Source organism: Lactiplantibacillus sp. DA1 (assembly GCF_032681335.1).
In the GTDB taxonomy this organism is placed as follows: domain Bacteria; phylum Bacillota; class Bacilli; order Lactobacillales; family Lactobacillaceae; genus Lactiplantibacillus.
The window spans coordinates 288,358-346,028 of the sequence record NZ_JAWHTQ010000001.1; the positions used below are offsets into that span (position 1 = coordinate 288,358).

The window sequence follows — 57,671 nt, forward strand, 5'->3', positions numbered from 1 at the left end:
TTTGATTTAACTTAACCAAAGCTGTAAAACCCTTACCAGCCAAACTAACCGTATTCAGACCAACATGTACTAATATTGAAATACCATGAATCTCATCCGTAATTCCAATGGCATGCTTGCTTGCCGGTAATGCAACGATCTTACCACTAATCGGTGCAACAACCTGAGTCGCATGCATTATCGGTTCAATGGCAAAACCATCCCCCATCATTTTCTTAGCAAAAACATCGTCTTTAACAGCCGTAATCGGCAGACAAATCCCTTCAATCGGTGCAACAACTTCAAATGGCGCTACTTTTTTGCGTCTTAACTTAAACATAATCAATCCTCCTGAACAAAAAAACTCTCTGCGGCACCCACTTCACCCGTCTATCGCACCGAGTAAAAGGTAATGCCTCAAAGAGTTTGAGTTACAATCCTTAATTTCAATTTTACAGAAACCGTTTACAACAATTATCTTATCACGTTAATTAGGTTATGCAAGCAGTTTACATAGATTTCATTCTAAAAAGTTCTCATTATAAACAAAATCGACTTTCCAAACTATTTCAGTCTGAAAAATCGATTTAATCTTATTGAGCAAGCAAAACCACAATTTAATTGCTACGCCAATCGTTTGTCCAACACCCGTGACAAAATCGATAACGCATAACAAATAATGAAATACATTACCGCAATCATTAGGAACATCGGCAAAATGTACGATGAATTTTGGCCATAAATAATTTGTGCATGGTTTAATAATTCTGGCAAGACAATGATAGTTGCCAATGACGTGTCCTTGATCAGTGAAATAAATTGACTCACAATCGTTGGGATCGTCTTCTTGATGGCTTGTGGAAAGACAATGTGCCACAACGCTTGTACATAGCTCATCCCATTAGCCCGGGCACCTTCCATCTGACCATAGTCGACCGCCAAAATCCCGGACCGAATAATTTCAGCCAACATAGCTGATTCAAAAATCGTCATGGCGAGGATCGCCGCAAAGATAATCCCCGGTTTAAACCCTAAGTGTGGCAGGCCAAAGTAAGTAAAGAAGATAATTAGGATCAGTGGTAAGTTCCGAATAATATCAACGATAAATCCGACCACTGCTGATAAATATTTAATTTTCACGTACCGGAGCACCCCTAAGATCGAACCGATAATAAAACTGGCAATGATGGAAACGACGGACACTTCCACCGTTACCCAGAGTCCTTCTAGCAAGAACCGGATATTTATCCACGAGTACGCTTGAATAAAGTTTTGCATGAATCGTCGCCCCCTTCTAGTTTGCTAATCTTTTCTCTAAGTGACGCATGTAATAACTGAGTGGTAACGTAATGATTAAGTAAAAGACACCAACAACCACATAGCTATTAATCGTATCGAGCGAGAGTGATGCGATTGAGTTCGCCTGATACATTAAGTCGAATCCTGCCACGAAAGCTAGTACGGAAGAGTTCTTCACCAAATTAATAAATTGGTTACCCAATGGTGGAATAATAATCTTGAATGCCTGTGGTAAGACAATTTTACTCATCGCTTGCCAATACGTCATCCCATTGGCACGAGCCCCTTCCATTTGTCCAGGATCAACAGATTGAATCCCAGCCCGAACCGTTTCTGCAATAAATGAGGATGTATAAATTGTTAGTCCAATCGTTCCAGCAGTAAAGCCATCAATCTTGGCGACATACATTGGGATAATCACATAAAAGAACATCGCAATAACTAACAATGGAATATTCCGAAAAATCTCAATATAAATTCGACCAATAATGCGCATCGTGCGACTTGGCAAAACTTCAAAGATGGCAAACATTGTCCCAATAATTGTACTGAATACTAGCGCAATTACACTAGATAACAACGTATATCCGAGTCCTTGAATCAGCTCTGACCAATAGTGCGTTAGAATGTATGCCATTAGCGTGACGCCTCCTTATAGTCGAAGCCGGCCACGTTACCAAACCACTTCTTCAAGATGCGGTTATACGTTCCGTCCGCTTCAATTTCTTTGAGCGCTTTATTAAGGGCCTTTTTTAACGGTTCCTGACCTTTATTGACAGCAATCCCGTAAGGTTCCTTGGTAAAGGTGCCACCAACTACTTCGTAACCCGGATTCTGTGAGGCCATCCCGTAAAGGATCCCGTTATCAGTTGTCAGTGCAACCCCTTGACCAGATTTCAGTGCCGTCATCGCCTGCGCATAGTCAGACAATTCCAATACTTTAGCCTTAGGTGCCGCCTTCTTGATGTTTTCAACGGAGTTAGCACCCGTCACACCAAGTACCTTGGTGCCGGTCTTGTTTAAATCCTTAACTGATTTGATGGGACTCCCCTTTTTAACTAACAACGATTGCCCCGCATCAAAGTACGAATTAGTAAAATCAACTTGTTTTTCACGTTCAGGCGTGATGGTCATCGTAGCAATAATGGCATCAATGTTCCCATTCTTCAACAATGGAATCCGCGTTTGACTTGTCACTTGGACAAAGTTGACCGTCGCATCTTTACCAAGCACTCGTTTAGTCAGCGCCGTCGCAATATCTGCGTCAAAACCCTTGATTTTGCCATCCTTAACATCCATCAGCCCAAATAATTTCGTATCAGCTTTAACACCCCACGTAATGGTCTTGCTAGCTTTATCATTGGTCAAGACATCTTGTTTTGATAATGATTGCCGTGAACCGCAAGCGGTTAAGACCACCACTAGCATGGTAAGCATGCCGAGTGCGCCAATTAGTCGTTTCAGCTTTTTCATTCGTGGTCCTCCCCTACAAGTTAGTGTGTAATAATTTTACTCAAGAATTGACGGGCCCGTTCGTTCGATGGCTGACCATCGAAGAACTTTTCCTTAGCATCGTCTTCCAAGATTTCGCCATCAGCCATGAAAATAACCCGGTCCGCCACTTCACGGGCAAAGCCCATTTCGTGAGTCACAACTAGCATCGTCATACTGGAATCTTCGGCAACACTCTTCATAACATTCAATACATCGTCAATCATTTCAGGATCTAGTGCCGAAGTCGGTTCATCAAACAAGAGACACTTTGGTTTCATAGCTAAGGAACGTGCAATGGCGATTCGTTGTGATTGCCCCCCAGATAATTGGCTCGGTAAACTATTGGCCTTATCAGCCAACCCAACACTATCCAACAAGTCCATCGCTAATTTTTTATTCTCATCTTCCGGCCGTTTCAAGACTAACCGGGGTGCAATCATGATGTTTTCAAGCACCGTCTTGTTAGCGTACAGATTAAAATGTTGGAATACCATCCCAACGTTTTTGCGAATTTTATTCATATCCGTTTTACGATCGGCTAAATCAAATCCATTGACTAACAACTGACCTGACTGGACTCGTTCCAAACCATTGACAGTTCGAATCAGGGTACTCTTACCCGAGCCAGACGGTCCGATCAAAACAACTTTTTCACCTTCATTAATCGTTAAATTAATATTTTTAAGGGCGTGAAAATCACCATAATACTTTTCGACGTCGTGAAATTCGATCATTGACATTGCAGTCACCTTCGCTTTCTCTATCAGCCTGTTGACTGACGGTCTAGAATTGTTGCATTAATAATTGAAGTTAATAAATCCTTATTCTTCGTTAATGCTATTTAAATAGTTTAATACATAATTAGTAATTTTGTCAAAAAGTAGTCAAATATTGTTCGTTATCGATAAAATAGTGAGAAACAGGGCCGCTTATTTCAGTTAAAATAGCTGAATATCTACTTTAATCTTGAACGTTTTCAAACTAAAACGACTAATAATTCGTCTTTGTTATTAATAATCATTTCGCCAAATAAGGTTTAGACAATATTTTTAATAATTTTTTCGTTATTTTATTAACTTAAATTTAACTATTAAGTTAATCATACCACTACTGAAAGGTCGGGGACCATTCGGCGCATAATTTTCATAATTAGTGTTTTCGACAAGCCGAGCTTAAATAATTGTTTACGCTTTCGCTAGCTTTTCTTTAATAAACATTGTTAACCTATAACTACTATAAGATTAGTAACCACCATTTTGATTGGAGACGATAATATGTTACTTGATCAAGCAGCTAATATGACTAATATTATGGCGGCCCAAATCATCAAAGTCTTTTACCCCTTTGTTATTGCTAAAACTGAGACTGGCCGCTACTTAAAGTTAAATTTATCGAATAACGAGCAACGTGATCCACTCTTTTGGGATGAGCTTCACAGTATTCTGCAGGCTAAGTTGTGGGTCCCAATTGGCAGACACTATCATCAACTGTTAGATAACGGTTGGTTAGCTGAACCGCTCAGTTAGTGAGCCACTGAAAAGAGCCTGTCAATAAAGAGAGTGGGATAGACCTGCATGTGTCAACGCACACCCGGGTCTATCCCACTCTCTTTAACATCAACAGTATCAAAATAGGCAGTGAACTTATTTCACCGGCTAATTGGGCGCTAGTATGGCACCTACAACTACCAGCATTGTTATTTTTCACCTACCCACTGACACTAAAAAATCATCTTAATCCTCAATTATATTATCCATATCACTTAGAACAATTAAAAAGCATGCTCCGTTGTTCCACCATTCAAAACCGTTAAGACATCATCCAAGCTAATATCAACCATGTTTTTGACAGCCAAATTCGTATAGAACCCAACATGTGGCGTAATAATGACGTTAGGCATCTGCATCAATTGGGCGACATTTGTATCTTGTAGGACCTCCCCCTGATGATTTTGGTTAAATAACGCATTTTCACCCTCGACCGTATCGAGCGCACAACCCGCAATTTCGCCAGCCTTTAAAGCTGCAACCAAATCATTTGTGACAATTACCGGCCCGCGTGATGCGTTGATAATATATGCATCCGGCTTCATTAATTTCAAGGCCATCGCATCAATCAAGCCTGCCGATGTCTCATTGAGATCGACGTGCAAGTCAACAACGTCGGCTTGGCGCAATAGTTCCTCCTTAGTATCCACGTAGCTTAAAACGTCTTCAAGTTCTGGATGTCGCACAACGTCATAGGCAATCACCTTCGCACCTAAACCGTGAAAAAGCCGTGCAGCCGTACCGCCAATGCGTCCCGCACCAATAATTCCCACAGTTAATGATCGAATTTCACGTGCTTGAAGTCCCGTCCACTGAAAGTTTTGTTGTCCAATCCGTTGATCAAATAATTCTAAGTTGCGAATTAGACGCATCGTCTGAGCAACTGACATCTCGGCGACCGAGTTAGGTGAATAGGCCGGAACATTGGTCACCACTAACCCAGCTGCTTTAGCTGCCGGAATATCGATCGTATCCACACCGGCCGTACGACTGGTTAATTGTTTTAATCCGGCCGCAGCTAAGTCTTGATATAAGCTGGCGTCACCACCAATCGGACTACGTTGCTGAATGACTAGCCCATCATACCCGGTTACCAACCCGGCCGTTTCCGGGTGAAATTCCAAGTCATTCGTGTCGACCTGGATCTTGTGTGCCGTTGCCCACGCTTGAATCGCGTCCTGTTCATCATCACGAACACTGTACATTAAAATTTTCATGGTTAATCCTCCTGTTTCTGACTAGCAACATACGCACTGATCCGCGTGACCGCCGTCTTTAAATCATCCAATGAAGCTGCATAACTGATTCGAACATAGCCTTCACCACCAGGGCCAAACGAACTACCAGGAATCAAAGCAACTCTTGCCTCATGTGCTAATTCACGACAAAAAGCCATGCTATTTTGTGGCAATCCGGCCGGAATCTTACTGAATAGGTAGAACGCCCCCTCTGGTTTGGCAGACTGGAACCCAAGTTGATTCAAGGCGTCATACAAATAGTCACGCCGTTCCTGATATTCATGCTTCATTGTTTGGCCATCATCAAGGCCATTTTTTAGTGCTTCCGTGGCAGCTGCTTGCGCATTAGTCGTCGTCGAAGTCACCGTGAATTGATGAATTTTTCCTAATTGCGTTGTAATAGCTTGGGGCGCACACATGATTCCAATCCGCCAACCAGTCATCGCATGCGACTTAGAGACACCATTAAGTAAAATTGTTTGTTCTGGTAAGTAATTGGCAATTGATTCATGGCGCTCCCCGTACGTTAGCTCACTATAGATTTCATCCGACAAGACAAAAATCGGTTGATCGGCTAGTACCCCTGCCAAAGCCTTTAAATCATCATGCCGATAAGTCACACCGGTTGGATTCGAAGGAAAATTGAGGACGACTGCTTTGGTCTTGGGATGCGCTGCCAACGTGGCTTGTAACTGTTCTGGGGATAACACGAACCCATTGGCGGAAGTATCCATGAAGACCGGTATCGCTCCAGCTAATTTCACAATTGCAATGTAGAGTGGAAAAATCGGCGTCGGAATCAGGACTTCATCACCAGGATTGAGAATCGAAGTTAAGGCAGTATAGATGCCACCAGTGGCACCGGCCGTAATAATCACTTCACTAGCTGGATTATAATGTACATCATACTTTTGGGCTAAGAATTCAGCGGCAGCGGTCCGTAATGCTAACGTCCCGTTTGATGGGGCATAGTGACTTTCATCAGCTTCAATGCTCTTGATAGCGGCTTGTTTCACGTGTTCGGGCGTATTAAAGTCGGGCTCTCCCAAAGTTAAACGCACGATTCCTGGAATGTTAGCAATTTCAGCATTGAACGCTAAAATATCGGACGGCTGAATCGCTGCAATTTCACGGTTCATATGGTTAACAAGTGTTTCTGAATTAATTGACATGAGGGTTCCTCCCGTATTTGGTTAATCTCGTTGGTGGAAGCGTCCCGGATGGATACTAAAAAACGCACCCTTGGAAACTCCAAAGGGTGCGTCACCGCGCTAAAACAAACTTATTAGCCACCCTTGGAATTCTCAATCATCCATGGGCGCCGTTAAATCACAAAAGACTTTTGGCAACCGCATCGATGCAAACATCGGATTCGTGTTTGCACCTAAGCAGCCGGCACAAACACTAGCGAAAATACCAAAAGTAAAAGCTAGTTCTAGATTTTAATGAATTTAACGGTAATGACATATCATTAGCTCCTCATCAATTGTTAATCTAACTATAATGGTTGTCCTAATCACTGTCAAGGTCGAATTTGCTATACTGGGGTTAAATTCATTTTGGAAGGAACGATTATCATGACTTACCAGGCATTAATGTTTGATATTGACGGTACACTGACGAACAGCCAACCAGTCTACACGACCGTAATGCGCGAGGTTTTGGCGACTTATGGCAAACCATTCAACTCGGCTCAAGCACAAAAGACTTTTCCAATGGCTGCCGAACAAGCCATGGCAGAGTTAGGTATCGCACCTAATGAGTTCGATCACTTTCAGGCCCAGTATGAAGACACTATGGCCAGTCATTATGATCAGATCGAACTGTATCCCGGTATTACCAGTCTCTTCGAACAGTTACCATCTGAACTGCGACTTGGAATCGTGACTTCCCAACGGCGCAACGAATTGGAGAGTGGCATGCGACCATACCCCTTCATGATGCGGATGGCCGTCACGATTAGTGCTGACGATACTCCCAAACGCAAGCCAGATCCTTTACCACTACTCACAGCGCTCGAAAAAGTGAACGTGACTCCTCAAAACGCGTTGTTCATCGGTGATTCCGTCAGCGACGAACAAACCGCACGGGCTGCTAACGTTGATTTTGGACTAGCTGCCTGGGGAATGGATCCTAATGCTGATCATCAAACCGTGGCCCACCGCTTTGAAAAGCCGCACGATATTTTAGCCCTTTTTGAATAGCTGACACAGAATACGTTTGATGCTCAAATTAAAATAACCGTTGTGAGAAAATTCTCGCAACGGTTATTTTAATTTGACTATCGAAACATCCTGCAAGACACGGTTAGTTTCATTTCGTCTTTTTAGACTAACGATCAGTACATCGTCATACCACTTAACGACCAGCTAGCCGCTAAACTGCTCTTAATCCGCGCGATCCTCATACGCGACCTGGGCCGTTATCTGATAATCACCCGGTTGCTCAATGGCTGATGTTCGCCCTGCAATCTTGCTCATACCACCCGTAACTACCGTAGACGCCAAGTACAGCTTATAATCTTCATGCGCATCATGAACATCCGTCAAGCCTACCTTAGTGATGTGACCAACTGGAGATTGATCCATCTGGTTAATGCCCGCATAAATAACTAACCGGTGATTTTCCAATTTCAACTGTGAAAACGGAATTTGAATACCTTGACCAATCGCATAAACGGGTTCACCAGTTGCTTGAGCCTGCTTAATAACAGCATCATCACTTAAGCCACCATAATCTAACCGGACAATATTGGCCGCTTGTAACTGGTCGACAATTTGATGCACATTTTCTTGTTCAGTATGGGAAGTTTTCACCGTTGCTGGCAAAAGTTCCTGCCCGTCAAAAATACCATTGGCAGGAATATAAGGCTGTTGCTGATTTTGTTGCGACTGCTGCTCAGCCGCTAGTGCTTCTTTAGGTTTACCACCTAATAATTTTTCAATTTTCGGTGATAAATCATATTTAGCCGTCTTATTAGTAAAGTAATAGATAACGTTTAACGTAATAAAATAAATCAACGCTACAAAGACGAGCATGTACAAAATACCACGCAACCACGCACCGTTTTGCATCAACCGAATCGCTACATACCCTAAGTATAAGTTGCCAGCAATTCCAATTCCAATATAGATTTGATTCTTGATTTTCACATTGACATTAACGTAACCCAAGGCGTGATTGATCATATCCAAAATACTAAACATCTGTTATTCGCCCCCGTCACTAGTAGTGGTGTCCGTTGTCGACTGTGACGGCGTTGTTGCCGAACTTGACGCCGTCGTGCTTGACGATTCAGCAGCGGAGCTAGAATCATCAGTCGTAGCCGAAGATGAACTACTATCAGTCGTGGTACTACTATTCGTTGAACTCGAGTTAGTATTATTAGTTGAACCAGCCGAACTACTGGTTTCATCGGCGCTACTACTGTCGTCAGTATTATCATTACTACTACTTGAACTATTATTTTGATCATCACTAGATGAATCAGAACTAGCCTTGTCTTTAGATTTACTTTCATCCGAGCTATCATCCGCCGGCTTCTTTTTCGTACTCGTAGAACTAGCAGATGAGCTTTTAACCACGCTACTAGTAGCCTTCGCACCGTTGACAGTGTTGGTCGTCTTGTTAACAACCACGTTGGTTGCGCCTAGTGCGAGAACAATTGATACAATTGCAAATGGTGATATAAATGGTGGTGTTCGATAAGCCATCGATGTCATTCCCTTCTGAGGCTTTGCCGTTATTCTCTCTAATCTATAATTAAACCATGCTCGAGTTCAGAATGCACTAATTCTATCGCAAATTAAGAAACTCTTTACTCAAACTGGACTCAACAAAAAAGCCGACTCCCCGTCAGCTATTGATTGCTTGTTTAGTCGTACAGGCCGCGCATAATCCATAAATCTCAATACGGTGCCCCGTAATCGTACAGCCCGGTAACTGGGCTTCATATTCATCTAGCGGACACGCTTGTAGTTCTGTTACTTTACCACAGTTTGAACACACAAAATGATGATGATGTTGATGCTTGAAATCACACTGATATTTGACCAATGTTTGATTGGCCTGGGCTTTTAACTCCAATAATCCTAACGTTTCAAACTCTTTGATATTACGATAAATCGTATTATGGCTCATTCCTGCAAACAACGTACGCATGTGCTCATCAACGGCCGAAATTGCTACATAGTGGTCCTGATAGGTCACCAGATAATCTAATAATGCCTGCCGCTGTTTCGTAATTTTAAGCTGATTACGGCGTAAAATTGCAACGGCTTGTTCAATTGGTGTTTCCATAACTTACTTCCTCCTACATGACCAGGACTTCACTAAATAATAACCATTACTATTTAGTCTAGCATATTCCGAGGCAAAAGTGAATTACGTTGCCCGAATCGCGCCAGCCATCGATGCCACTAATCTTTAGTCAACGCATCAGCCGGACAATATTTGGCTACTAGCTGATCCAGTTGCTGCTGCGTTGTCTGCCAATCATCATTGACAATAACGTGAGCATGGCCCACTAATCCATTCGGTAGCGCTTGGTCTCGTAAATATTCATCACTCGCCACGCGTTTTTGAATACGACTGGGAAGGTCACCCCGCTTTGTCAAACGCTTAATTAATGCATCTTGATCAGCAACTTCGAGATAGATCACTACCGCTTGCTCACCCAATTCACGCGCATAGGTCACCGCGCCAGCCGTATCAAGAACAATGCTGATCAACGGCGATCGTTTCCACGCGGCTGCCAATCCTTCCCGTGAAGAACCATACTGATTACCGCTGTAAGTGACGTGCTCTAGATAATGCTTAGTGGTAAAACTATCAGGGGTTTCAAAGTAGTAATCCTGACCACTGACTTCGCCTTCCCGGGGCGCCCTAGTCGTATGAGTAATGACTTGTGGAATTTGATATTGCGACCGTAAATAATGACTGACCGTGGTCTTACCACTCCCAGTTGGTCCCGTAATCACAAAGATCCGTTTCGATGTCAAAGTTAATAAACCTCCATTTTTAATTCATGTAAAGCTTTTCATTTGCGTTAACTCAGCAAACCGAGTATAGTAACGTACCTATAAGGTTCAAATAGATGATTCACGCATCTCGTAGCAAACCAACAATTTTCAGAAGGGAGTTTTGTCATATGCAATTTCAAAAAACAAATAGCTGGTTCAGCATTGTCTTAGATACGCAACGCCAAATGTTTGTCGCAACTGACAAACTTCATCCAGAATTGTTCGCTGAAGGCGTAACAATCGAAGATGCAGTTGCAAACTTACAAACTCAGGCTTAAGCCAAATCTAAAAATATTGTTTAAAAATTACTGGTACCGTTTATGCGACGGCACCAGTAATTTTTTTACAGTCGTTTATTATTGTAAGTGCTGCTCAATATACGTGTTAGCTTGATCTAACATCTGCTTTAAATTATCATAAGTCAAACGTTCCCGCGCTGCTGCGTAGTCAAACCAGCCAATCGCACTAATCTCAGCTTTTTGCCGGGTTACCGCAGTCCCACTAGGCACTTCACTGACAAATAAGGTGACTTGCTTCAAATTGCCATTAGGTAAGTCATATTCAGTATATGCTTTGAAGTTAGTATCAAGTGTCGCTTCAATTTGCGTTTCCTCACGAATTTCACGCCGAGCTGCTTCAGCTAAAGTCTCAGCACCTTCCACATGTCCTTTAGGAAACCCCCAAAAATCACTGGTTGCACTCTGTAATAATAAATAAGCGGGATGACCATCCTTTTGTTGATAGACGACCGCACCACTAGCTACTTCTGTACTCATGAAGTCGCACCTTCCTAATTATGAATTATGCTTTAGTATAACATGTTCCGTCCTCAATTGAAGGCCAAAATTGCCTGAAGCAACCGTCTTAACGCGACCCCTTGGCGCTCATCCGTCCGATTTTGGTCAATGGTTTCCGCAACGGCCATATTAAGCCAATGGTTGGCAAGTTCTAAGGTTGGGGCTAACGCATTACCACGCCCTAACAAACCAGCAATTACCGCAGCTAAAGTATCGCCCGTGCCATTATAATGACCAGGCAGCCGTTGTTCACCACAAAATTGCACGTTGCCAGCTTCATCTAACCAAGCACACCCAATTTGATCCGCACGTTGCACATCCGTAATGACTGCGTGTGCACCTACTTTTAATTGTTTCTGTAACGCTGGTAACAAGTACTGCAACTCGGGGGTAGTCTGATATGGGATTCCCGTTAGTAAAGCCGCTTCCGTTGTGTTTGGCAAAATCACATCCGCTTGATGAATCAATTGGCGCATTGCTTCAACATAGTTCTGATCAAAGCCTTGATAGAGTTGACCTAAATCACCGAGTACCGGGTCAACAACTAATAACGATAATGACTGTTGTTCTAAGTAAGTCGTCAATTGGCGACAAAGCGTTACTGAGCCCACATAGCCAATCAGTGCTTGGTCAAAATGCAACTGCGCGCGCGTCCAATGTTGAAAGACCTGTGGTAACCACGTTGATAGGTCTACCACAGCTGGCGTCCCGTACCCACTAGTATGGGTTGACAATAGGCTAGTCGGTAAAGCGGCCACGTTATACTGCATCGCCGTTAATACCGGTAACGCTGAACTGAGCGAAATACCACCGACTGCGGACAAATCTTCCGCAACTAACATTGTTGACAATCATCGTACCCCCTCTTATTTCATTTAATGCTTATTTTATCAGAACTCAACCTGACTGTAACCTATTCGTCACGACGAAAATTTTTATCATCATGTTGAAGTCTGCTTATCACTAACTACCAAAATAATTCGACAAAAAAATTGGGTCACAGCTTAACATCACTGTGACCCAATACTAGCCCGTAAGACGATTCAACCTAATGACCCTGTGTGTTCTAATCGCTAGCTCCACCCAACCATGCTAGTGCCAGCATCACGACTCATTCTTTCGACGAAGTCAAATACTGTCGTTCCATCTCCCGCCGTGCCTGGACAGCATCCTCAAAATGAATAAAGTGCTTATTCAATATGTACGTTCCTTTGTAATAGAAGTGGGCCACCCAAGAATCTGACTGCTTATCATAACTAACACCCACGACCCCACTAGTATTGCGCTTTGACTTCTTGATTGAACTCACATCCGTATGATGATCACAAATTTTTAAATTTCTGGGATCGCCCATGTGTGAAACTGCTTGTGGATTATTAAAAATATTTTGCCGACTCTGTTCAGCTGCTAAGCACCCGCAACTACGCGTCTTACCATGTCGTAAAACATAAGAATCCACCACACAAGTCCGACCACACTGGCACTGACAAAGCCAGAGCGCATTACCATTCTTAGCACGCCCCGCTCGGTGCACTGCTATCAATCGACCAAAGTGTTGGCCAGTAATATCAATTGCCGCTGCCATCTCAATCCCGCCATTCTAAAATTAACTTCCTATCAATAACAATATTATAAGCGTTGAAGAATTGAATTAATAGTTTAAAGTATTAACATCGTATTATCTAATTATACGCAGTGTTAATACAAAGTCAAAACACAGATTAATTCTAGAGTTGGTGAAATGAGTCCTAAAAAACTAAGTACTTACAGGCCCAAGCGTCCTATCCCGGTATTCATCAACAAATTGCCTGCTTTTACAAGTATCTAATCTGGCATTCCATGTAATTATTAATAATAAGCGACTAGTTCTAATTGACTTTTAATAATCAACCACGGTATCATATTGACATGACAATTTGTCGATAATGACAATTAACTGTTACAAATAACCAAAAAGGTGGGCCATGCTATGGGGATTTTCCAGCGTATTTTCCAAAAAGAAGATTTGGAACGCTATTTACAAAAAGATAGTCATTTTGAACGTACCCTCTCGGCAATCGATTTGATTGCCTTAGGGATTGGGGCCGTCATTGGGACTGGGATTTTTATTCTTCCCGGAACCGTGGCCGCAACTAAGGCGGGGCCCGGGATTATTTTATCCTTCGTCTTGGCCGCCATCGTGTGTGCCGTGGCCGCGATGTGTTACGCTGAATTTGCATCAGTTCTGCCGATTGCTGGTTCAGCATACTCGTATGGAAACATCGTCTATGGTGAGATGATTGGCTGGATCATTGGTTGGGCCCTCGTGCTTGAATACGTGTTAGCCGTCGCAACCGTGGCTGTTGGCTGGGCCGCATACTTCAATTCATTCATCGCTGGCTTTGGCCTCAAACTTCCTAAAGCGATTACTGGTTCATTCGATCCCGCGCACGGCACCTATATTAACGTCGTCGCAATTTTGATTGTCTGCTTAATTGCTTGGATTATCGACACTGGTTTGAAAACATCGATTCGTTTAAATAATATTATTGTGGTGGTTAAATTAGCCATTATTGTTCTTTTCTTACTAGTTGGTTCATTTTATGTTAAACCAAGTAACTGGACACCCTTTGCGCCGTTCGGAGGCATGGGTATTCTCAAGGGCGCCGCAGTTGTCTTCTTTGCCTACTTGGGATTTGATGCCGTTTCTTCATCCGCGGCCGAAGTCAAAAACGCCAAACGAAATATGCCCATTGGAATTATTGGGACGTTAGTTATTTGTACGATTTTCTACATTCTCGTTTCAGGCGTTCTAACTGGGATGGTTTCATATAAGCAATTAAACGTTGACGATGCCGTTGCGTTCGCCTTACAACTTGTCCATCAAAACTTCGTTGCTGGTATTATTTCGATTGGGGCCCTTGCCGGAATGTTTACGATGATGGTGACAATGATCTATAGTAGCTCGCGGTTGTTATATTCAATCGGCCGTGATGGTTTATTGCCACGTTTCTTAGGCAAAATTGATAAGCATCATGCGCCCAAGAACGCAATGTTGACAGTCACAATCGTCATTTCGATTCTCGGTGGTTTGATCCCCTTAGATCAGTTAGCAAACCTTGTTAATATTGGAACATTGATTGCCTTTGCCTTCGTTTCTTTTGGCATCCTATTATTACGTCGCAATCCTAAACTTAACCAAATCAAAGGCTTTCGAGTGCCGCTTTACCCAGCACTACCAGTTATTTCTGGGTTACTCTGCCTGTTTATGATGACGCAATTATCCAAAGAAACTTGGCTAGCATCACTAGCTTGGTTCGTCCTGGGCCTCATTATTTATTTCGGTTATGGCATTCGGCATAGTCGGATGAATAAAGCTGACGACTAACGATTGAACCAAAAATAACTAAAATCACCCACTTCAAGATGCTGAGTATCTTGAAGTGGGCGATTTAATTACTGTCATCAATTCAACACTAGCAATGACAACGATTTCATTTTACGGTATGATGATGGTACTTAATAAGGAGCGTGATTTAATGATGCTAACACCTAAAACAATTCACGACGACCTCCATGAACACCATACGCAGGTCATTCAACTATTTAGTAAATATCCGTGGTTAATTCCCGCAACCACCCTTTTACACATTATTCCAGTTGCCATTGGCGTTCACGGCTTTTGGCAATCACGGGCCCTAAGCAAGCAACTCAAGATCGAACGTGAAAAGACCAAGCAACTAGCTTTGCAACAAGTCGAAAAGGTACAGTCAGCAGTTGCTAGCCATCACTGTCAGCGACCAACCTTACACCACCTATTCAATAAGATTAACAGTCATCATTAACACAAACGTGGTTCAGACTGTCGGCAACTGAAGGCCCGACAATCTGAACCACGTTTTAATCCCCCTGTCAGACAACTCTGATCGATAAACGCTCCATGATTGCCCGACGTCACAAAGCTATTTGGCTAACTGAATTGTCACATTGGCCGATGACCCAACTAATTTAGCTACCGGACAACGTGTCTCCGCAATAGCAAGCCAATGTGCTGCCGTTTCAGCATCGACTTCTGGAATAGTGACGCGGGCGTCTAAAAAGAACTGGTAGCCAAAACGATCACGCGACATCTTGACCGTTGTATCAACTTTGCTTTGATGATTTTGTCCGTGTTCCTTTTCGATGGCTTCCAAAGTAGCATTGAGACACGTACTGAGGGCTAATCCAATCAACTGTTCTGGATTAGTCCCAGGAACCGCCTTTAGTGGGCTTGACACCGTTACCCGCAAACCTTCGGGAACATACGCCTGACCTTCGATACCATCTTCATTAACTGCATGGGTTGTATATAAAACTGGAAAATCACTCAATTTGCTTCCTCCATTCGATAGTTCACTTTGCAATTAACCTACCATAACCTGCCAAACTTGTCAGTAAGAAGCCTTGGTTCTCGGTCAATTAGCGGTATAATATTTCTAATAATACTTAATGAGGAAATTACTTATGAAAAACAATCAATTTGCAATCGTCCCAACCGATTCGGAAGCTGCGATTGCCGAACTTACAAAAATACATTTCATCACCCCTGACATGGACGCCCTGACTACTGTGCCAGCCGTCTACCGGGCACTACTTGCTAAAAGCTTACCAGAAGTCCACACGGCTAGTGGGTTAAAACACAAATTTAACAATATCATGGCAACTAGTCAGCACACTCTGACTGAATGGCTCACAGATGCTACTATTGTTAACAATCAAGTCTTCTACAACGTTGGCCTCCAACTGTTAGGCTTTTTACCTGGACAAGATTTCGAACTGGCCGACCCGCTCCTCGCTATGCGTGATATCCACTTGCCAATGGTTGGTGACAGTGCCTTTGATCGTGAATCCCTCTACTACGCGTGGTACTTACTATTAAACACCCGCGGTAATAATGGTCAAACCTTGATTGAAGCGCTGACAACCCGGGGGTACTTCGCGCCGTTCTATCAATTGCCCAACGAACAAAAGCCACTCTTTTTCAACGGTAAGGCCCAAGCAGTTTTCGACACCCACACCCTCATTCGCGATGTTGTGTATGTTGAAGCACCGCTGGACACCGATCATGATGGCCAACGCGACTTACTCAAAGTGGAAATTCTTCGGCCAGCTGAAACTGCTACGAACTTAAAGGTTCCCGTACTCTACACAGCTAGCCCTTACAATCAAGGCATTAATGATCAGGCTGGTGATGCCCAAATGCACAACGTGGATGTTCCATTGACCGCTAAGGAACCGGATGACAATACTTACGCGGACATCGAATATCATCCAGCCAAGGTTAACCTACCAGCTGCTCGCACCGCTGAAACATCGACTACTACGGCGGAAGAAACTTTTAGTCGTGAAAAATCCTATACACTTAACGATTATTTCTTAGCTCGAGGATTCGCTGTCGTTTATGCGGCCGGCATTGGCTCACTTGACTCAGATGGGCTAGCATCTACAGGCGATGTCGATGAAACAACATCAACGGTCGCAATTATTGAGTGGTTGACTGGCAAACGTCAGGCTTTCACCAATCGCGATGGCGATGTTGCTATTAAAGCTTGGTGGTGTAATGGCGCCGTTGCTATGACTGGACGGTCTTACTTGGGGACTTTAGCAACAGCTGCTGCCACAACTGGTGTAGACGGTCTTAAAACCATTATTTCTGAGGCCGCCATTTCAAGTTGGTATGACTATTATCGTGACAATGGCTTAGTCGTCGCTCCAGACACTTTCCAGGGGGAAGACACCGATGTGTTGGCTGCTGAAGTCTTTTCGCGGAGCTTAAGAGCCGGTGATGCTCACCAAATCCAGCCCGCTTTCAATCAAAAACTAACGGAACTGACCGCTGATCAAGACCGAGCAAGCGGCAACTATAACCGTTTCTGGGACGAACGTAACTATCTCAAAAACGTTGACAACATCAAGGCGGATATCGTGATGGTCCACGGACTCAATGATTGGAACGTCAAGCCACGCAACGTCGCCAATTTGTGGGATAAATTACAAGCTGTCCCCGTAACTAAAAAACTCATTTTGCATCAAGGCCAACATATCTATATCAATAATTTACAATCACTCGACTTCACCGATATGATGAACTTATGGTTGAGTCACAAATTATATAATTTAGATAATCATGCTGATAAATTACTGCCAACCGTCTTAGTGCAAGACAATACGCAAGCACAGACTTGGTATGGCTATGACAATTGGTGGCAAGACACGACCGAAGCTTTAGATTTCAAGGTACAGTACAAGGAATTAGTCCCGGCCGACCACACTGTCGATCAACGTGCCGCCCATTTTACGGACAAATTACCTGATAAGTTATTTGACCACTACAAAAACCACTTAGATGCTTGGCAGCGCGACTTATTACAAGAAGACAAGTTGAATCCGCTCTATGATCATCGTCTCTTATTTAAGTCTTGGCAGGCACCTGAAGATCAACTATTAGTGGGCGTTCCACATGTCACCGGTTCCGTGGCTGTCAATCAAAACTTTGGTATGCTGAGTTTCATGTTGATTGATTATGGTGCCGCCCGTCGCTTGACTATCAGTCCGCAAACGCTAGCCGCCAAAGCATTAGACTTAGGCTACCATTGGCGCGAAGATGACCTAAAAGACTTTAAGTTAGCGGGTGAAACACCGTTCAAGATGATTACTAATGGTCATCTCAATTTACAGAATCGCCACCATCCATGGCACACAGAAGCGATTCAGCCAAATGTATTTTACGACTTTTCAGTGGATCTACAACCACTTTTTCACCACTTGCTCAAGGGCCATCAACTTGGCTTGGTCATTTACGCAACCGATATGAAGATGACGATTCGGGGAAATCAGGACCTTCAGTACTCGCTCAATCTAAATGATATTCGTTTGCACGTTCCAATGAAAAAAATAACGGACTAACTAACATCGTTGCCCCCTAGCTAACAGTCAATCTGTTAACTGGGGGGCAATTTGGATTGGCCCTTATTAGTCACACATTTAACTGGTATCGAATTAACACTCGCTACAACGCACCACATGGTTGCTGTCAAATACGGATCATTGGGAAAAATTTAAAGTCGGTATAAACTTGTTGGGTTAGTGAGTCTGACGACAATTGTAAGGGCTGTCCAATCAAAGCTGCTAGCCAATAATCCGAACTAATAATTAGCAACCAAAAAGTTCCAACTTGGCATAATTGCTACAAGCTGGAACTTTTTTCTAATTATTATTAACTTCAGCAATCCGGTTCGCGATTAAATTCGTCAACTGGCGATTACCAGTAGGGTTAGGGTGCACATTATCGGCTGCAAACCAACCACTCTGATTTTGCGCACGAGCATGCCAATCAATGATATGCACATTAGCATGTTCCTTAGCCGTCTTCGCAATCTGAGCATTAACTTGATTTTGCCAGCTTTGAGTTGGCACGTGGGCCGTTACCCAGAAAATCTGCCGGTCCTTCCCAATTAACTTAACCACTTGTTCTGCTTGGTCATTAGTAATCGTTCCGTTAGTCCCGATATTCAATAAGACATTGTGAGCCAACTGTCCTTGTGCCTTCAACGAATTAATAATTCCTGGTACTTCTGTCACTTGCCGCCCCACTCGACCTTGGACGACTGCACCTGGAATAACATCTTGCAAATCAGAAGAAAAGTCTAACAACACTGAATCCCCAATCGCTGTTAAATCAGTATCTGCCATTGCCAAAACAACTTGTGGCTTCAGATCATAGTCTTTTGCCACTTGTTTTTGTTTCGAATTGAGCTTAGCTTCGGCCTGCTTAGTTTGCATCTTTTCGGTCGCGACCTTCTTACTGGAAGCCGCTGCTGCTTGAGCAGCCTTTTGCCGTTTCAATGCCGCAGCATTTTTCTTGTCCGCCGCCTTTGAATTAGCCGCAATCGTTTTTTGTAGTTCAGTCTTCTTGTTAGCCTCGGCCTTACTTGGCTGTTGTACAAAGCCCACTGCTGTAATCACGAATAAAATAGTCGTTAAAGCCACAATTGCAGTGGTGACCCGGTTCAGCTTCGGCCTGCGCAAAAAGTCTTTGAAATCAACAAACAGCCGGCTATAGTCATAATGCCGCATTGGATTTTCAATAAATCGATAACTCAATTCCGTCACAACTAAGATCAGTGCCACTTCAATCAAACTATTAAGTAGCAAATGATCCCCAATATTTTTAACTTTAGTTTCATAAAAAATCATGACTGGAAATTGATACAGATAAATTCCATAACTCCGCTGACCCACGTACTTAAACAATGGATTCGTTAATACCCGATTAAGATGGCTAGCCGGATGAGCAACTGTTGCCACGAGTACTGTTGATAAAATCGTAAATAGTAACATCCCACCGCGATAAGTGAAATCAGATTGGCCGGACATCTGGAAAAACATCCAAATAATTGCAACTAACGAGGCCCCACCTAGAATATCCAATGTTACACGGTTAACATTGGCAATATCCGCTGATAACTCTCGCGATGGCCAAATAAAGGCTAGACCGGACCCTAGCAGAATCGCAAACATCCGCGTATCAGTCCCATAATACACGCGGTTAGTATTGGCTGGATCATATAACATGGCCATGGTTATTGCTGAGATACCAGCAGCTATCATCATAAACCAAAAAATTCGCGAACGTTTCTTGAAGATGACCATTAAGATACCAATCACTAACGGCCAAAATAGATAATATTGGCCTTCAATGGAAAGTGACCACAGATGTGTAAATGGTGACTCGCCGTTAAAACGATCAAAATAACTCTGACCATGATTGATTTCAAACCAATTATAAACGTAGACTAAGTTGGTTAACACGGTTGCCCGAATATTCGTCAGTAACGAGCGTTGAAATAACGTAATATACGCCGTCGTTCCTAGTAGCATTGTGACAAAAGCTGGATACAACCGCCGCATCCGGTGCCCGAGAAACCGCCAAATACGAACATGTCCTCGCGTTAAAATATCTTGTAATAAAATGTCCGTAATCAAATAACCTGAAACAACGAAGAAGATTGGTACTCCCAAATAACCACCCTGTAGCGAGGCTGGCATCAGATGATAAATAATGACACCTAGCACCGCCAATGTCCGGATACCATCAAATCCGGTAATGTATCGCCGCGGATTCATTCGGTGTCGATTCATCCGGCTCATTGTTCGGCTCATACTTACGCTCCGCAAATTTTCATTCATATTCCTCTTACCCCTTGAATTGTTTCTATAAACATTAACTAACCCACCAGCGTCTCGGCATCTTTACTATAATATGTAAATAACCGTATTGACCAGCATTACTTAACTTTCATTAATTATTTTTATTAATCACTTTATTAATTATACTGGTTGAACACATATAATTCCGAACTCCCATTATAATATAAATAAATTACGTTAGTGCATTAATCCATTCGCTATCATTCCCATACGTTCAACAATGTGAGGTTAACTCATCCCACTAATTGAGCCGACTAACTATGATCAATTTGCCTAATATCACTCACGCCCAACGTCTACTATACAACAGTATGAACCAGTAAAGCATTGAATTAGAAATTATTTCAAAAGATTATTGTCGTTTGTTTATTTATCTAATAAACTGATTTTTAAAACTTGTTAACCGTAATAACCACCGGTCAATAGATTCACTTTAGTGATTTCGCCTGAGCTGAAGTGGCGAACCTGGTCTGTCTCCAATCGAACAACCAGCGCACCACGCGCATCAATGTCTGTAACAACCCCACGATATATTTGAGCGCCGCTCTTCAGTTCCACCTGCTGATTGATGACCATCGACATCTGCCGATAAGCTGCCATAAAATTGCCATTGTGATAAGTTGGATATCCGTCAAAAAACCGCCGTAACAGCTCGCGAATAACCTGATTACGCGTCACACTAGTCGTATTAGACACGACCGAACCAGCTTTATGGGCAAGCATCGTTGGAAAAACCGTTGTAGTCAGATTAATTCCAATACCGATGATTACAGCTGAAATCTGCCCAGTTTCAAGGCTCGTGATGCCCTCTGATAAAATACCAACCACTTTATGCTGATTGACTAGCACGTCATTGACCCACTTTAAAGAAACCTGGACATCAAAAAGTTGCTGCAGTGTTTGGGCAACCACCACCGCGGTACTAGTGGTCAACAATCCTGCATCTAGCATATTATGGCTATTGATTGGTAGACCAATACTCATATAAATTCCAGTCTGACTTGGCGAATAAAATTCACGGCCTGACCGGCCATAACCAGCTGTTTGCGTGTCAGCAACAACTACCGTTGGAACCGTAAGCGACATCTTGGTAACCAGTCGACGTAAATAGGCGTTGGTTGAATCAACTGTCGGCAGAACCGTCACTTTGAACGGTGGCAGTGTCTCAAGACCGTGCTCGATTGCCGGAGCACTTAATTGATTATTAGCGACATATCGATAACCGCGTCCATGCCGACTTTCAATTGTATGGCCTGACGACTGCAACCCCTGTACTAATTTCCAAATAGCAGTTCGACTGATTGCGAGTTGTTGTGCTAACCAATCACCTGAACAATACGCAGGCGCTGCTTGAATTAGCAAGCGTAAAACCGCGGTTTGATTTGTCATATCAATCTCACCCATCTCTAATTAGTTAACCCATTATTTCATATTGGTTAACTAACCGCAATTGAATTAAAAAAATGTAATATTACATTTTTCTGTAACGGTTAGTTTATGTATTATCACCGAAAATGTAACCGTTCGTCAAATGAATTGTGCACGATTAATTCGAGCTCATTACTAACAATACGCATTATACTTATTATTTAGTATGAAACAGGATTAAAACGTGCCGTTTCTCAAGTTTAGAAACAGCCAGCTTAGGCCCGGTCGAGTTAGCGTAACCCTGCCTAATTAACTGCGTCCTACGCCATTCGATCGGCTTACCGAAACGTGCTCTGTGCCACTGAAGCCTGTGCTTGCTACGCCAACGGACTAATGCCAAGACCACATTAATCCGTTGGCCAGCCAATGCTCGGCTTCAACCCGTGGCCCCTCACACTTTTTTAGACCGTAGGGGCTGGGTGACAATGCTCAGTAGCCAAATTATTCTTAGCTGGAAGTGAATTTCTTCCGGCTTAGAATAAGACTCGTATTTGAGATGACGCGGGTTGGGCGTTAGCTCAAATCGACGTCGGCTACGTTCCAGCAATTGGCACTCAGCCCCGGAGGTCGGCCTAGGACGCGCATATACTGACGAATAGTAATCCAACTAACTGGCACGTTTTAATCATGCTTCATGACTAGTTAACCAGTTCAACGTTGTATCAATGTCCATGCATAGTTTAAACTAACATGTCTACTAGTATAAACCTAATTTAATACTCACAATACGCCAATTATTTTCTTTATATGACACTCAGCCGCAATTACGACTATGCCAGTTTGTTACTGTATGTCGCATTGGAAAATGTTCATTGTTTCCTGCCAGTGCTACTGCTCCATCTCGATACCCTTGTTAAACTTATCTATCTTACTGGTTACTTTGACCCTACTCAGTTAACAGTGGTAAGATAACTAGTAAAATATTAAGAAATTAGGTGATCATTTGAAACAAGGAACAACAATCATCACGCTGGATAATGGCTACCATTTATGGACCAATACCCAAGGTCAAGGTGACATTCAATTATTATGTCTCCACGGTGGCCCCGGCGGTAATCATGAATACTGGGAAAACTTTGGTGATGAACTATCAGATTTAGGCGTCCAAGTTTCAATGTACGATCAACTAGGATCGTGGTATTCGGACCAACCTGACTATTCAGACCCAGCAATTGCCAAAAAATATCTTACTTACGACTACTTCTTAGATGAAGTTGAAGAGGTCCGGCAAAAACTAGGCCTCGATAACTTTTACTTGATTGGTCAGTCATGGGGTGGCGCCCTTACAATGATGTACGCCCTGAAATATGGTCAACATTTAAAGGGTGCGATCATTTCAAGCATGGTCGATAACATTGAAGAATATGTCGTGAACGTTAATAAATGCCGTGAAGAAGCTTTACCTGTAGAGGCCGTTGCTTATATGAAGCAAAAAGAAGCTGAAGGTAACTGGAATGACCCGCAATATCAAAAATATGTGGATGTACTGAACGCCGGTTATGTCGATCGTAAGCAACCAACTTCAATTCGCCATTTAATCAGTACAACGGCCACCCCTGTTTACAATGCCTTTCAGGGTGACAATGAGTTTGTTATCACCGGTAAATTAAAGGAATGGGATATTCGCGACCAAATTCACAATATTAAAGTACCAACATTGTTAACTTTTGGCGAACATGAAACCATGCCATTGGCTTCAGCCCGTCGCATGGCCCGTGATATTCCTAACTCACGCTTAGTAACAACGCCAAATGGTGGTCACCACCACATGATTGACAATGCTCCCGTCTACTTTGATCATTTAAAACAGTTCATTCGAGACGTGGAAGCTGGTACTTTTAATCAAAAATAGTCATTAGTTGGTACATTAAAAAGCCACTACATAGTAGGAAAACCTACCATCAGTGGCTTTTTTGTTCATCCTTATTTTTAATATTACAACTGATCACCTTGGGCACGCAATAAAGCACCTAGTGAAGGTTGTTGTTCAATATCAATGTGGTTAGCCTTGGCATAAACATTAACTGCCTCTTGACCATATAATTTAGGGTCTAATGGCATGTACGCCGTACCAATTGGATCATCATTCTTAATTACCGCGTTGACTACGATTGGGCGCTTATTCCCATTATTTTGCAGTGCTTTAATTTGATCAAATACTTCTTCAACCTCTTGATTATTTTGAACCGTAAAGCCGATGCCACCAAGACCATCCGCAACCTTAGCCCAGTCAGCATCCGTTAAATCAACACCATATAAATGCTGCTTCGTATCAACTTGTTCACGATAAATAAAGCCAAACCGTTGATTACTAAAGATCACATTAATGACCGGTAAACCATAACGCGCTTCCGTAATAATATCTGGTGCGACCATCGCAAAGCCACCATCACCAGAAAAACTCCAAGCTTGACTATCCGGAACACTCAAGGCACCAGCCATTCCAGCTGGCAGGCCAAAGCCCATGGTTGCAAAGAGACCTGACAATGCAAACCGCTGTTCTTGATCCATTGGTAGCCCCCGAACTGCCCATTCAGAAACATTTCCGGTATCAACCCCATACGTATCACGGGGACCAACCATGCTAGCCACTTTCTGCATGACCGCTTCCGGTGCTAATCCCTCATGATCATCGGCAGCTAATTGTTTGAGCCACTTATCCCAATTATGCTTGTTTTGGCGATTAGTCGTTAACCAGGCTGTTTCTGGCAATGTTTCGCCAGTTGCAATCATCGCCTGCAAATAAGCTTGGGCATCACTAATGACCGCATAATCGATGGGTACCATTTTGCCAATATCAAAGCTGTTGTTATTAACCTGAATAATCTTAATTCCTTTAGGCCAGAAGCTGGCAAATGGAAATTCAGAACCAAGGAACAAAATTAGATCAGCATGTTGCAAGGCTTCGAATCCTGATTTGGAACCCAACCGGCCAAATGTTCCAATGGCATTCGGATGATTGGTTGGTATAACTCCGGTAGCTGGAACAGTGTTCATAACCGGAATATTGAACTGTTCACTAAACTTGATCAAATCTGCTTGAGCACCAAGAAGTCCCCGACCAGCATAGACTAGTGGGTGCTTGGCCGCTTTTAACATCTTCAATGTCGCAGTTACTGCCTGTGGGTCGACCCGTTGCTCAAAAGTATCTGAAACTGTATTGGGCGTTGAGACTGGTTGATAATCAATTTCTTCTGCTGAAAGGTTTTCAGGAATGATCACAACTGCAGGGCCCTTCTGCCGATAAGCTTCACGGATAGCCTGATTGATGACGTAGGGTAATTGTTCGGCCGTCGTGACAGTTCGGTTATATACCGCAACATCACTGAACATTGGTGTCTCATCCATCTCTTGGAAATAATTGGTGTTCATCGTTGCTTGTGGAACCTGCCCGACCAGCGCTAGTACTGGCACGTGATCCATCTTGGCATCATATAGTCCGTTGAACAAGTGAGTTGCGCCAGGTCCAGCAGAACCAAATGAAACCCCGATTTTACCAGTGAACTTGGCATCCGCCGAAGCAGCTAGTGCCCCCACCTCTTCATGCCGTACTTGAATATAGTCAATATGAGCTTTTTCAAGATACAAGCCTTCAACCGTGTGATTAATTGAGCCACCAGGAATACCATAGAGGTGATCAACACCCCATGCTTCCAATACTTTAACCAAAGCTTGCCCTGCAATCATCTTTGTCATTTAAATCCCGTCCCTTCAACTTTGAACCAACGCAATTATCCGGTTCAATTCATTTAACAAGTGTATTATAAATCGCTTCCAAACAAGAATGCAATTAATATGCTTACTTTTTGTAAGCAAATTCTTATTAATAAAAAAACTGGTCAGTCTTTGACTTGACCAGTTGATCATGATGTGAATATTCCACTTTTTTTGACCGTTGACCATTAAAACACGTTGGCCGAGTTAGCTGCTAATGAGTCTGAGATTAGAACAAGCCAACCTAAAGCATCTGGCGCCAGGTAATTTAGACTAGCACGACATTTCCTGTGTAATTTTAATAGTTAAGCAAGCATCGTCAGATCTAGATTGCTTGATGCGGCTCCCTGACTTTTGGACAGTCACAATTAATTTATCGCCAGACTAGTACATCGTTGCTAGCTTCATAATTGTGATTGTTGCTGATGCACTGTTGTCGTACTGTTCACTTGTGTGACCCGGTTCTGCCATTGAATATCTACCGTCAGATCATCCGATAGTGGTGGTAATTGATATGGTGAGATAATTTGAAGTGTGCTTGTCACTCGAACAACCACTGACTGCCGATAGTTGGCGCCCACTAACCAACAGCGGTAGTCACCAGCTGCTGGCACCTGTTGACGAGGATTGGCTAGTATTATCGTCCGCGTCAGTGGTTTAAGTGTTGCCCGCGTCTCATAAGTGTATCCTAATAAATCGTTAGCCGACGCCATCTGCCCCTGAGCAATTAATCCCCGAATTCGCGTTGAACTCACTTTTAATTGCTGATTCGCCAGACGATCTACCGTAACTGTTTCAAAGTAAGGTGCACCAAGTTGGGCTAACTCACCCATCCCATGCGTCCCACCCTGACCAAACGTATAATCGAACCCCGCCACAACAACTTGTGTATTTAACGTCACCAGATAGTCCTTGATGAAGGCTATTGGTGACAGCTCAGCAAATTGATTATTGAAATCCGTAATATAGAGCCGTTGTACTTGTAAATCAGTCATATGATGTATTTTTTGCGTGACGGTATTGAGATACCGAAACGTGGTGTGTGGTTGAAATAATTGGGACACATGCCGATTGAAGGTCATAACGGCTAACGGTAACCCCCGCTGCTCAGCAATTCTTCGTGCCGTCTGAATGACACGCTGGTGGCCCTGATGCACACCATCAAAAAAACCTAAGGCCAACACCAGTGGCGGTTGTGGAACCAGTATTTGTAATTGGTGGGCATCTAATTTAATGACTTGCATCTGTCGACCTCCTAACATTCAACCCAAAACGACAAGTATTGCCGCCAAGCTATTGCTGGCAGACAATTGAGTGTTATGTATCAAAAGAGCCGCGATAATCGCATCCTCTTTTGCTAATCATTTGCCTAATTAATTTGTTTGGGCCTGTTTCAAGAAGTAACTGAATGGTTTCAAGTCTTGAGCATCGTACTTCTTAACGAAAGCCGCAATCTTATCCTTATCTTGCCATGCGTCATCCAAATACATATGCTCCGTTGTAAATGGCATTGCATGCGTTAATTTGACATCGATAACAACTGGTTTATCAGTCTTCTTAGCATCTTCAAGGGCTTGCTTAAATTCAGCTTTGGTTCGTGCCGTATAACCAACCGCACCATAACCTTCGCCAACCTTGGCCCAGTCAGTATCTGGCAAATCCACACCAGACAATGGTTGATGCGTATCGTCGGTCTGTTCGGCTTCAATAAAGCCCAGTGTCTCGTTACTGAAGACAATGTTAATGACATGTAGGTTGTACTTAACTTGTGCCAAAATTTCTTCTGACAACATTGCGAAGGCGCCATCACCACTCAAACTGTAGACGTCACGATCCGGATAGTTGACCTTAGCTGCTAAAGCTGCTGGCACCCCAAAGCCCATAGTTGCATAAATCCCGGAAGTTGCCCATTTCTGGTCATCGTGCATCCGAATTAGACGTTCAAAATTAATATTAACGTTGCCGACATCAATGGCCCAAACAGCTTTATCACTAGCCTCTTGATTTAAAATATCAAAAATTGGTTCAGCTCGAACGGGTGATTCAGTACTGTCAGCAAAGCTGGCCAACCACTTATCCCAGTTTTGCTTGTCAGCAACAGCTGCATCGTAAAAAGCTGAAGCGTCACGGGCTTCGCCAGCCGCATTGATTGCTGATAATGCCTTCTTGGCATCTGCTTGAATAGCAACATCAGTATGATGACGCTTACCAAATTTTTCGCTATCAATATCAATTTGGATGACCTTAGCCTTCTTATTAAATAGGAAGATACTGAATGGCACATTATTACCGACCCAGAGAATCAAATCCGTACTAAAACCAATTTCAGCACCAGGCTTAGGAGCAACCCGTCCCGTTGATCCTAAGTATGCAGGATAGTCATCTTCAATAATACCTTTTGCTAATACTGATGAAACCAGTGGCATCTTGAATTTTTCAGAAGCAGCCTTTAATTCTTCAGCCGCATCCTTGGCACCAATCCCAAAGTAAATCATTGGCGACTTAGCAGCTTTGATTAATTCAATCGCATCAGCAACTGATTTAGCCGTTGGTTCTGGATAGTTAACCGTATGCACACTAGCATTGGTTTCAAAGTTATCTTCAATTTCGGCCCATCCAAAGTCCTTAGGAATTGTCAATACCGCAACGCCATTATGGGCATAAGCTTGCCGAATCGCTTCATCGGTAAGCATTGGTAAACTCTCGGCAGTCATCGCAGTACGATTCCAAACCGCAACATCATCAAAAATCGGTTCTTCATTCATTGCTTGGAAGAAGTCCATGTTCATCCGCTTAGTCGGAACTTGTGCAACGATTGCTAGCATTGGAATACCATCTTCCTTAGCATCGTACAATCCGTTCAGTAAGTGGACAGCACCAGGGCCAGCGGAACCAAAGCAGACACCGATCTTTCCAGTTAGTTTATAATCAGCGGAAGCAGCGATGGCACCAGCTTCTTCGTGACGTACTTGGATGTACTTCAACGTTTCCCGTTGATTATAGATGGCATTCATTGTTGAATCGAACGACCCACCGGGCAACCCATAAATATGTTTTACGCCCCACTTCTGAATTACTTTTAATACGGCATCTGAACCACTAATTTTAGCCATTAGTAATGTCCTCCTCTGATATAATTTGATTATCAACTTTACGACTTTATTGTAATCACGATTTTTTAATATGTAAACGCTTTTATCGATAGATTTTATCTATCATTGACAATTTAGCGAAAGTTTCTATGATTTGTAAGTGTTAACGACGGGGATTGATGACATTTCAACTTTTTCAAAAAAATATTATTTTTTTCAACAATCATTCAGTACTAGTTCAAGATACTAATCCTCTTGACTTAATTGGTTCTGACCGCCCACAGTACACGAACCGTGCTTCCAAAAATATTCGGTTAAGCCACAAGTCACTGTAAATATTAATTGGTCTAGCCATCGTTGTTAGTCCCACAAATCCAAGGCGCTAAGATAACGTTCACATTTGTGCAAAAACTTGCTACCTAGTCACTGCCATCTAATCACTCCCTAGTTACTTGAATGAGTCCAGTATAATTGTTTTGATAGCTGGGTAACTTGACGCTCATCAATTTTTGCTTTATTCCTTCGTTGACAAAAAAGGATTACCGACGCCTGCGCCGGTAATCCCTGATAAATTTAACTCGTTAATTCGTAATAGCTTGATTCCTTGATTACACCTCACAACCAAATTTCATCAAACATTTAATATCCATAAGAAGATAATGAAAATAAAGAATAGCACATACATTAATGGATGAACTTCTTTGGCATGCTTAGTGGCAACCATCGTGATGACATAAGCGATGAAACCTAGGGCAATCCCATCAGAAATACTATACGTCAATGGCATCCCAATAACTGTCAAGAAAGCTGGTACAGCAATTTCAAACCGTTCCCAGCTGATCTGTTTCAAAGATTCCGCCATCAAGACTCCCACAATAATTAGCGCTGGAGCCGTCACTTGATCCGTCACCACGTTTAACAATGGTGAGAAGAATAAGCCAAAGATAAAGAGGGCCCCGGTGACGACCGCACTCATCCCAGAACGACCACCAACCGCAATCCCAGCCGACGATTCAACGTAAGCCGAAGTTGGTGAGGTTCCTAATACTGAACCAACTAACATGGATGTTGAGTCAGCCATCAAAGCCTTCCCAACGCGTGGCATCTTATTATTTTTCATAAAACCAGCCTGCTCCGCCAAGCCAACTAGTGTCCCAGCCGTATCGAAAAACGTCACTAACAAGAAAGTCAAAACAACAATGATCAATTGTAACGAATTAATATCACCAATATGACCAAGCGCAACACCAAACGTTGGTTTTAAAGAAGGCGCTGCCGAAACAATCGTTGATGGCATTTTAATCAGACCAGTTGCTAAGCCTAAAATCGAAGTTAAGACCATCCCAATAAAAATTCCACCGGGAACTTTCCGGCTCATCAGAATCAACGTTACAATCAAACCAAAAATCGTCAACCAGGTCGTCCCAACAGTCAATGATCCCAGGCCAACAACCGTTGATTTATTGGCAACAATCAAACCACCACCATGAAGCCCAATGAATGCAATGAAGAACCCGATCCCAGCCGAAATGGCGAGTTTCATATCACGCGGAATCGCATCAATAATCATTTCCCGAAGTTTAAAAATCGTAATTAGCATGAAAATGATTGCGGCCACAAACACCCCTGCTAAAGCAGTTTGCCACTTAATCCCCATTCCAATCACAACCGAATAGGTGAAAAATGCGTTGACCCCTAGTCCAGGCGCAATGGCAATCGGATACTTAGCCACCAGCCCCATTAACAGACACCCTAACGCTGAAGCTAATGCTGTAGCAGTAAAAACCGCCCCTTTATCCATCCCAGAAGCGCCTAGGACACTCGGATTAACAAATAGGATGTAAGCCATTGAGACAAACGTCGTCAAGCCAGCCAGTACTTCAGTCCGCATTGACGTTTTCAATTCTGAAAAATTAAAATATGCCGCAATTTTATTCATGATTCCCTCCAGATATTCGTCTAAATTATAATTGCACAATTGTAAACGTTCGTGTTTCTGTACTATTTTGACGTATTTAATCGTATCATTATGTTCAAGCAAAAGCAATAACCGAACACTAAATAATTTAGAATCAGATTAAATACGATTTTTAATTTACCAGGGCCTGCGTTAGAATGAAATTAATTAAAGTGTGCTCATCGTCATAATGCCGCCATGGGGTCACTGATCCAGTGTGCCGTAATGACAATCCTAGCTTATCAAGCCTAATTTGGGAGTGTGATTTAAATGGCTGGTTCCAAAGTTACTGCCATCTTCTTTTTAATCTTATATACAGTTCTACTATACTTAGTCTTCACCATGCAAAATATGTTAGCGATGTACTTAATGGCTATCGGTATGTTTCTAGAAGCTTGTGAGGGCGTCTATCATAACTTTTTTAAGCATTAATCGATGACTTGAATAAGATTTGCGTCATTAACGTAAATTGCCACTATTAAAAATCTGAGTCTTCGATAAAACTAACTGAACATCTGATGATTATTTTGACATGATGCCAGATGAAAATAAGCTTCACGAGAATCATTAATTCCCGTGAAGCTTATTTTAGTTTTGCCCATCAGCATTACTACTCTTTTAGCGTCAAAATCATCGCCAGATTCAAAGTACAATCTAGTGTAAGATTGGATGTACTTGGGGTTCACCAAGATCTGTCACTTGCTGACTAAAAGTCCCCATCATTTTGAGTACTTGATCAATTTGCGGTGCACCTAACTGGTTGACCCAATGATCAAAATGCCGTGTAATCGCCTGATCTACAATCCGCTCAACTTGTTGACCACGTTCCGTTAAATGTAAGTATAATCGCCGTCGATCTCGTGGATCAGGTACCTGAAAAACATAGTGTTGCATCAATAATGATTTAACTTGCCGTGAAATCGCACTACGTGTCACCTGACGCTGAATAGCAATATCATTGAGCGTTACCTCATCAGTTGTTGCAATGCGCCGCAAAATTAAAAATTGTTCAAACGACAGTTTATTTTGACTCAATGGCCAGGCCACTAAGTCCATCATAACTTTAGTTGTATTTTGGTATGCTTCAAAATAATCATTGAGAAGTTTGCTTAATTCGTCATTATCCATCGCAATCACCATCACTTCATTAACTTTTGACCAAATATAACACGCCTTTAACTGTATCGCACACAATAACTCGCAGATCACAACGTTAAGCATCCTCCCTAACAATTTTGTTCAACAAAGTGTATGATTGAGTTAGTTGAAACGCTTACGTAGAAGGAGACGAGCACATGTCCTTGACACCCTTACACCAAGTTGAATTACGCTTGATGCGTACCGTAATTACCATCTGTGATGCCGAAAATATCGACTATTTTCTAATTGGCGGCTCACTGCTTGGCGCCATCCGGCATCATGGATTTATTCCATGGGATGATGATATCGATATTGGAATGCGCCGTAGTGAATATCAGCGCTTTATCACGGTTGCCAACCGCCACCTCAACCCAAACGAATTCTTCCTGCAGACGGGTGCTTCGGACCCTGATTACGCACTGAGTTATATGAAACTATTGGACGTCAACACTTATATTGAAGAAAAGAACAATGTTAACAATGCTTTTAAGGGCGTATTTGTTGATATCTTTCCTTTTGATAAGATTCCGGATGATGAAGCATTGCGACGCTCACAGATGCTACATTACAAATTAGCTGATGCCGCTATCTTACTAAAGTTAAATTATAACTTTGTCAAAACACCACTACGTAATTTAATCACGAAGCATACACCCCAGCAACTAGCTGAAGTCAATCGTCACAAACAGGAACGCGAGGAATACATGCGCTTGTATGAACAGTCAGATTCGCGAACTTATAAGAACCTCGCATCCCAATACGACTACGAAAAGGAAATTATGTCCTACCAGGAATTAACTGAATTAACCCTAGCACCATTTGAGGACATCCAAGTCAAAATTCCCAGTGCTTATGATGCCATCTTAACCCGAATGTATGGTGATTACATGCAGTTACCGCCAACGGATAAACGAGTTGAAAAACATCTGAACAAACTAATTATCGATAATCACGAAATCTTATAACATTAACTGGCGTGGTTCAGGCGTACTCGTTGCGGCCGAGTCACGCTTTTTTGCTTAATCGCACGTTACTGGCATGACTCAATCATAAATCACCTTAATACTGTAACTGATTTAATGACCACTTCCGTTACCCTTAACTTGCAAATGTAAATTGGACACAATCACTAACTGTTACACCACTAAAATACTAATTTAACTAACCCCAACCTGTGTTAAACTTAAAATAAATATGTGACTTTAACCCTATTGGGGGGTCAGGAAATCATTAAATGGGGGATCGCCATGGCAGCAAAATTATTTGGAATTATGATGATCAACGTTCAGAGTATTGAATTGTCGATCGTCAACCTACGCACATTACGCCAAGTTGAACGAGTTCGGTCAGATGTTTCGCTTGGTGAAGATATCTATGATCAGCATACGATCGATTATGATTCGGTGGAACAAGCCGCCCAAGCACTGAGTGGTTTTGTCCAAATCATGAACGATTACGGCGTTAAGGACTACCATCTATGGGGGTCGTGGTCCTTGTCATCCGCTAACAATGCCGACTATATTCAAGACCAGTTGCTCGTCAGGACTGGTCTCAAAATCGACTGGTTATCTAGTAGTCAAGAAACCTATTTGCGCTCAGTCGCAGTAGCCGTCCACTTTCCACGTTTCAAACAAATGATTACTAAACCAACTTACTTATTGGGAATCAACTCCGGTAGTGTCGGTATTTCCCACTATGATCAGAGCAATTTTGTCTTTTCTCGAAGTCTTCGCTTAGGGCCCGTCAGAATTGCCGAAGTCCTCGAAGACTTGCAATCCAGTGTTCCCAACTATGTTGAAGTTCTGGACGACTACATTTCTAGTCAAATCATTGATTTTGGGCGTTTCTTACCCGGACGTCGGGACCAGCCTAGCAACGTGGTTATGCTCGGTGTTGCCCCGTTTGCTACCCTTTTTCGCCAACAGCAATCTAAAGCTGGTGTTGAAGAACTGAGTAAAGCGGACTTTCAAGCCTTATATGACGATGTCCTTAATGCTTCCGATCAGTATTTGATGGATAAATACGAAGTCGATGAAGAAGACGTGCGCTTGATCGTACCCGAGCTACTGCTTATCAATGAACTACTACAACTTACTAACGCTGAAAAAATCTGGTTGGGCAACGTCACCGTACTTGACGGACTAATTATCCAAGAAGCCGTCAAACTAGGTTACAAGAAATATAACTTTGACAATCAAATCGTCACAGCTGCTAAAAATATTGCTGACCGATATAATGTTGAGCCTAAACACCGTGACTTAGTCACCAAGTTCTCGCTACACCTCTTTGACCAACTCAAACCATTACACCACTTAGGCAAACGTGAGCGATTGCTCTTACAAGTGGCCGCCATCGTACATGACGTTGGTAGTTATATCGATCCGCACCAGCATTACTTACATTCAGATTATATCTTGCAAGCAACGGAACTAATGGGCCTAACCGATACTGAAAAGCGGATGGTTGCCTTGATTTCACGTTACCACAGCGCGCAAACACCATCGAAAGACATTCGCCATTTCGAGCACTTACAAGTCGAACAACGGCTGCTAGTATCAAAACTATCTGCCATCTTACGAATTGCCGATGCTCTGGATGACGGTCGCAAACAAAAAGTTGACAAAATCTCTGTTTCTATTCGCAACCCACGGGTCATCATCACTTGCTTTTCCCATGATGACCTCTTCTTAGAAAATTGGGTGTTCGCACAAAAAGCAGAGTTCTTTAAGGAAGTCTTTGGTTTAACACCAGTGATTAAACTACGGGGGGTACGTTAACATGAATTATTATAAAGAAAGTTATTATACAAACCGTGAGCTCAGCTGGCTTGATTTTAACTACCGCGTTCTTGATGAAGCCCGCGACAAAGATAACCCGCTACTTGAACGCGTGCGCTTTCTTGGAATTACTCAAAGCAACCTTGACGAATTCTTCACGGTTCGAGTCGCCTCACTACGCAAATTAATGTCAGTGAACTACACCAAGCCCGACCCCGCCGGACTAACCGCGGCTGATCAAGTCAGTGCCATTAGCGACAAAGCGCATGAGATGGTCAAACGTCAATATAACACGCTGAATCGCTCGTTGTTACCATTACTGGAGCAGCATGCGATTCACCTATTGTCGATGGCCGATTTAAATGCAGAACAACACACCTTTGTTAAGAATTATTTTGATGATGAGCTATACCCTGCTTTAACACCGATGGCAGATGATTCTTCACGCCCTTTCCCGTTCATTGGGAATAATACACTCAACATCGCCTTGCGTATTTATAAGAATGGTGACAAGAAAGATCGCAAGTTTGCCACCGTGCAAGTTCCTGATGTCTTCCCCCGCGTAGTTGTCTTGCCAGGGGCGCCCAATCAATTTATTTTGATTGAGGAAATTATCAAGGCCTTCGTTGGCTCACTATTTATCAACTACACGGTTAAAGAGACCAGCTGTTATCGTGTCATGCGGGACTTGGATCTAGACGTGGCCGAAGAAGATACCTCCGACTTATTGAAGGAAGTTCAGAAACAATTGAAGATGCGTGAACGAGGTAAAGTGATGCGCTTAGAAGTCGAAAAAAGTATGAGCAAGCATCAGCGCAGCCGACTGGCCAAATCTCTCGGAATCAACGAAAGCGCGCTGTACATCATCAATGGACCGCTCAATCTGACTTTCTTATCCAAGTTGGTAAAAGCTGTGCAGGGCCACGAAGACTTGAACTACCCGAAATATCACGCCTACTACCCCGCAAAATATCGTGAACGTTCCATTTTTGATTTAATCAAGGACCATGATATTTTAATGCAATACCCGTACGATGATTTCAAACCCGTCGTGGACTTTGTTCATGAAGCCGCTGAAGATAATGATGTCTTGGCCATTAAAATGACGCTGTACCGCGTATCAGCTGATTCACCAATTATCAAATATCTCGGCCAAGCAGCACAAAACGGTAAGCAGGTCACCGTTCTCGTGGAAGTTAAAGCCCGTTTTGATGAAGAAAACAACGTTCATTGGGCCAAAAAGCTCGAAGAAATGGGCTGTCACGTCATTTATGGCTTAATTGGTCTCAAGACCCACTGTAAGTTAGCCCTCGTCGTCCGTCGTGAAAATGAAGGTATCAAACGCTACATGCACATGGGAACCGGGAACTATAACGATGTCACCGCCCACTTTTACACAGACATGGGCCTCTTCACTGCTGATACTGATATGGGCATCGACGCCTCCAACATCTTTAACATGTTATCCGGTTATTCCGAGCCACCGTATTTCCACAAATTGCACATCTCACCAGATGGCATTCGCGACTTCATCAACGAAAAGTTAGACGATGAGATTGCAATTGCTAAAACTGGCCGTCCCGCCGTCGTCAAGATGAAGATGAACTCATTATCCGATCCACAAATTATTAGCAAACTCTACGAAGCATCGCATGCTGGCGTTAAAATTCAACTGATCATTCGGGGTATTTGTTGTCTGCGGACAGGTATTAAAGGTGTTTCCGATAACATCGAGGTCCACTCAATTATTGGCCGCCTACTTGAACACAGTCGCATCTACTACTTCAGTAACGATGGTGAACCGCAAATTTACTTATCCAGCGCGGACATGATGACTCGTAACCTGAACCGTCGTGTCGAATTATTATTCCCACTACTCCAACCTGAAATCAGTCACCGGGCGATGACGATTTTTGCAACGATGTGGGCTGATACGGTCAAAACACGTATTTTGCAACCAGATAATACGTATACCCGCGTAGATGGCCGGGGCTTAGAAGTTTTAGACTCCCAAGCTGAATTTATTCGCGAAGCCGAACAAGCTGTTAAAGCTGATCACGGTGAAGCCACGCCAACTAGCAACGCGCATCAATTCATTCCAATGATGAGTCCCAAGAATGAACCCGATGCTTCAGATCTTGACAGAGAGGATGATTAGCGATGGAAAATTTTGCGGTCATTGATTTAGGTTCCAATTCATGTCGAATGACAATTACACAGATTCAGGAAGACGGTAGTTATACGGTCACTCACCGACTCAAGGAAATGGTGCGTTTATCCGAAAATGAAAATACCACGGACACGCCGACCCTTCAAACCGCTGCCATTGACCGCACAATTACGGCACTAAAGTCGTTTGTATCGGTCTACAAAGACTTGCCTAACTTAACCATCAAGGCCGTTGCCACCGCCGCGACACGTAAGGCTAGTAACCAAAAGAAATTCCTCAAACGCATTAAAAATGAAGTTGGTCTGGACATCGAAGTGATTCCCGGAACGACCGAAGCCTATTACGACTACCTAGGTGTGGTCAACACGCTCCCCACGACTAATTGTGTAATGGTCGATACTGGTGGCGGTAGCTGTGAACTCGTTCTTATCGTGAACGGCCAGGCCAAAGAGCTGATTAGTCTGCCAATCGGTGCGGTCAGTTTATCTGAAAAGTTCGGCCTCAACGACCAAATCACCGCTAGTCAATTATTTAAAACGATGACCTTCGTTGATAAAATTTTTAATAATGTCTGGTGGTTACGGAATGGTCTCAATCTACCACTAGTCTGCTTAGGCGGCAGTAACCGGACGTTAGCCAAGATTAACCGGCGCAAATGCAACATTCTCAACTTTGAAGATATTCACGGTTATCGATTACGAGACAACGCCATCTATGACACTTTCAACACTGTTATCAGCCAGGATGCGGCCGGTCGTGCGGCCATTCCCGGACTAGCAAAGGACCGGGCCGATATTATTGTCGGTGGCATGATTCCCGCTATTAGTCTGATGCGCTTCTTGGATTCTGATCGGATGATTTTTTCTCAAAATGGCCTTCGTGAAGGCATCTTATTTGAACATTTAACCACCTTAGCCGAGCAGAACGCTAAAGTCAGTGATTAAAATTCGAGCTGACATTTTTATCAATAATATGCTAGGATTAAGTTATCAATAAATTCATCAAGGTCGTCTTTGATGCTTGTATATCTTTACAACGGAACCTCCGTTGATCAAGAAAAGCGTCGTTTCATACACGAAACGAGCTGGCCTTGATTAACGGAGGTTTTATTTTGTCAACAAGCACATCAGTCATTCCGACCCAAACTAAGGTCGCAATTTTCGGTACCGCTGGCCTGGCTTTTTGCGGTGTTTTAGTTGAAACGTCGATGAACGTGACTTTTCCAACCTTAATGCATCAATTTCATACCGGCTTATCAACAGTTCAATGGGTGACCACTGCCTACTTACTTGCCGTGGCAACCACCATGGTTATTACGGCCCTTATTCAACAACGCTATCACTGGCGAACAATAATTAACGTTGGCGGAGCCGGCTTCATCCTCGGTGGCTTATTATGTATGGTAGCTCCCCAATTATGGTTATTACTACTCGGTCGTATCATTCAAGCCATTGGAACCGGCTTAGCATTACCATTAGTCTTCACTCAAATTATGACCCAAGTCCCATTCACTGCTCAAGGGCGTTTTACGGGAACAGCTGGTATGTTGATTGCACTGGCTCCTTCACTCGGACCAACGTATGGAGGCTTAGTAACACAACTATTATCCTGGCGTTTGATTTTCGGTATCACCCTACCGTTTGGCCTGATTGCTTGGCTCATTACGGCTAAAAAGATCCACCAAATACAGGAACCACAATCACGACCATTTCCATTACGTCAATTTACATTAGTCGTTGCGGCGCTCATTCTCTTCATCTTTAGTATTAATAACCTGAGTAACCACGGACTAAGCTTGTTGTATGTCTGGGCACCTTTGAGCATTGCAGTATTGGCACTACTGGGCTTTATCCATTCCACGCGCCGAGCACCACACCCACTGATCAACCTGACCGTCTTCAAACAAGGCAATTTCACACGGGCCCTACTCATTTATTTTCTCATTCAGTTTATCCAGATTGGTTTGACCTTTCTTCTTCCTAACTTTGCCCAGTTAGCCTTGGGAAAAAATGCACTAGTATCTGGTTTAATGCTCTTAGCTGGGAGCCTCTGTTCAGCCATACTGTCCCCTTTAACTGGCAAATTGATGGACCGCCACGGTGTTCAACTACCATTTCAAATCGGCGCTATTTTTTTAGGACTAGCCACGTTAGGACTAGCTTTGTTAGCCCAGCACCTCTCTGTTAGCTTGATCATTGGTCTATTTGTTCTCTTTCAAATTGGGTTCAGTTGCTTATTCAACAACGCTTTGACGTATGGGTTACAACAATTACCGCCTCCATTAATAGGTGACGGTAACGCATTATTTAATACCTTGCAACAATATTCTGGTTCACTTGGAACTGCCATTATGACCGTCTTGATCACGTTAGGAACCCGGCTCACACCGCGTGCTTCTTCCACGACTCAAACCACCCTTGGCACCCAAATCGCACTCTGGTTCAGCCTGATCATTATTATTGGTGTGATTGTTCTGAGCTTAACAACTAAGCCCGTTTTGACCGACACTGATGTCAACCAGAACTCGAACAACGCTAATCTCTAATTTACTTGAGTTTTAGTTAAGCCGGTAAAGGCTTCATTAAGCTTCGTGTTCGTATCACTTCACACCCCGGGGTTTACGGTATGATACAGTTACAATAACTAAGGAGTGGTGCGAATGCGTTGGGAACCGTTCAGAATTATTTTAATAGTCGCAACATTGAGTTGTTTAGTGATCCTCGTGCACACTCGCCAGCCCCGGGTACGTACGCGACAGTTGCTCAGTTTAGGTTACTTATTTGGACTTAGTGTTATTCTTTTTACACCGCTATCTTTTGATGGCACTGCCATCTACGTCATGCCGGCGGGAGGCGGTCAAGTAAATCTGACTCGCCTTTACCTTCATGGCCTGGGCTTCATCGAAAATATTATCCTGACAATTCCATTGGGCTGGGGCATTAAGCGTCACTTTAAACATTACTCATTATTCAGCCTTGGCCTAACTGGCTTGTTAGTTGGCGCTAGCATTGAAAGCTTGCAATATTTTATGTCACAGCACTGGTTAATCAATCGTAGTAGCGACATCAATGATGTCATCGCTAACGCGGCCGGTATCTTAATTGGTGGCCTGTTAGCCGCCATCATTCAATTCATTATCCATCACCGTAAAACAACCGTAACCGATTACTAACAGCAACCCACTTGCTTGCGTTAAAGAAATTGCAGCTAGCTGTGCTCACCCGTACCCGGCATTCGCTAATGAACTAACATTTAAAGCCGTTTTAAAATATCTGCCGAGTTATTAATTAACATCCAGCCTGATAAGACGTCAAAAGAAAGTACGCCACAAGTCATCCAGCTTGTGAGCATCAGCGAATTCACGTTAAGCAAAACAAATTGACTTTTGACGCCTATCTCGGCATCATTATCATGGAAAATAAAACGCGTAGATTACTCAAAGTAAGCTGAGTAATTTACGCGTTTTGAAGTTTTATTCCAGTCTTTTTAGGCTATCGTCCCAACTACTTTGGTAAAGATGTTGTTTCATCAAAACCAGCATGTTGCGCCTGCTGATCTTGATGCCAACTAGTCGGACTCCATAGTTGCCCCTCCATTGAGCCACGCAGGCTTTCAATTTCAGCTTGCTGGTCATCGATAACCTTAATAATACTATCAATCACCACTTGATTATCCGTTGTCTTTAAAGCGGTTAGTGCCTGCATTGCCCAAGCCGCTTGGTCTTGTTCACTCATTACATCAAAATCTCCATTTCCTTCAAGGCTTTTTACATTGTACACAAGCCAACTTATTTTACCAAGTAATTTGCTTAATCACGGCAAGATGCATAACTGATAAACATGGCGTTCACACCCTTTCTTGAGAAAACAATTATCATATTCGAGTTAAAAAAACAGTCAGCATTCACGCTCGTCTTGATCACTTAGTTCAACAATAAAAAGCGGCACTTCAAGAATTTCCTATCAATTCTTGAAGTGCCGCATATATTCAGACGCGCTTGATTATCCAACTGCTTGTTGGTCATCATCATAAAGTTTTTGTTGAATTTCACGTAATTCCGACTTACGTACCGAACGTGGCAAAAATGCCCGAATGTCTTCTTCGTTATACCCGATTTGTAACCGCCGACCATCATAAATGATTGGCCGCTTGAGCAATTGTGGTTTTTCAACTAATAGGTCCAATAACTGATTGAAACCTAAGTCTGACAAATCAATGTGTAATGCTTTGAAAGCCTTAGAACGCGTTGAAACAATGTCCTCGAAGCCATTTTCAGTGAGCCGGAGGATTTGTTTCAATTCATCGCGATCCAGGGGATTAGCAATAATGTCGCGTTCATTGAATGGGATGTTATTCTCAACTAACCATGCTCGCGCACTACGACTAGACTTGCTGGACGTTGAATAATATAAGTTTACTGTCACGATGAATTCCTCCTAAGTTTCAGCGAGTGACATTACGCCACTTACTTTAATATAGTAAGTATACGGTTTTAGTCAAGAATAGTCAAGGTTTGTCAGAACTTTTTTACTTAATTATTTCTAAAGTTCTGTCACCCATCAGACACCAGCACTAGTCAGAGATAATGTCGACAAAAGCGGTACCTCACGAGATACCGCTACTTAACTAAACATGACCAACTGCCCGGGCTGGGATCGAACCAGCGACCTCTTGATTAACAGTCAATTATTCTACCGCTGAACTACCGGGCAATGATTATGTCTGTATTTATACACGCTTTTATGATAAAAAACAAGTCTTTCTTTGAAAAAGTCACACTAAATTCACATAATTAATACTAACTCGTATCATACAACATACAAACCCAGCCATGACGTCACTGTGAAATCTTGCTTTGAAAAGCGCTGAGCTAATGTGTTATTGATCTCTAACTCACTTAAAGTTGTTTTTAACTCAAAATAATAATCACCACGCTGATTATGCAGCGCAAGTTGCCAGTGGCCTAAATCATCCCAGCAGTCCGTATCAGGAACAGCCGGTTGATGCTTAAATAATATATGAAAGGTTGGTTTCCATGCTTCATGATCATCCCCAGTAACACGTATCAAGCGACACACTTCTCGATGACAACGAATGGCCGCCCGACAACCAGTTATAATGCCAATGATCATTAAACTCGCACCAATGGCCAAACCAAGTAGTAATAGCCGCGTCAATAATGGTGTTGCTTGTAATTGTGAACTGACGACAATTGTTGCACTCATCGCCAGCCAGACAACCAGTACCCAACCATTGAGCCAATTCAAGGCGACATCACGGGCATGTCGATAAACGTTCAATCGGTACTGCTGATCATTATTGACCACTCGTTGTTCCGGGATCACAGCTGAATAAGCCACCGCCATATCATCATGCAACGTATAGCTAGCGAGTGGGTGGAAGACCGTTGTCATTGCTTGTAACATCGACTGTGGTAAGTATTCAGCAATTACCTGACGCGCATGTGGGACAGTTTTAAACTGATACGTCAAGCCATGAATCGCTGTCAGTTGATAGCCGTGAGCAGCTTGCCGATTGAGCCAAGCAACTTCTGCGGTGGAACCTTTAAGGAAAAAGCGTCGTTTTTGCATAATGGGGAACCTCCACTTCTTAATGTTTGGGGTTCCCATTATATGCCGATTGGTCTATTTTTCAAATATTCATTAAGCTTAGTTCAATACCATTACCAACCCTTATACACAGCAACAACGATTAATTCAAAGTTGGTACTCTTTTCTTATTTTCACAAATTGGTATGGGTCGGTAACCCAATTGAAAGTAGTCAGTTAGATATCCACTTATAGATTAAGTTTTTGATATTTATTCACAAATTTCATTATCCGTGCTAGCATCAAAGATAATATTATCGATTACACTCTTTGGAGGAACAAGTTATGTCAGCCAAATATATTATGGCCATTGATGAGGGCACCACGAGCACCCGTGCCATCATCTTTAACCACGCCGGTCAAAAAGTCGCCGATGCGCAAAAGGAATTCCCACAATACTTCCCGCAACCAGGCTGGGTCGAACACAATGCGACCGAAATCTGGAACGCGGTTTCGTCAACCATTGCCAATGTTTTAATTGACGCCAACATTAAGCCTAATCAAATCGAAGCCATTGGGATCACCAACCAACGTGAGACTACCGTTGTCTGGGACAAGCAAACCGGTCTCCCCATTTATAACGCCATCGTTTGGCAGTCTCGGCAAACTGCCCCGTTAGCTGAACAGCTCATTACTGATGGTCTGGGTGATCTGATCCATCGGCACACCGGTCTGGTGACCGATGCCTACTTCTCAGCAACCAAGATTCGCTGGATTTTAGATCACGTCGCCGGTGCCCAAGAACGCGCAGAACGTGGCGAACTTCTTTTTGGAACCATTGATACTTGGCTCGTTTGGAAACTTACGGGTGGTGCCACTCACGTCACTGACTACACCAACGCTAGTCGAACCATGTTATTTAATATTCACGATCTACAGTGGGACCAGACTATTCTCGACCGACTGAATATTCCGACAGCGATGTTACCAGAAGTGCGCTCTAACTCTGAAATTTACGGTACCACTAAGGACTATCTGCTCTATGGTAGCCAAATTCCAATCAGCGGGATGGCTGGCGACCAACAAGCCGCACTATTCGGTCAGATGGCCTTCGAACCTGGCATGGTCAAAAACACTTATGGCACCGGTGCCTTTACCGTCATGAATCTGGGCGAACAACCGCAATTATCTGACCACAACCTTTTAACGACCATCGCTTACGGGCTTGATGGTCACATCAATTATGCGCTTGAAGGCTCCATCTTCGTAGCAGGTTCGGCCCTACAATGGTTACGTGATGGCATGCAACTGATCGAATCAGCACCAGAATCCGAAAGTCTTGCCCAACAGTCCCATAATCACAACGAAGTCTACGTAGTTCCCGCCTTTACCGGCTTGGGCGCACCTTACTGGGATTCTGAGACCCGAGGGGCCGTCTTTGGCTTAACCCGCGGGACAACCCGGGCTGACTTTGTTAAAGCCACGCTACAATCATTGGCCTATCAGTCTCGCGACGTCATTGATACGATGAAAAACGATGCCAACATCACCATGCCAACACTCATGGTCGACGGCGGGGCAGCCCGCAATAACTGGCTGATGCAATTCCAAGCCGATATTTCAAACGTCAAGATTATCCGGGCCGCTGACCTCGAAACCACTGCACTGGGCGCTGCATTCTTAGCCGGCCTAGCCGTGGGATACTGGCAAGATTTGGACGAACTCAAATCGATCCACCAAGCCGGCGATGTCTTTCAACCCCAAATGGCTGCGGCCCAACGTGCGAACCTTTATCAAGGCTGGCAAGCCGCAGTCAAAGCAGCCCAACTATTCAAGCACACCCCAATCGACGCCCAATCAAGTACCAACTAAACTAAATTTCTAATCAAAAACGCCGCGACTGAAATCAGTCGCGACGTTTTTAGTTCAGCACTGTTTTCCTTACATCCATCACTGCCATTCTCATCTATCCGATAATCCGCACTGTGTTTGTTGCTTTTCATGATTGAAACGTGCCATTTTTTAAATTCAAAAACAGCCAGCTTAGGCCCGCTGGAAACAGTTCGAGTTAGCGTAAACTTTTTTGGTTGGTTCGTCCTACACCGACTTCCAGACATTTCTGCCAATTGCCGGAACGTGGTGGGCACAGATTTAAGCCGAAGCCCACGTCTTAAATACTGGTCTTTCACTAACCAAGCAAAAGACGCTTGCTAAGTGAAATTTCACCACTGGGCATTGTCAGAAACGCCTTCCAGTCGGGACAGTATTCGAATGGCAGACAGTAAGGGACCCAACTTTTGTTGGACTCATCATTGTTCTTCATAAACAGTAATTTTGTCGAGCAACTGTCAGGCAGAAAATGACATTGTGATAGCTTACTATTTCGGAATCACCATAGTAATAATCGAACGTTTCAACAAAGTGGTTAATGTAACCCTAACCTCTCGTTTAAAGTTCCATTATCAAAATAATCAGCGACCAATTGTACCAAGTTAAGTGGCCGTTCATCAGCCATTCGAGCGGCTTACCGACCGGAGGGGCTGGGTGACAATGCTCAGTAGCCAAATTATTCTTAGTCGGAAGTGGTCTGCTTCCGGCTTAGAATAAGACTCGTATTTGAGACCGGGCGGGTTGTGCACGGGCTCAAATCGACGTCGGCTTACGTTCCAGCAATTGTCACCCAGCCCCGGAGGTCGGAATAAGACGATCATTGCTGACGAACAGGAATCCACCTAATCGGCACGTTTCAATCATGATTAATGACAGATTAATGAACATCGCGTGGGGTTTATGATAATTGTAGTTCGTCCACTTTTTTGAAAGCGCGACTGGCCAGAAATAATAGGAATATGCCGGCATAAAAGAAAGCAAATAGTAATAAGAATAGCCGTAAATCAAAGCGGTCAGCTAGAAAAGAAAACGCTAGCGAACCCAGCGGTAAGGTCACGGAAACCAGCGTATAAAAGCAGGTCATTACTTTCCCGAGTTGGCCTGAACCGACCGTTGCTTGAATCATCGGTGTCTCAAATACTTGCGTCAGTCCTTGAAAGACAAAGCTCAGTAAGTAAATGATGGCAAATAGCCAGAATTGGTTGTACGACACTACTGTCAAGATCATGAATAACGCGCGCCCAAAGTTGCCGATGAGGTAAGACTGCCGAACGGTCAACTTTTTTAACTGTCGGTAGACTACCGTCATCCCTAATAATATTCCAACGGCTGACATTGACTCCAAAATACCGTAGTAGATCGAGCCACCGAAATGCCGCCCAAATAAAACGACGTACGTATTCAAACCGCCAAAGAAAAAATTCATGACGAAGCTCGCAAACGTCAATAAACGTAGCAGCGGATCAGTGCTGATAATTTTGAAACCAACCAAAAGCTGGTTGAAATACGAGGACTTTTCCCGCGTGTGTTGCTGACGGGGTTCAGCGAGTTTGATCCGTTTAAAAGTGACAACAGTAACGACAAACGTGGCTGCATCCATGATTAAAACACCGAGCACTGAGCAGAGGCTGATCAAAAATCCAGACAGCGCGTTGAACACGTAATCCGTTCCCTTGTAGGCAAGTGACATGTCCGCTTGTGCTTGAACTAACTGGTCTGGCTCAACGAGCAGCGGTACTAATGCATCTTGAATCGGATAAGCTAGTGATCCAAAAAGGGCCGCGATGAATACCAGCCCGACATAGATACCTGGCAACTTAATATGTAACGCAGCCCGGGCCTGCTTAGTCAACATCGTCTCAGAGTTAATTATATTATAATTAGTAAAAATAGCAATATCTAATCTTATTTTAATGTTAAGATTCGTCCTCCCAGGTACAAAAAAATCTCCCATGTCAGCTAATAGTGACATGGGAGCGTTACATTAACGGTTATTTTTCGTTCAGCCATTCTAATTATTAGTGTTATGGTAACGATTATTGGTCTAATTCCGGCAAAAAGCCCTGCTGCCTAGCGATTGTCAAAAACTCTCGCCGTTTGGCCGCTGAGTGGGTCGCTTCCTGCGTCATGTGCGCTAAGTGTTCCGTACGGGCGTGACTACTCCGATGTTGGTAATACTGATTTAAAACGCCATCAAACCGGTCCAGTTCCGCCTGATAACTCGTAGGCTCAGCATAGGTATCTTGAAACAACACAGCGGGCAACCCTAATCGGGGTTTCTTTTCAGGAACATCCGCTGGGTGTCCTAACTGCAACCCAAAGACGGGTAACGTCAAGTCTGGCAAGTGCAGTGCGTCAATCACCGCCTGCGTGTCGTTGTTAATTGAACCAAGTACAACGCTACCAAGACCCATGCTTTCAGCGACCATCACCATCGCCGCTGTAATCAGCGTAGCATCTTCAATACTACCGGCAAAGCGGTCAAATTCACTCAGTGCCCGGCGCGTCGTTGCGCCCGGTGCTAACTTGACATTGCGGTGTTGGTCCGCAACCACAACTAATAAACGGCCGTTTTCACCAACCGTTGGCATCGTCGTAATCGTGGCCAATTGTTGGCGTAGTGCAGGCTGAGTGATCTCAATCAAACTGTATGCCTGTAAATATTGGCTAGTCGGCATTTGTTGCGCCGTTGTGATGATTTGCGCGAATTTCGCATCACTAATTGGTTCAGTGGTAAATTGTCGCCGCGTTCGATGGTCCTGTAAGGTTTCAATCACACTCTTTGTCACTTAAAATCGCTCCTGTTCTTGTTGTAATTCCCGTGACCAGTCCGTTAATTGTGGCAACACGTCCAGGTTCAAGTTAAACACAATTCGTTGACACACTTGATCAAGCTGTACGCTCCGAAATAAGGGATAACGTGTCCTTCCCTGAGCCTGGTGCGTGATGACACTTAATGTAACCAGCTCATCTAACGCCGTTTCTAACAGTGTCATCGCACGCTGCGGAAAATATTCTCGCTGTAGTGCCGGCGCGTCCAATGAGCAGCCTGCTAACGCTTCAACATCTCGCCGAGTCAATAACAAACTTTCCGGATGTTCGCCAATTAATCGACTTAAAATCTGGACCGTTAGTTGGGTCTCAAACGCGTTACGAAAACGAAAACGGGTCTGGAAATGACTTTGAATAAATTGTAGCAATGCCCCATTCTTCATTTAATAACGAGCCTCCTTAAACATGCTTATTGATAATAACACTGATACTAGCGTTTGTAAGTTATTTTCCCCCACTACGCACCCGCAATTAAATCACCACAATCAGTCAATTTCATGATCCAAACAAAAAAGCTGAGCTTAGAGAATTGACATTCTGAAAGTTCAACTTTTGACCCAGCGCCTACTTAAAAAAATCAACCAGTATCTGATAAACTCGTACTCCTGCGTTAGACCCTGGCTAACAACTTTTAGCCAATATGATTTTCTTTCAAAATCAGATCGACCTCAGCTTGCATGTCGGGTGTTTTTGTCCATTCTTCCCAATGATCCATCGTTTCATCGGGAATCGTAAACGTTTCATTAATATATTGCTCATACTTGGCAACATGCGTGGAATGCGGAATGTTTAGTTGTAATATCCGCACTTGCTTAATAAAACCACGTTCAGCTGCTAACTCAGCGCGGCCATTCATCAACATGTTTCCGATCTCCATGTATGAGGTCCCATCATTACGTGTTATTTCTTGAATTAAGTCTAATACTTCATGGTTTTTCAACTGCAATCCCTCACTTCACATTTTAGTATAAGCGGGGTTGGCAGTCGTGTCAAAACTGACCAGTAATTGCCAGGTGATCAGACTTGGTATGCCTAATCACCTGTACTTGATGAACACTAAAATAACTCAGTCAGCTCCAAAGTGCTACCATCAGCCGAGCACTCTTTTTTCTGAGTAAACATCGATCCTCAAAAATTAAAAGAGAGCCTTATCTTCATCTGGCCCGCCATCAATTCGCCATTTTCACTCAAAAAAACCACTATCCAAGCAGATAGTGGTCGGCATAAGAGAGAAAGAGAATTGATTAGAAGGTAACTAAATACCTTACAAACTAAGAATAAGCGATATTGTAAGCGTTGTCAACAGTTAGTCAAAATAAATAGATAAATTATTTCTATTTACTCATTAATCTTTTTCTAACACCCTTAGCCAGCCATGTTCGCCGCTAAATTGCCGTCTTTACTTGTACGAGGTTAATTAGTTTACCTTAATTAATTGACTGGCACATTCATAATCGACATGCTTTGAAACAAGCCTCTCAATCTTGATAATTTTAATTATTATCAAGAATCAATTATAATTATTTACACTGGTTATTTAAATTGACCTCACTACCAACTAAACCTATCACTCTCGCATTGACACTTACTTGATTGTGATTAACAACACAATATTCACTTTAGCTGGGTTATTATTCGCATTCCCTTTAAGAATGAAATATACTAAAAGTAGGCGGTAACATGTCAGGCAGCTATGGGAGTGAGGGCATTATGAAAATAATCGAACATCAGGGGAACGGAATTAATTATTATACATTAGTGAACAATCATCATATGAGCGTCACTATTATGGACTGGGGCGCCACAGTCACCGCGATCAAAACCCATGATAAAGACGGTAAATTTGCAAATATCGTCTTGGGGTTTGACGACGGCGCCGACTATATCACCTATCAATCTTTTTTCGGTGCAACCATCGCTCGGGTTGCGGGGATCATCAAAAATGCCCGGTGGCGGCAGTATGACTTAACTCAAAATGCGGGCGAAAATCATCTAAACGGTGGTAATATGCCTCAAATTTCATTTGAACCATGGTTTTTAGAACGTAAACTGCATACTAGCGATCAAGTCGGACTCGTCATGCAATATATTACCTTGGACGGTGAGAACGGTTATCCCGGGACAATGACGATCACGGCTAATTTTGTATTAGATAACGATGGCAAATTTACCATTAGCTACACTGGTAAAAGTGATAAAACAACCTTATTCAACCCCAGCAACCATACTTACTTCAATCTAAGTGGCGATGCGGAGCGCCTCATTGATCAGCATGTTCTTAAAATCAATGCAGACGAGTACGCCGCGTTGAACAAACATGGTATTCCAACTGGAAAATTACCATGGGTCACCGACACACCATTTGATTTTCGCGATCCAGTCGAAGTCGGACCCCAGATTGCTAAAATTAAGAACGGTCTTCATCATGGCTTCGTCCTTAATGACACTCCATACCCACAAGTAGAATTACTAGATCGTATCAGTGGACGCAAAGTCACGATGCGAACGAACGCTCCGGCAGTCGTGGTTTCTAGTGCTACTAATTACCGTGATGATCGTTATCGTCTCAATGGCGGGAAACCGATGCGTTCCCAACTTGGTCTTTCCCTGCAAGCACAAAAATTACCGGATGCGATCCACCACAAGGAATTTGGCAGTATCATTATCGAACCTAATATTCCCGTAACCTACCAAACGGCCTATCGTTTTTCCAATATTTACGATGTCTAACTTATTATATACTCAAGAATAATTCAAACTGAGCTCCCAGAATGCAAACTACTGGGAGATTTTTTGACTCACTAATGAATACGCTACACCATACCATTGACTGAACAAAAATATTCTACCCCATTTTATTCGACGGACATGGCCTCATTACCATTTACCTGCTAGGCGCATATGTTATTATGCACGTTGCGCGAGTTAATCTATCATGACTCAGGACCAGTTAACTTTCAAAATAAGTGCTATTATGATAATAATACTCACATGTGGCTTAACGACTAGTACATTTAGTGGCGGTTTAATAATGACCACCCCATCAAATGTAATTAATAAGGAGGATCAGAACATGCCAGCTACTGACTTACGTGTTCAGCGCACCCAGACTGCGCTGAAAGAGGCTTTTCGGACGCTTGCTTTAAAGTATCCGCGCTATCGTGATATTACTGTCAAGGAGCTCACAAGTGTCGCTAATATCAACCGCAAAACGTTCTATTTACACTTTGATTCCATTGACGATCTAGCGGAAACGTTCGTTCGAGAAAGTGCTGATAAGATTCTAGCACTCATTAATCCGCAAGATTTTAAGAAAAATATTAGCCAACCCGGCTTAATCATTGATCGCTTAGTGACCTATTTTCGCCAATCTGAAGCTTTTCACCGAGTCATTTTGTTGAATGATGATTACAGTTTTTTATCTCGAAAAATCCACGCCGCCGTGGTAGCGGGGCTTACAGCGACGATTCAAACAAACTACCATTTATCTGCAATCGATGCTAAGGTTTGTTCAAGCTTTTTGATCCACAACAATTTAACTTTTTTTCGGCTCTATTTTAATGGTGATTTAGGACTATCTTTGGCTGAACTAAAGCAGCGTTTAGTTTCGCTCAACACTTATGGCATTCATCAATTCTTCTACCCTAATCAATCACTTTAATAGGACCCAAAAAGCTGAGCTATCGAATAACGATGTTCATTCGATAGCTCAGCTTTTTACTGACTAGTTATAGGCTTTTAATCATTTAACAACTCTTGTTCAATGGTTGCTAATACCCCATCATGTTCATTATCCAGGGCCGTCACGTGTTTTGCTGCGGCTTGAATGTCTGCCGGCGCGTTGCGCATCGCATAACTGTGCGCTGCATATCGCAATAATGGGACATCATTCGCCCCATCACCGAAGGCCATCACATTAGCTGCAGTTAACCCAAGTTTAGTCGCCAAGAATTGAATTGCTGGTAATTTTCCGACCCGCTGATCAACCAAATCTACGACGCCATACCCACTATCATGCGCACGTAACTGGCCATCAAAATAAGCATTAGCTCGTGCCACCAGATCAGCAGCCTGGTCCGGTGACGTTGAGATACTGATTTTTTTAACGGTATCATCAACAGCGGCCAGATCCGCAACTAAGTGTAAATGATCATAAAACTGACGGGCCATCGCTACTAACTCATCAGGTGCTCCTAACTCAGTATACGACCCATGGCTACCAACTAAGATTACATATGCATCTTTGAATAGTGGCTGGTGACGATCAACAGTCACAAACTTTCGTTGCTGGTCTGCTGAAAGACTACCATCAAAGATCAAGCGGTCCTGGGCATAAATCGACGCCCCATTTTCAGCAACAACGATAAGATTATCCGCCATGACATCTTTAAATAACTGTCTAAGATGGGCATATTGATTACCAGACGAAAGTACTAGGGAAACGTTTATCGCCTGTAACTGCGCCAAAACCCGTTTAAACCGTTCTTTGTCAAAACGCTGATCTTGATGCAATAACGTTCCATTCAAGTCAGTTGCAATTAATTTGATTGCCACAAGTAGCCACCCCATCTTTTATCACTTACTAGCAAAATCGGTCTCGTCATGTGATTCAGCCGATTAAACATCAACATGACACTCAGTTACATTGCTATGAATACTATTGTAGCATACCACGATTGTCATGCCATAAATGTCGCGGGTAGTTGCGGTTTGGCAAAGTAATAGCCCTGCCCTCGCGTAATGCCTAGATGATTAGCCAGTTGAACATCGGCCGCTGATTCAATGCCTTCAAAGGTAAATAACATTTGCTGTTCCTCCGCCTTATCAAACCAAAATTTGAGCGTCGAAACAATTACATCCGTAGTTGGGGTCCCCAGCGGTCGCATATTTTGTAACGCGAATTTAACCGTATTCACATATGGCAACATCATTTCAATCTGCTGGAATAGATTATCAGAACCAACGTCATCAAAAGCAAGTAATACACCGGCTGCCCGGTACCCAACACTTAATTGCTGTAACTCACTTAGCTCAGGTGTCGCAACTAGCTCAACAGTTAGTTCTCGTGGTAACAAATGCGTCTGCACATAGTGACTAATTGCAACTTGAAAGTCAGGATCAGCAAACTGACGCGCCGTTAAATTGATGGAAACATGATGGTTATTTAATTCCTGAATAGCACAATCCAGCAATTGAATCAATTCTGTTGGCGCTATTTCAAAGGTCGCTGGTATTCGCCAAGTTTGTTGCCTCTCATCCCACTGTCGTAATAATAACTCATACAAGATTGTCCGGTTGGTTCCAAGGTTATTAATTGGCTGTGCAAAATATTTATATTTCAGCATGACCACTCATCCCCAATAGTCTAATTATTTAGTTGTGTTATCGCAACCGCTTACTTTATCATACCAAAAGATCGTCAACTTTCAAAATAGCCTTATGAATATTAGTAGTTAATAATTATATGAAAACTTTGTGGGCAATCAAAAAGCGCCACCGTAATCGAACGGTGACGCTTTTCAGTGCCCACACACTTATTTTAATTATTCAACCGTCACACTCTTGGCAAGGTTCCGTGGCTTATCCACATCTAAGCCCTTGTTTAAGCTCGTATAGTAAGCCAATAACTGACCAGGAACCACACTAAGCAAAGCCGTTAATCGTTCATCAACCGTTGGTAAGATAACCGTATCACCGTCTTTAGCTAAACTATCGGTGACGATGGTGATTGTCTTAGCTCCCCGTGCAGCAACTTCTTGTAAGTTGGAGCGGGTCAACCCAGCGGTATTTTTTTGTGTAATAATCCCAATCACGGGGGTATCCTTTTCAATCAAAGCAATCGTACCGTGCTTTAATTCACCAGATGCGAAACCTTCAGCTTGAACGTAAGAGATTTCCTTGAGTTTCAAGGCCGTTTCTAATGAGACGGCGTAATCCAGTCCCCGACCAATGTAAAAGGCATTCGGGGTATTCAATAAAGCACTCTTCGCAATTTTTTCAAAAGTTGCTTTTTCATCGACCAAACTTTGCATCCCATTGGCAACTAACGCCAATTGTTGTTTAACGTCGAAATCCGTTGCGGCTGGTTGATCAACGGCCACACCTAACGCTTTAGCCAAGATGGCTTGTAAGGCAATCTGTGCGGTATAGGCTTTAGTTGAAGCGACCGCGATTTCTGGGCCGGCATGTAGTAACAACGTGTACGTTGCTTCCCGTGAAAGCGTTGAGTTTGGCACGTTCGTGATCGTCAAGCTTGGGAAATGTTGATCGTTCACGTTCAATAATACTTCACGACTATCAGCAGTTTCACCAGACTGGGTCAAGAAGATAAAGAATGGGTGTGCTGATAGCAAAGGCTGGTTATAAGCAAATTCTGACGAAACATGCACTTCAGTCGGCACATTGGCCAGTGATTCAAATAACTTTGCACCAACTAAACCAGCATGATAACTAGTCCCGGCAGCTACGATGTACAACCGATCGGCTGCTTTAAGCGCCGTCAACAAGTCCTCATTAATGACTGGGGCACCCGCATCGTTAAGATAAACTTGGGATAGTTTCCGCATCACATTCGGTTGTTCATCGATTTCTTTTAACATGTAGAATGGATAAGTCCCCTTGTCAGCTTGAGCTGCGTCAATGTCGACATGGAATGGCTTCCGTTCAACTGGTTCGCCGGCCTGGTTCGTGATTTTAATTTCATCAGGTTTAACGACCACGATTTCACCATCATGTAATTCCAAGAAATCTTTCGTTTGGTCTAACATCGCTAAACTATCTGAGCAGACCACGTTGAAGCCTTCGCCGACCCCAATTAATAATGGGCTCTTATTCTTTGCAACGTATAAGGTGTCAGGATCTTCCTTATCCATTAGTAAGAAGCCGTATGAGGAGTGTCCCAATAGACTTAACGTCTTACGGAAAGCGGCCAACGTGCTCAAGTCTTCCTTAGTGACAAACCGATCAACTAATTGAACAATGACTTCCGTATCCGTTTGAGACTTAAAAGTCACGTCACTTAAATAAGTCTGTTTTAAGTCTTCAAAGTTTTCGATCACGCCATTGTGAACTAGGTAGAAGCGGCCATCCGCAGAAACTTGAGGATGCGCATTGGCAACACTCGGTTCACCGTGAGTCGCCCAGCGAGTATGCCCAATCCCGGTTGAACCATGAACAGCTTCGCCTACTTCTTTACGTAGGTCATCGATCCGACCCTTTTCCTTAACTAAATAGTCATGACCATCTTGATCATTGACATAGATACCAGCTGAATCATAGCCCCGGTATTCCAACTTTTCCAATCCGTTCAATAAGATTGATACCGCACTATCTTTACCCGTTACACCAACAATTCCACACATAAATTAATCTTCCTTTACTGTTTGAATTGTTTCTAGCTGCGTGGTCAATATATCTGTCACCAACCTCACAGTCGGTTTTTGTAATTGACCTGTAGAGTGCAGTCCCTGACGTCACCCGTCGATTATCGATAAACGTCATCCTCGTCAACTTTAGATTCTAAAGTCCTGGCGCTATTCCGCTTTAACCAATTAACAATTGGTCTAGTCTAACCTCCGATTGGTATATTTCCTAGAAACAAGTTAACTTTACCGTTACATCTAATAAAAGTCAACAATATATTATATTGGTATATGTGTTAGTTAGCGTGTATACCAATCTTAAATGCTTATAAATCAAGGACATCACGAATTTTCGATTTTTTTGTAACTTTTATGCGGTCAAATTGATTTTCGAATTCACTGGGTCCCCTGACAGTCGCCAGTTAACCGCATTTAGCAATAACCGTTCGTTTCATGGCAACAAAAAAAGTCGCGACTCTAGGAGTAACGACTTTTTTGACGAGCGGTCTGATCACTTAATTATTCGACACCAACTTCAGCTTTGACCACATCGACGATCCGATCTACATAAGCGCTAACCAGTTCGTCGGTCTTCGCTTCTGCCATGACCCGCAATAAATCTTGGGTTCCAGAAGGCCGTACCAAGACGCGACCATCACCGGCCATTTCATCTTCAACGTCCTTGATAACTGCCTTGATCTTATCATTGTTCAAAGCGGCTTTCTTGTCTTGAACCTTAACATTCACTAACTTTTGTGGGTAAGTCGTCACTTCGGCGGCTAGTTCAGAAAGCTTCTTACCCGTTTCCTTCATCACATGCAATAACTGAATTCCAGTCAACATCCCATCACCCGTCGTGTTAAAGTCTAAGAAGACCACGTGACCAGATTGTTCACCACCAAGGTTATAGCCGTCCTTCAACATCTCTTCGACAACGTAGCGGTCACCAACTTGGGTCTGCTTGCTGTGCAAACCAGCTGCTTCTAAGGCCTTGTATAAGCCCAGGTTACTCATGACCGTTGTGACGACCGTATCTTGCTTCAACTTGCCTCGTTCGCTTAGAAACTTTCCGCAAATGTACATGATTTTATCACCATCAATGACATTTCCAAGTTCATCAACAGCGATACACCGATCGCCATCACCATCAAAAGCTAACCCAACTTGGGCGCCCTTTTCAACAACAAATTTTGATAGCGCTTCGGGATGGGTCGAGCCAACGCCTTTGTTGATGTTCAAACCATCTGGAGCCGTTGCCATCGTATCAAAATCAACATTGAGATCCGCAAAGATCCGTGAAACTAAGTTGCTCGTTGAACCATTGGCACCATCGACAGCCAAATGAATGCCACTTAAATCATCTGGAATCGTTTGTTCTAAGAATTGTGAATACTTGAGATTACCTTCTGGAAAATCAGCAACCGTCCCCAGACCTTCCGCAGCTGGTCGTGGCAAAGTATCCTTAGGTTGATCCAGTAATTCTTCGATTTCTTCTTCTTTGGCATCAGACAATTTGAAACCATCGCCACCGAAGAACTTAATCCCGTTATCTTCAACTGGATTGTGGGAAGCTGAAATCATTACGCCCGCGTCAGCATCCTGAATCCGGACTAAATAAGCTACACCGGGCGTCGTAATCACACCTAAGCGTAAAACTTCAATTCCCGCTGAGAGTAACCCAGCAATTAAAGCTTCTTCCAACATTTGGCCCGAAATTCGAGTATCGCGTGCAACCAAGACACGTGGCTGCGTACTCTTATTTTCCGCATGTTCCGTTAACACATAGCCACCAGCACGACCTAAACGAAAAGCCATTTCGGGCGTTAGCCCTGAGTTTGCAATTCCCCGAACACCATCAGTACCAAAATATTTCATTATATTTACCTCATTTCAAAAGTGTCATGATTAATCATTTTTAACTGTAATTTTTACTTTGACCGACGTTGGGCTAACTGAAGAAATGCCATCCTCATCGCTAGTCGAAACATCGACCGTCTTAGTCGTAGTTGAATCAACATCCGTCACATCAACATTGACTGGCAAGGACTTCAACTTCGCTAGTGCCGACTTCGTACCAGTAACCGTCACCGACTTCGTGTCGGATGAGAATGAATAGCTGGTGTCCGCCGTGGTCTTGCCACTGGCTTTCAAGTCAATCGGAACATCCTTAGTCGTTGTTGCCTGTGTAATGGGAATGTACACCGATGTGGTTGACGGCGTCAAGACGACATTCAAATTCTGACCATTGGCATCTAGAGCTTCAATAATCGCTTGTTGATTCACAGACTTCTCTAAGTTCTTATTAGTGTTAACAACCGCAACAACCTTCGCCACCTTGCTAACCTCACTAACAGCTCCCGTGACCTTGACAGATGATGTTCCAAGTCGTGCTGAGCCAACTTCGTAACCGTCCGCGACGTTCGCTTTATTGAAGTCCGCACTGACTTTGTAAGTAGCTGTCCGTCGTGGTTGAATGTTAACATGGATATACTTTTGATTAAGCCCATAACTCAATTCCTTATTCAATCCGTCAACTTCTACCTTAACGCTATGCCGTCCCACCGCCAACTTAGACAAATTAGCGGACACTTTAAAGTTTTGCGTATTGGCAGTCGTCGTCACCAAGGCTGCCGGGCCTTCAATTGTCACCTTTATATTTTCAGGATAACCCGTCACAAAATATTTAGTACTATTGACATTCAATTCTAACGGTGCACTGATTGTGACTTTACGGTTAGAAGTTAACGTTGTTTTTGACGAACTATTCGTTAAGACACTGGCATTATGCGTGCTCTTCAACGAATTGACGTAGGCAAAGAGGACTAGCGCACACAACAGTGCTAAGAGACGCATGGACCAATTACTACTCATAAATTTTTTCATTTTCGGGGACCTCCTCCGAAAATCCGTCCAAACCAACTCTGGAGCGCATTTTGTTTAGTTGAATCCTCAGGCGTCAATAAGACTTGACGGAAATACCGTAAGTAATTTTCACGCGTCATACCGCGCATCAACTCATTATCCTTAGTTATCGAGACTTCGCCCGTTTCCTCTGAGATAACAATAGTAAGGGCATCCGTTACTTCGCTAATACCAACGGCCGCCCGGTGCCTAGTTCCTAATTCTTTAGGAATCAGATTACTTTCCGACAGCGGTAA

Annotated in this window: 52 protein-coding genes and 1 tRNA gene (2 of these 53 only partly in view); 17 read left to right on the forward strand and 36 right to left on the reverse strand. The window is 43.2% G+C overall.

Annotated features, from left to right (window positions below; all coding sequences use genetic code 11):
- The 5 genes from RXV91_RS01390 to RXV91_RS01410 form a co-directional block, all read right to left on the reverse strand.
- Positions 1 to 319 carry the 5' portion of a PTS glucose transporter subunit IIA gene (locus RXV91_RS01390; RefSeq protein ID WP_316438356.1) on the reverse strand. It extends 173 nt beyond the left edge of the window, so only the first 319 of its 492 coding nucleotides appear in the window; its start codon is at positions 317 to 319; the stop codon falls past the left edge of the window.
- Between the two features lie 284 nt (positions 320 to 603).
- Positions 604 to 1,257: an amino acid ABC transporter permease gene (locus RXV91_RS01395; protein ID WP_316438357.1), complete on the reverse strand. Its 654-nt coding sequence runs from the start codon at positions 1,255 to 1,257 to the stop codon at positions 604 to 606.
- Between the two features lie 16 nt (positions 1,258 to 1,273).
- Positions 1,274 to 1,915 carry an amino acid ABC transporter permease gene (locus RXV91_RS01400; RefSeq protein WP_316438358.1) on the reverse strand — a complete coding sequence of 214 codons (642 nt, stop codon included), beginning with the start codon at positions 1,913 to 1,915 and terminating at the stop codon, positions 1,274 to 1,276.
- The gene (locus RXV91_RS01405) at positions 1,915 to 2,751 is read right to left on the reverse strand and encodes a glutamate ABC transporter substrate-binding protein (RefSeq protein WP_316438359.1); all 837 of its coding nucleotides are present in this window, start codon (positions 2,749 to 2,751) and stop codon (positions 1,915 to 1,917) included. Before RXV91_RS01405 ends, RXV91_RS01400 begins: the two co-directional genes overlap by 1 nt.
- A gap of 20 nt (positions 2,752 to 2,771) precedes the next feature.
- Positions 2,772 to 3,512, reverse strand: a complete 741-nt coding sequence (locus RXV91_RS01410; RefSeq protein ID WP_003641125.1) for an amino acid ABC transporter ATP-binding protein — start codon at positions 3,510 to 3,512, stop codon at positions 2,772 to 2,774.
- Between the two features lie 534 nt (positions 3,513 to 4,046).
- Between RXV91_RS01410 and RXV91_RS01415 the strand changes: the two genes are divergently transcribed.
- The gene (locus tag RXV91_RS01415) at positions 4,047 to 4,298 is read left to right on the forward strand and encodes a hypothetical protein (RefSeq protein WP_316438360.1); all 252 of its coding nucleotides are present in this window, start codon (positions 4,047 to 4,049) and stop codon (positions 4,296 to 4,298) included.
- Positions 4,299 to 4,543: 245 nt separating this feature from the next.
- Here the strand turns inward: RXV91_RS01415 and RXV91_RS01420 are convergent, their stop codons facing one another.
- Positions 4,544 to 5,536: a D-2-hydroxyacid dehydrogenase gene (locus RXV91_RS01420; RefSeq protein ID WP_316438361.1), complete on the reverse strand. Its 993-nt coding sequence runs from the start codon at positions 5,534 to 5,536 to the stop codon at positions 4,544 to 4,546.
- Positions 5,537 to 5,538: 2 nt separating this feature from the next.
- The gene (locus RXV91_RS01425; RefSeq protein WP_316438362.1) at positions 5,539 to 6,729 is read right to left on the reverse strand and encodes an aminotransferase class I/II-fold pyridoxal phosphate-dependent enzyme; all 1,191 of its coding nucleotides are present in this window, start codon (positions 6,727 to 6,729) and stop codon (positions 5,539 to 5,541) included.
- Positions 6,730 to 7,116: 387 nt separating this feature from the next.
- On the opposite strand from RXV91_RS01425, the gene RXV91_RS01430 reads away from it, so the two are divergent.
- Positions 7,117 to 7,761, forward strand: a complete 645-nt coding sequence (locus tag RXV91_RS01430; protein WP_316438363.1) for an HAD family hydrolase — start codon at positions 7,117 to 7,119, stop codon at positions 7,759 to 7,761.
- A gap of 183 nt (positions 7,762 to 7,944) precedes the next feature.
- On the opposite strand, the gene RXV91_RS01435 is transcribed toward RXV91_RS01430, so the two are convergent.
- From RXV91_RS01435 to RXV91_RS01450, 4 genes are all read right to left on the reverse strand, one after another.
- A complete protein-coding gene (locus RXV91_RS01435) occupies positions 7,945 to 8,763 on the reverse strand; it encodes a DUF6681 family protein (RefSeq protein WP_316438364.1) in 819 nt (272 codons plus the stop codon).
- A 3-nt stretch (positions 8,764 to 8,766) separates the two neighbouring features.
- Positions 8,767 to 9,270 (reverse strand): hypothetical protein, encoded by a 504-nt coding sequence (locus tag RXV91_RS01440; protein WP_316438365.1) that lies wholly within the window; start codon positions 9,268 to 9,270, stop codon positions 8,767 to 8,769.
- A 142-nt stretch (positions 9,271 to 9,412) separates the two neighbouring features.
- Positions 9,413 to 9,856 carry a transcriptional repressor gene (locus RXV91_RS01445; protein WP_316438366.1) on the reverse strand — a complete coding sequence of 148 codons (444 nt, stop codon included), beginning with the start codon at positions 9,854 to 9,856 and terminating at the stop codon, positions 9,413 to 9,415.
- 119 nt (positions 9,857 to 9,975) lie between these two features.
- Entirely contained in the window at positions 9,976 to 10,557 is a 582-nt protein-coding gene (locus RXV91_RS01450) for an AAA family ATPase (RefSeq protein ID WP_316438367.1), read from the reverse strand.
- A 149-nt stretch (positions 10,558 to 10,706) separates the two neighbouring features.
- Here RXV91_RS01450 and RXV91_RS01455 point away from each other — a divergent pair, with 149 nt between their 5' ends.
- Entirely contained in the window at positions 10,707 to 10,856 is a 150-nt protein-coding gene (locus tag RXV91_RS01455; protein WP_003641114.1) for a hypothetical protein, read from the forward strand.
- A gap of 78 nt (positions 10,857 to 10,934) precedes the next feature.
- Here RXV91_RS01455 and RXV91_RS01460 read toward each other — a convergent pair whose 3' ends face one another.
- From RXV91_RS01460 to RXV91_RS01470, 3 genes are all read right to left on the reverse strand, one after another.
- Positions 10,935 to 11,354 (reverse strand): bis(5'-nucleosyl)-tetraphosphatase, encoded by a 420-nt coding sequence (locus tag RXV91_RS01460; protein ID WP_316438368.1) that lies wholly within the window; start codon positions 11,352 to 11,354, stop codon positions 10,935 to 10,937.
- Positions 11,355 to 11,407: 53 nt separating this feature from the next.
- Positions 11,408 to 12,226, reverse strand: coding sequence for a PfkB family carbohydrate kinase (locus tag RXV91_RS01465; protein ID WP_316438369.1), 819 nt, complete (start codon positions 12,224 to 12,226; stop codon positions 11,408 to 11,410).
- 260 nt (positions 12,227 to 12,486) lie between these two features.
- Complete coding sequence (locus tag RXV91_RS01470) at positions 12,487 to 12,960, reverse strand: alcohol dehydrogenase (protein ID WP_316438370.1); 474 nt, start codon at positions 12,958 to 12,960, stop codon at positions 12,487 to 12,489.
- Between the two features lie 384 nt (positions 12,961 to 13,344).
- On the opposite strand from RXV91_RS01470, the gene RXV91_RS01475 reads away from it, so the two are divergent.
- Positions 13,345 to 14,742, forward strand: coding sequence for an amino acid permease (locus RXV91_RS01475; RefSeq protein ID WP_316438371.1), 1,398 nt, complete (start codon positions 13,345 to 13,347; stop codon positions 14,740 to 14,742).
- 94 nt (positions 14,743 to 14,836) lie between these two features.
- Positions 14,837 to 15,199, forward strand: a complete 363-nt coding sequence (locus RXV91_RS01480) for a transposase (protein ID WP_316438372.1) — start codon at positions 14,837 to 14,839, stop codon at positions 15,197 to 15,199.
- A gap of 117 nt (positions 15,200 to 15,316) precedes the next feature.
- Here RXV91_RS01480 and RXV91_RS01485 read toward each other — a convergent pair whose 3' ends face one another.
- Positions 15,317 to 15,724 carry an OsmC family protein gene (locus RXV91_RS01485; protein ID WP_316438373.1) on the reverse strand — a complete coding sequence of 136 codons (408 nt, stop codon included), beginning with the start codon at positions 15,722 to 15,724 and terminating at the stop codon, positions 15,317 to 15,319.
- Between the two features lie 133 nt (positions 15,725 to 15,857).
- Between RXV91_RS01485 and RXV91_RS01490 the strand changes: the two genes are divergently transcribed.
- Positions 15,858 to 18,299, forward strand: coding sequence for a Xaa-Pro dipeptidyl-peptidase (locus RXV91_RS01490; protein WP_316438374.1), 2,442 nt, complete (start codon positions 15,858 to 15,860; stop codon positions 18,297 to 18,299).
- 300 nt (positions 18,300 to 18,599) lie between these two features.
- On the opposite strand, the gene RXV91_RS01495 is transcribed toward RXV91_RS01490, so the two are convergent.
- Positions 18,600 to 20,582 (reverse strand): acyltransferase family protein, encoded by a 1,983-nt coding sequence (locus tag RXV91_RS01495; protein ID WP_316438375.1) that lies wholly within the window; start codon positions 20,580 to 20,582, stop codon positions 18,600 to 18,602.
- 420 nt (positions 20,583 to 21,002) lie between these two features.
- Positions 21,003 to 21,992 carry a biotin--[acetyl-CoA-carboxylase] ligase gene (locus tag RXV91_RS01500; protein ID WP_316438376.1) on the reverse strand — a complete coding sequence of 330 codons (990 nt, stop codon included), beginning with the start codon at positions 21,990 to 21,992 and terminating at the stop codon, positions 21,003 to 21,005.
- 982 nt (positions 21,993 to 22,974) lie between these two features.
- Between RXV91_RS01500 and RXV91_RS01505 the strand changes: the two genes are divergently transcribed.
- Positions 22,975 to 23,883: a proline-specific peptidase family protein gene (locus tag RXV91_RS01505; protein WP_316438377.1), complete on the forward strand. Its 909-nt coding sequence runs from the start codon at positions 22,975 to 22,977 to the stop codon at positions 23,881 to 23,883.
- An 83-nt stretch (positions 23,884 to 23,966) separates the two neighbouring features.
- On the opposite strand, the gene RXV91_RS01510 is transcribed toward RXV91_RS01505, so the two are convergent.
- From RXV91_RS01510 to RXV91_RS01525, 4 genes are all read right to left on the reverse strand, one after another.
- On the reverse strand, positions 23,967 to 25,727 hold the full coding sequence (locus RXV91_RS01510) for a thiamine pyrophosphate-binding protein (RefSeq protein ID WP_316438378.1): 1,761 nt from the start codon (positions 25,725 to 25,727) through the stop codon (positions 23,967 to 23,969).
- Between the two features lie 422 nt (positions 25,728 to 26,149).
- Entirely contained in the window at positions 26,150 to 26,989 is an 840-nt protein-coding gene (locus tag RXV91_RS01515) for an FAD synthetase family protein (RefSeq protein WP_316438379.1), read from the reverse strand.
- Between the two features lie 129 nt (positions 26,990 to 27,118).
- Positions 27,119 to 28,858, reverse strand: a complete 1,740-nt coding sequence (gene spxB, locus RXV91_RS01520) for a pyruvate oxidase (protein ID WP_316438380.1) — start codon at positions 28,856 to 28,858, stop codon at positions 27,119 to 27,121.
- Positions 28,859 to 29,468: 610 nt separating this feature from the next.
- Entirely contained in the window at positions 29,469 to 30,776 is a 1,308-nt protein-coding gene (locus RXV91_RS01525) for an NCS2 family permease (RefSeq protein WP_021730136.1), read from the reverse strand.
- 288 nt (positions 30,777 to 31,064) lie between these two features.
- Here RXV91_RS01525 and RXV91_RS01530 point away from each other — a divergent pair, with 288 nt between their 5' ends.
- Positions 31,065 to 31,226 (forward strand): hypothetical protein, encoded by a 162-nt coding sequence (locus tag RXV91_RS01530; protein ID WP_316438381.1) that lies wholly within the window; start codon positions 31,065 to 31,067, stop codon positions 31,224 to 31,226.
- Between the two features lie 222 nt (positions 31,227 to 31,448).
- Here RXV91_RS01530 and RXV91_RS01535 read toward each other — a convergent pair whose 3' ends face one another.
- A complete protein-coding gene (locus RXV91_RS01535) occupies positions 31,449 to 31,922 on the reverse strand; it encodes a MarR family transcriptional regulator (RefSeq protein ID WP_316438534.1) in 474 nt (157 codons plus the stop codon).
- Between the two features lie 167 nt (positions 31,923 to 32,089).
- Between RXV91_RS01535 and RXV91_RS01540 the strand changes: the two genes are divergently transcribed.
- The 6 genes from RXV91_RS01540 to RXV91_RS01565 all read left to right on the forward strand — a co-directional run bounded on the left by RXV91_RS01540 (position 32,090) and on the right by RXV91_RS01565 (position 40,053).
- Positions 32,090 to 32,899, forward strand: a complete 810-nt coding sequence (locus RXV91_RS01540; protein WP_316438382.1) for a LicD family protein — start codon at positions 32,090 to 32,092, stop codon at positions 32,897 to 32,899.
- Between the two features lie 282 nt (positions 32,900 to 33,181).
- Positions 33,182 to 34,711 carry an HD domain-containing protein gene (locus RXV91_RS01545; RefSeq protein ID WP_316438383.1) on the forward strand — a complete coding sequence of 510 codons (1,530 nt, stop codon included), beginning with the start codon at positions 33,182 to 33,184 and terminating at the stop codon, positions 34,709 to 34,711.
- A 1-nt stretch (position 34,712) separates the two neighbouring features.
- Positions 34,713 to 36,869, forward strand: a complete 2,157-nt coding sequence (locus RXV91_RS01550; RefSeq protein ID WP_316438384.1) for an RNA degradosome polyphosphate kinase — start codon at positions 34,713 to 34,715, stop codon at positions 36,867 to 36,869.
- A 2-nt stretch (positions 36,870 to 36,871) separates the two neighbouring features.
- Positions 36,872 to 37,825, forward strand: coding sequence for an exopolyphosphatase (gene ppx / locus RXV91_RS01555; RefSeq protein ID WP_316438385.1), 954 nt, complete (start codon positions 36,872 to 36,874; stop codon positions 37,823 to 37,825).
- A gap of 167 nt (positions 37,826 to 37,992) precedes the next feature.
- Positions 37,993 to 39,426, forward strand: a complete 1,434-nt coding sequence (locus RXV91_RS01560; protein ID WP_316438386.1) for an MFS transporter — start codon at positions 37,993 to 37,995, stop codon at positions 39,424 to 39,426.
- A gap of 114 nt (positions 39,427 to 39,540) precedes the next feature.
- The gene (locus RXV91_RS01565) at positions 39,541 to 40,053 is read left to right on the forward strand and encodes a VanZ family protein (protein ID WP_316438387.1); all 513 of its coding nucleotides are present in this window, start codon (positions 39,541 to 39,543) and stop codon (positions 40,051 to 40,053) included.
- 331 nt (positions 40,054 to 40,384) lie between these two features.
- Here RXV91_RS01565 and RXV91_RS01570 read toward each other — a convergent pair whose 3' ends face one another.
- From RXV91_RS01570 to RXV91_RS01585, 4 genes are all read right to left on the reverse strand, one after another.
- Positions 40,385 to 40,615, reverse strand: coding sequence for a hypothetical protein (locus RXV91_RS01570; protein ID WP_316438388.1), 231 nt, complete (start codon positions 40,613 to 40,615; stop codon positions 40,385 to 40,387).
- A 267-nt stretch (positions 40,616 to 40,882) separates the two neighbouring features.
- On the reverse strand, positions 40,883 to 41,305 hold the full coding sequence (locus RXV91_RS01575) for a Spx/MgsR family RNA polymerase-binding regulatory protein (RefSeq protein WP_003641090.1): 423 nt from the start codon (positions 41,303 to 41,305) through the stop codon (positions 40,883 to 40,885).
- 216 nt (positions 41,306 to 41,521) lie between these two features.
- Positions 41,522 to 41,593: transfer RNA gene (locus tag RXV91_RS01580), tRNA-Asn, on the reverse strand.
- 96 nt (positions 41,594 to 41,689) lie between these two features.
- The gene (locus RXV91_RS01585; protein WP_316438389.1) at positions 41,690 to 42,472 is read right to left on the reverse strand and encodes a hypothetical protein; all 783 of its coding nucleotides are present in this window, start codon (positions 42,470 to 42,472) and stop codon (positions 41,690 to 41,692) included.
- 303 nt (positions 42,473 to 42,775) lie between these two features.
- Here RXV91_RS01585 and glpK point away from each other — a divergent pair, with 303 nt between their 5' ends.
- Positions 42,776 to 44,302 (forward strand): glycerol kinase GlpK, encoded by a 1,527-nt coding sequence (gene glpK / locus RXV91_RS01590; protein WP_316438390.1) that lies wholly within the window; start codon positions 42,776 to 42,778, stop codon positions 44,300 to 44,302.
- Between the two features lie 916 nt (positions 44,303 to 45,218).
- Here the strand turns inward: glpK and RXV91_RS01595 are convergent.
- The 4 genes from RXV91_RS01595 to RXV91_RS01610 form a co-directional block, all read right to left on the reverse strand.
- Positions 45,219 to 46,274 (reverse strand): MFS transporter, encoded by a 1,056-nt coding sequence (locus RXV91_RS01595; protein WP_316438391.1) that lies wholly within the window; start codon positions 46,272 to 46,274, stop codon positions 45,219 to 45,221.
- A gap of 82 nt (positions 46,275 to 46,356) precedes the next feature.
- Positions 46,357 to 47,109 carry a nitroreductase family protein gene (locus RXV91_RS01600; protein ID WP_316438392.1) on the reverse strand — a complete coding sequence of 251 codons (753 nt, stop codon included), beginning with the start codon at positions 47,107 to 47,109 and terminating at the stop codon, positions 46,357 to 46,359.
- A complete protein-coding gene (locus RXV91_RS01605; protein ID WP_316438393.1) occupies positions 47,110 to 47,535 on the reverse strand; it encodes a hypothetical protein in 426 nt (141 codons plus the stop codon). It abuts the gene before it with no gap.
- Positions 47,536 to 47,783: 248 nt separating this feature from the next.
- A complete protein-coding gene (locus RXV91_RS01610; RefSeq protein WP_011101169.1) occupies positions 47,784 to 48,092 on the reverse strand; it encodes a hypothetical protein in 309 nt (102 codons plus the stop codon).
- A 740-nt stretch (positions 48,093 to 48,832) separates the two neighbouring features.
- On the opposite strand from RXV91_RS01610, the gene RXV91_RS01615 reads away from it, so the two are divergent.
- Together RXV91_RS01615 and RXV91_RS01620 are read left to right on the forward strand one after the other, a co-directional pair.
- Positions 48,833 to 49,882: an aldose epimerase family protein gene (locus RXV91_RS01615; protein WP_316438394.1), complete on the forward strand. Its 1,050-nt coding sequence runs from the start codon at positions 48,833 to 48,835 to the stop codon at positions 49,880 to 49,882.
- Positions 49,883 to 50,225: 343 nt separating this feature from the next.
- On the forward strand, positions 50,226 to 50,813 hold the full coding sequence (locus RXV91_RS01620) for a TetR/AcrR family transcriptional regulator (protein WP_316438395.1): 588 nt from the start codon (positions 50,226 to 50,228) through the stop codon (positions 50,811 to 50,813).
- A gap of 77 nt (positions 50,814 to 50,890) precedes the next feature.
- On the opposite strand, the gene RXV91_RS01625 is transcribed toward RXV91_RS01620, so the two are convergent.
- The 6 genes from RXV91_RS01625 to cdaA form a co-directional block, all read right to left on the reverse strand.
- The gene (locus RXV91_RS01625; RefSeq protein WP_316438396.1) at positions 50,891 to 51,706 is read right to left on the reverse strand and encodes a Cof-type HAD-IIB family hydrolase; all 816 of its coding nucleotides are present in this window, start codon (positions 51,704 to 51,706) and stop codon (positions 50,891 to 50,893) included.
- 125 nt (positions 51,707 to 51,831) lie between these two features.
- Positions 51,832 to 52,497 carry an EAL domain-containing protein gene (locus RXV91_RS01630; RefSeq protein WP_316438397.1) on the reverse strand — a complete coding sequence of 222 codons (666 nt, stop codon included), beginning with the start codon at positions 52,495 to 52,497 and terminating at the stop codon, positions 51,832 to 51,834.
- A 198-nt stretch (positions 52,498 to 52,695) separates the two neighbouring features.
- Entirely contained in the window at positions 52,696 to 54,513 is a 1,818-nt protein-coding gene (glmS, locus tag RXV91_RS01635; RefSeq protein ID WP_316438398.1) for a glutamine--fructose-6-phosphate transaminase (isomerizing), read from the reverse strand.
- Positions 54,514 to 55,032: 519 nt separating this feature from the next.
- Positions 55,033 to 56,388, reverse strand: coding sequence for a phosphoglucosamine mutase (gene glmM / locus RXV91_RS01640; protein ID WP_316438399.1), 1,356 nt, complete (start codon positions 56,386 to 56,388; stop codon positions 55,033 to 55,035).
- 30 nt (positions 56,389 to 56,418) lie between these two features.
- Positions 56,419 to 57,396 (reverse strand): CdaR family protein, encoded by a 978-nt coding sequence (locus tag RXV91_RS01645; protein ID WP_316438400.1) that lies wholly within the window; start codon positions 57,394 to 57,396, stop codon positions 56,419 to 56,421.
- A protein-coding gene (cdaA, locus tag RXV91_RS01650) for a diadenylate cyclase CdaA (RefSeq protein WP_033611082.1) crosses the window boundary here: on the reverse strand, positions 57,393 to 57,671 show its 3' portion. 564 nt of this gene lie beyond the right edge of the window; only the last 279 of its 843 coding nucleotides appear in the window; the start codon falls outside the window, past its right edge — the gene reads right to left on this strand; its stop codon occupies positions 57,393 to 57,395. The genes RXV91_RS01645 and cdaA overlap by 4 nt, the downstream gene beginning before the upstream one ends.

What these genes read in the sequence shown, in the direction of transcription:
- RXV91_RS01395 (WP_316438357.1), bottom strand. Translation starts at nt 1,257, where the DNA reads ATGCAAAACTTTATTCAAGCGTACTCGTGGATAAATATCCGGTTCTTG.
- RXV91_RS01400 (WP_316438358.1), bottom strand. Translation starts at nt 1,915, where the DNA reads ATGGCATACATTCTAACGCACTATTGGTCAGAGCTGATTCAAGGACTC.
- RXV91_RS01405 (WP_316438359.1), bottom strand. Translation starts at nt 2,751, where the DNA reads ATGAAAAAGCTGAAACGACTAATTGGCGCACTCGGCATGCTTACCATG.
- RXV91_RS01410 (WP_003641125.1), bottom strand. Translation starts at nt 3,512, where the DNA reads ATGTCAATGATCGAATTTCACGACGTCGAAAAGTATTATGGTGATTTT.
- RXV91_RS01415 (WP_316438360.1), top strand. Translation starts at nt 4,047, where the DNA reads ATGTTACTTGATCAAGCAGCTAATATGACTAATATTATGGCGGCCCAA.
- RXV91_RS01420 (WP_316438361.1), bottom strand. Translation starts at nt 5,536, where the DNA reads ATGAAAATTTTAATGTACAGTGTTCGTGATGATGAACAGGACGCGATT.
- RXV91_RS01425 (WP_316438362.1), bottom strand. Translation starts at nt 6,729, where the DNA reads ATGTCAATTAATTCAGAAACACTTGTTAACCATATGAACCGTGAAATT.
- RXV91_RS01435 (WP_316438364.1), bottom strand. Translation starts at nt 8,763, where the DNA reads ATGTTTAGTATTTTGGATATGATCAATCACGCCTTGGGTTACGTTAAT.
- RXV91_RS01440 (WP_316438365.1), bottom strand. Translation starts at nt 9,270, where the DNA reads ATGGCTTATCGAACACCACCATTTATATCACCATTTGCAATTGTATCA.
- RXV91_RS01445 (WP_316438366.1), bottom strand. Translation starts at nt 9,856, where the DNA reads ATGGAAACACCAATTGAACAAGCCGTTGCAATTTTACGCCGTAATCAG.
- RXV91_RS01455 (WP_003641114.1), top strand. Translation starts at nt 10,707, where the DNA reads ATGCAATTTCAAAAAACAAATAGCTGGTTCAGCATTGTCTTAGATACG.
- RXV91_RS01460 (WP_316438368.1), bottom strand. Translation starts at nt 11,354, where the DNA reads ATGAGTACAGAAGTAGCTAGTGGTGCGGTCGTCTATCAACAAAAGGAT.
- RXV91_RS01470 (WP_316438370.1), bottom strand. Translation starts at nt 12,960, where the DNA reads ATGGCAGCGGCAATTGATATTACTGGCCAACACTTTGGTCGATTGATA.
- RXV91_RS01475 (WP_316438371.1), top strand. Translation starts at nt 13,345, where the DNA reads ATGGGGATTTTCCAGCGTATTTTCCAAAAAGAAGATTTGGAACGCTAT.
- RXV91_RS01480 (WP_316438372.1), top strand. Translation starts at nt 14,837, where the DNA reads ATGACAACGATTTCATTTTACGGTATGATGATGGTACTTAATAAGGAG.
- RXV91_RS01490 (WP_316438374.1), top strand. Translation starts at nt 15,858, where the DNA reads ATGAAAAACAATCAATTTGCAATCGTCCCAACCGATTCGGAAGCTGCG.
- RXV91_RS01495 (WP_316438375.1), bottom strand. Translation starts at nt 20,582, where the DNA reads ATGAATGAAAATTTGCGGAGCGTAAGTATGAGCCGAACAATGAGCCGG.
- RXV91_RS01500 (WP_316438376.1), bottom strand. Translation starts at nt 21,992, where the DNA reads ATGACAAATCAAACCGCGGTTTTACGCTTGCTAATTCAAGCAGCGCCT.
- RXV91_RS01510 (WP_316438378.1), bottom strand. Translation starts at nt 25,727, where the DNA reads ATGACAAAGATGATTGCAGGGCAAGCTTTGGTTAAAGTATTGGAAGCA.
- RXV91_RS01515 (WP_316438379.1), bottom strand. Translation starts at nt 26,989, where the DNA reads ATGCAAGTCATTAAATTAGATGCCCACCAATTACAAATACTGGTTCCA.
- spxB (WP_316438380.1), bottom strand. Translation starts at nt 28,858, where the DNA reads ATGGCTAAAATTAGTGGTTCAGATGCCGTATTAAAAGTAATTCAGAAG.
- RXV91_RS01525 (WP_021730136.1), bottom strand. Translation starts at nt 30,776, where the DNA reads ATGAATAAAATTGCGGCATATTTTAATTTTTCAGAATTGAAAACGTCA.
- RXV91_RS01530 (WP_316438381.1), top strand. Translation starts at nt 31,065, where the DNA reads ATGGCTGGTTCCAAAGTTACTGCCATCTTCTTTTTAATCTTATATACA.
- RXV91_RS01535 (WP_316438534.1), bottom strand. Translation starts at nt 31,922, where the DNA reads ATGGATAATGACGAATTAAGCAAACTTCTCAATGATTATTTTGAAGCA.
- RXV91_RS01540 (WP_316438382.1), top strand. Translation starts at nt 32,090, where the DNA reads ATGTCCTTGACACCCTTACACCAAGTTGAATTACGCTTGATGCGTACC.
- RXV91_RS01545 (WP_316438383.1), top strand. Translation starts at nt 33,182, where the DNA reads ATGGCAGCAAAATTATTTGGAATTATGATGATCAACGTTCAGAGTATT.
- RXV91_RS01550 (WP_316438384.1), top strand. Translation starts at nt 34,713, where the DNA reads ATGAATTATTATAAAGAAAGTTATTATACAAACCGTGAGCTCAGCTGG.
- ppx (WP_316438385.1), top strand. Translation starts at nt 36,872, where the DNA reads ATGGAAAATTTTGCGGTCATTGATTTAGGTTCCAATTCATGTCGAATG.
- RXV91_RS01565 (WP_316438387.1), top strand. Translation starts at nt 39,541, where the DNA reads ATGCGTTGGGAACCGTTCAGAATTATTTTAATAGTCGCAACATTGAGT.
- RXV91_RS01570 (WP_316438388.1), bottom strand. Translation starts at nt 40,615, where the DNA reads ATGAGTGAACAAGACCAAGCGGCTTGGGCAATGCAGGCACTAACCGCT.
- RXV91_RS01585 (WP_316438389.1), bottom strand. Translation starts at nt 42,472, where the DNA reads ATGCAAAAACGACGCTTTTTCCTTAAAGGTTCCACCGCAGAAGTTGCT.
- glpK (WP_316438390.1), top strand. Translation starts at nt 42,776, where the DNA reads ATGTCAGCCAAATATATTATGGCCATTGATGAGGGCACCACGAGCACC.
- RXV91_RS01595 (WP_316438391.1), bottom strand. Translation starts at nt 46,274, where the DNA reads ATGGGAGATTTTTTTGTACCTGGGAGGACGAATCTTAACATTAAAATA.
- RXV91_RS01605 (WP_316438393.1), bottom strand. Translation starts at nt 47,535, where the DNA reads ATGAAGAATGGGGCATTGCTACAATTTATTCAAAGTCATTTCCAGACC.
- RXV91_RS01615 (WP_316438394.1), top strand. Translation starts at nt 48,833, where the DNA reads ATGTCAGGCAGCTATGGGAGTGAGGGCATTATGAAAATAATCGAACAT.
- RXV91_RS01620 (WP_316438395.1), top strand. Translation starts at nt 50,226, where the DNA reads ATGCCAGCTACTGACTTACGTGTTCAGCGCACCCAGACTGCGCTGAAA.
- RXV91_RS01630 (WP_316438397.1), bottom strand. Translation starts at nt 52,497, where the DNA reads ATGCTGAAATATAAATATTTTGCACAGCCAATTAATAACCTTGGAACC.
- glmS (WP_316438398.1), bottom strand. Translation starts at nt 54,513, where the DNA reads ATGTGTGGAATTGTTGGTGTAACGGGTAAAGATAGTGCGGTATCAATC.
- glmM (WP_316438399.1), bottom strand. Translation starts at nt 56,388, where the DNA reads ATGAAATATTTTGGTACTGATGGTGTTCGGGGAATTGCAAACTCAGGG.
- RXV91_RS01645 (WP_316438400.1), bottom strand. Translation starts at nt 57,396, where the DNA reads ATGAAAAAATTTATGAGTAGTAATTGGTCCATGCGTCTCTTAGCACTG.